Origin of the sequence: Rhizobium sp. TRM96647 (assembly GCF_025780115.1) — a bacterium.
Taxonomy (GTDB): Bacteria; Pseudomonadota; Alphaproteobacteria; order Rhizobiales; family Rhizobiaceae; genus Mycoplana.
The window spans coordinates 1-55618 of the sequence record NZ_JAOXHF010000008.1; the positions used below are offsets into that span (position 1 = coordinate 1).

Genomic DNA, 55618 nt, shown 5'->3' on the forward strand with positions numbered 1-55618 from the left:
CGCGCCCTTCGTCTATCGGTTAGGACGTCAGATTTTCATTCTGAAAAGAGGGGTTCGACTCCCCTAGGGCGTGCCACTTCCCTTCTCCGCGTTCTTCTTTCCTGTACTCCAGCCGGCTAGCGTGCGATCTGTTCCGCATTGTGCGAATGTCCGAGAGGCGCTTCGGCCCCAGTGCGAAAATCCCCGGAAATTTGCGCCGAATCATCATTTTAGGGCTTGCGCGGCACGGGGGTGCTGGCTAGAAGACGGCCACCGCACGCGCCCTTCGTCTATCGGTTAGGACGTCAGATTTTCATTCTGAAAAGAGGGGTTCGACTCCCCTAGGGCGTGCCACTTTTCCTGACAAAACCAGCGACAGTCCATCCCGGCGAGACACGTCAAATGGCAATGCTTTTGATTCCGGGGTTCATGCTCGATGCCGATCTATGGCGCGACGTGGAGCCGGCATTGGCCGAATTCGGCCCCGTACGCCACGCCGATCTCTCGCAGGATGGCGCGGTGGACGATATGGCCCGCCGCGCATTGGCCGAGGCGCCGGAGAAATTTGCCCTCACCGGTTTTTCGATGGGCGGCTACGTCGCACGACAGATCGCGCGGCAAGCGCCTGAGCGGGTGACCGCCCTCATTCTCATCGCCACCTCCGCGCGGGGCGACAGCGATGTACAGGTCCAGCGAAAGGCTGCCATTGCCGCGCAGGACGGCACAGCAGTGTTCAAGGGCCTCAGCACATCGGCCGTTGCGTCGTCCCTGCATCCGGACAATGTCACGCGGATGGACCTCATTGGGCGTGTCCAGGCGATGGGCCAACGGCTCGGGGCCGAGGTGTTCCATCGCCAGTCCCTTCTCGACCGACGGGACGAACGCGACGACCTGCATCAGATCCGGTGTCCGGCACTCGTCATTGCCGGAGAGAAGGACAGGCTCAGGTCGAGAGCCGAAGCCATCGAACTTCACCACGGGCTGGCCGGCTCGTCGCTCGAGATTGTCGAGAACACCGGGCACATGATCCCCCTCGAGGCCCCGGATGCTTTGGCGCAGGTCATGGCCGATTGGCTTCGTCCCCAGCAACTCGCATCGCAGGGCGCGATCGCAGGTAAGGCGCCCAGATAGGGAAAACGTCACCCCGCCTTCCGGTACCGGTAGCGGAAGGTGCAGCACGGCGCGCCGGCCATGATCGTCTGCTTGCGCTCAAGTTCTATGTTCGGATCGTAGCCCTGGCAGAAGGTGCCGTCGCGATTGCACGACATCAGGTGGCCAATCTCCGCCAGCCCCATCTCCCGGTAGGTCTCGGCGTAGCGACATCGGGTGACGTTGAAGTCGTAGGTCTCCTCGGTCGCCTCCAGCACCTCGACCTCGAGCGCGGAATCGGCAGTCCACAGATCATAGAGCTTGATGAAGCTCGCCATCGAGGTCACGCCGCCCGGCTCGCGCGCCGCAAACGCCTTGCCCTCGGCGATCGCGGCCTTGCGCACCGCACTGTCGATGATGGCGTCGGCCGTTTCCCGGCCCAGCACCGCCACCATCTCCGCATGGATCGGCCCGATCACCTGCGCCTGCAGGCGACGCTTCACCAGAACCGGAATGTCCAGCGTATCCTTGGTCATGCAAAAATCCCCCAGTACCTCTGCCGCTCGCCGTCCAAAGAGGCCGGGCGGCAGCTCTGCAATGCATGCATATAATATCATGGCATCGGTCGCGTTAGGCCGGAGAAAATCGAAGGACTACAACGACAGCCATGTTTGCGTGTCCGTTCGCAGTTCTTGGGCTCAGGACGTCGTCGCGGAAGACGACGTCCATGGCCTTGTTCACGACGCCCCAACGAGCACGTCCGGCGCAGGCGGACTGGGCCGCGGGGAGCCTTGCAAAGCAAGGGATGACGTACCGTGGGGCGCGATTGACGCCTACGGCCGTTGTGATATGAGCGCGGGACGCAGACGCCGCGCCGGCAGGGTTGGAGAAGCAACAAAATGCAATTGGATTCGCGCAAGAAGGTCGATGGCGTCGTGAAAAGCCAGCCAACCGTAATCCCGACCTATCAGAGCATTGATGAACTGCTGCAGGCAGGATTCGGTTCGTGCGGCCATTATTTCTTCCAAAACAACGAACAGAAAAGATATATCCTGGTCTTCTTCAACGGCGCGATGAACCGCCAGAACCATTCGGAAACGCCCCGGTTCAACCGTTGGTCATGGGGCAAGAAGTGCCGGTTTCCCGTCGTCTGCGTCAGCGACCCTGCGGTCGCGCCTTCGACCGGCCTGCATATCGACTGGTATCTCGGGCGCAAGGACGAGTGGACGCTGGAGAAAGTCTGGACGCAATTGCACCATATCAGGTCGGTGATCGCGCCCGAGGCAGAGTTCATTGTCGTGGGCTCGTCCGGAGGCGGCTTCGCTGCTCTGCAGTCCACCATGATGGGCCACGCCAAGGAATGTTACTGCATCAATCCGCAGATCGAACTGTGGCGCTTCCAGAACCAGTCCCGTTACTTCGCATCGCTCAGCAAATACAACCGCGACGATTCCGGCCAGATCCCGCCGGAACACCTGCACCGCTTCTCCGTGATCGAGGCAGGCAAGAGCGGCGCCCACCGCGGATCGAAAATTTACTACGCCCAGAACAACGCGGACATGTCCCACGTTCGCGACCATTACTTGCCGTTCTTGATCGAGTTTTCCGCTAAGCCGCACAATCGTACCAGGAAGATCCACCATATCTCCTTCAGGGACGCGACCCTGAAGCACCTGCCGCCGAGCTACGAACAGACGCTCAAGATCTTCGGCCAACCATTTCAGCGACTTATGAAGTAATCCGCCGCACGGCCCAGAGCAATCGCTTGAAAAGACATGGAATCTCTTCGGCTTTCAGCCGATGGCGACCCACTTAGCGACCCAAAATCGCGTTCTACATGGGACTTGAATGTCGACATACGTCGCACTATCTGCTTTTCCAGCATTGCAGCCACCCGCAAGCGCCCATCGTCTAGCGGTCAGGACATCGCCCTCTCACGGCGAAAACACGGGTTCGATTCCCGTTGGGCGTACCACCCCCCGTTCCAACACACGATCCATTCTCCGGGCAGTCCGGCAGAGTTCGCACGACGCCAATTCAGAACGCGTTCGCCGCGTCGCTGACGCGGAACTGCACGCGTCTGGTGCCTTGCCACTGGTCGGCCGAGACGGTGCCGGCGACGTGTAGCGCCTGGCCGCGGCGGCTCATACAGAAGGCGCCGAGCGGTGCGTCGGCGGCGCGGAAGGCCATGCCGTCGATGCGGCTGCGGTCGGGACCTTCCAGCGTCAGTTTCAGGTGGTTGACGCCGACCTGGCGCACGTCGACGAGCCGGTGGGCTGCGAGCGCGAAGACGGGCTGGGGATGACCGGCGCCGTAGGGGCCTGCCTGCTCCAGCTGGTCGGCGAGCGCGATCGTGGCGCCGGAGGCCGAAAGCGCTCCGTCGATCTTCATCGTCCGCGTCGCCGTCAACTCGCGCACGCTCTTGTCCGCCCGCTCCTCGAAGAAGCTCCTGAGCCGCCCGAGATTGGCGCGCTCCACCGTCAGCCCCGCCGCCATGCCGTGGCCGCCGCCCTTGACGAGGATGCCTTCCTCCACGGCGGCGCGCACCATCCGGCCGAGATCGAAGCCGTTGATCGAGCGTCCCGAGCCGGTCCCCTTGCCGGAAGCGTCGAAGGCGATCGCAAAGGCCGGCCGGTGGAAGCGATCCTTCAGCCGCGAGGCCAGGAGGCCGACGACGCCCGGGTGCCAGCCGTCGCGGGCGGTCACGATCACCGAGGCGTTCTCGCCGGTGCCGTATTCCGCCGACGCCTCGGCCTCGGCTTCGGCCAGCATCGCCACCTCGAGGGCCTGGCGCTCGCGGTTCAGCCCGTCCAGTTGCATCGCGATCGCCTCGGCCTGGGTATCATCCTGCAGCGTCAGGAGCCGGCTTCCGAGGGCCGCGTCGCCGATCCGCCCGCCGGCATTGATGCGCGGCCCAACGAGGAAGCCGAGGTGATAGGGCGTCACCGGGCCGCCGATGCCGGCCTGTTTCAAAAGAGCGGCAAGACCCGGGTTGGCGAGATGGCGCGCCGCCACCAGCCCCTTGACCACATAGGCGCGGTTCAGCCCCTTCAGCGGCACCACATCACAAACGGTCGCGAGCGCCACGAGGTCGAGCATGGCGAGAAGATCGAGGCTTCCGGCCCGGGCATCGCGGCCGCGCATCAGCCGCTGCAGCGCCACCAGCACCAGAAAGACAACGCCCGCGGCGCAAAGATGCCCCTGGCCGGAAAGATCGTCCTCCCGGTTCGGGTTGACCAGTGCGGTGCAGGCCGGCAGGTCCTGGCCGACCTGGTGGTGGTCGATGACCACGACGTCGATGCCGCGTTCGCGCGCATGCGCGATCGATTCGAAGCTGGTCGATCCGCAGTCGACGGTGACGATCAGCCTCGCGCCGCGATCGATCAGGGTATTGATCGCCTGCGGGTTCGGGCCGTAGCCCTCGAAAATGCGGTCGGGAATGTAGATCTCGGCATCGACGCCGAAATGGACGAGGAAGCGGTAGAGGATCGCCGAGGCGCAGGCGCCGTCGACGTCGTAGTCGCCGAAGATCGCGACCCGCTCGCGCCGGGCGATCGCTGCCGCGATGCGTTCGGCCGCCGCCTCGCAGTCGGTCATGCGATAGGGATCCGGCATCAGCCTGCGGAGCGTCGGGTCGAGAAACTCCAGCGCCTCGTCGAAGCCGACGCCGCGGCCCGCGAGCACGCGGGCGATCAGGTCGGGGATGCCGTGCGTCTGGGTCATCGCCAGTGCCCGGTTCTCGCCGGCCTGGTCGAGGCGGGCGATCCAGCGCTGCCCGGTGGCCGATTGCTCGACCCCGAGGAAGGCGCGCTGGACGGGATCGACCTCCTGGTTCATCACTCTCCTTGGCGGCGCGGCGCTGCCACCGCGCGTTCGTCAGGCGGTCTTCGGCCGCTCGATGCGGATCACCTGCGCCTCGCCGGCGAGATAACCCTCCCCGGTGATCGCCGCCACCGCGCGGCGGACGCTGTCCTCCATCGTCGCATGGGTGACGAGGATGATCGTCTTCGGTTCGGCCGCCTCGCTGTGATGTTTCGAATGCTGCACGATCGATTCCAGCGAGATGCCGTTCTCGGCCATGTGGCCGGCGATATTGGCGAACACCCCTGCCCGGTCCTCGACCGTCATGCGGATGAAATAGCCGCCGTGGTGCTTGCGGATCTGCGCGCGCTTGTAGGGTGCCAGCGAGGCCGCCGGCCGGCCGAGCACGGGCACCATCTGGGCACCCGGGCGGCTCTTGGCGATGTCGGCGATGTCGCCGAGCACGGCCGACGCCGTCGCATTGCCGCCGGCGCCGGGGCCGACCATCAGGAGTTCGCCGAGAATGTCGCTCTCGATCGCCACCGCATTGGTGACGCCGTCGACCTGGGCGATCTCGGATTCGATCGGCACCATGGTCGGGTGCACCCGCTGCTCGATGCCGGTATCGGTCTTCTGCGCGACGCCGAGGAGCTTAATGCGGTAGCCAAGGTCGGCGGCCGCACGGATATCCTCGATCGAGATGTTGCTGATGCCCTCAAGATAGATGTCGTCGGCCGAGATCCGGTTGCCGAAGGCGAGCGTCGTCAGGATGGAGAGCTTGTGCGCGGTGTCGTTACCGTCGATGTCGAAGGCAGGATCCGCCTCGGCATAGCCGAGCCGCTGCGCCTCCTTCAGGCAGTCGGCAAACGACAGGCCCTCTTTCTCCATCTTGGTCAGGATGTAGTTGCAGGTGCCGTTCATGATGCCGTAGACGCGGGAGACGACATTGCCGGTCAAAGATTCGCGCAGCGCCTTGATGACCGGGATGCCACCGGCCACCGCCGCCTCATAGTTGAGCAGGCAGCCGCGCTCTTCGGCGATCGTCGCAAGCTCGACGCCGTGGGCTGCCAGCAGCGCCTTGTTCGCGGTGACCACATGGACGCCGCGCGAGAGCGCCGCCTTGACGGCAGCAAGGGCCGGATCGCCGGCGCCGCCCATCAGTTCCACGAAGACGTCGATCTGCGGGTTTTCGGCCAGCGCCACCGGATCGTCGAACCAGGCGACACGGGAGAGGTCGACGCCGCGGTCGCGCTTCCTGTCGCGGGCGCTGACGGCGACGATTTCGATCGGGCGCCCGCAGGTCGAGGCCAGGCTTTCGCGGCGTTCGACGAGGATGCGGGCGAGCGAGGCCCCAACGGTACCCAAGCCCGCTATGCCGATCTTGAGGGCATCAGCCATGATGAAAAGTCCTATCGATATGGATTGTGCCCACCGGCGAAGACCGGCGGGCCAAGGAGATCAGCGGTGCGCGTTGAGCGAGATGACGTTGTGCATCGTCTCGTCGGCCGACGACAGGAAGCGCTTGATGTTGCGAGCCGCCTGACGGATCCGGTGCTCGTTCTCGACCAGCGCGATGCGCACGTAGTCGTCGCCCTGCTCGCCGAAGCCGATGCCGGGCGCAACCGCCACGTCGGCCTTCTCGACCAGGAGTTTGGAAAACTCTAGGCTGCCGAGATGGCGGAATTTTTCAGGGATCTTCGCCCAGGCGAACATGGTGGCGGCCGGCGGCGGCACCTCGAAGCCGGCCTTGCCGAAAGTGTCGACCATCACGTCGCGACGGCGCTTGTAGATGCTGCGCACCTCGGCGATGTCGGAACCGTCGCCGTTCAGCGCGTGCGTCGCGGCCACCTGGATCGGCGTGAAGGCGCCGTAGTCGAGATAGGACTTCACCCGCGTCAGTGCCGCGATCAGCCGCTCGTTGCCGACGGCGAAGCCCATGCGCCAGCCGGGCATGGAGAAGGTCTTCGACATCGATGTGAACTCGACGGTGATGTCGATCGCGCCCGGCACCTCCAGCACCGACGGCGGCGGCGCGCCGTCGAAGTAGATCTCGGAATAGGCGAGGTCCGACAGCACGATGATGTCGTGCTTCTTGGCGAACGCGATGACGTCCTTGTAGAAATCAAGGCTTGCCACCTGCGCTGTCGGGTTCGACGGGTAGTTCAGGATCAGCGCCAGCGGCTTGGGGATGGAGTGGCGCACGGCACGCTCGAGCGGGCCGAAGAAGCTCTCGTCCGGTTCCACCGAAATGGAGCGGATGACGCCGCCCGCCATCAGGAAACCGAAGGCGTGGATCGGATAGGTCGGGTTCGGGCACAGCACCACGTCGCCGGGTGCGGTGATTGCCTGGGCCATGTTGGCAAAGCCCTCCTTGGAGCCCAGCGTCGCCACGACCTGGGTATCCGGGTTCAGCTTCACGCCGAAGCGGCGGGCGTAGTAGGCGGCCTGGGCGCGGCGCAGGCCGGGAATGCCCTTGGAGGCGGAGTAGCGATGGGTACGCGGGTCCTGCACGACCTCGCACAGCTTGTCGACGATCGCCTTGGGCGTCGGCAGGTCCGGGTTGCCCATGCCGAGGTCGATGATGTCGGCCCCGCCCGCTCGCGCGCTCGCTTTCAAACGGTTGACCTGCTCGAAAACATATGGCGGCAGACGCCGGACCTTGTGAAACTCTTCCATCTCAGACCCCGTTGGGCACGGTCGTCGTTGCGCCCAGGGATCGGACGCCCCGCCTTCCGTGCAAATCAAGATTTCCGGTTAGGCGGGAATATGTCCGATTTGATGACACTCCGCCCACCGAAACGGTCACTTGGACCATTCAAGGCTTTGCGTCCAATCGTGCGTAAACGCAAGCGCTAATTCTGGATTTCGTTCAGCGTATCGGCCCCGTGATTCTGGGCCAGCGCATCCATCTCGGCCATCTGCCGCCGGTACTCGGCTTCCGATATCGTGCCGGCGCGCCGCTGCGCGCCAAGCCCGCTGACCCGGGCGCTGATCTTCGCCGCTTCCTCGTCGCTCATCTGGGCGGTCGCGGCCTGGACCCTTGCCGTGATGTCGGGATAGGTGGTGGAACGGTCGGCGCCGGGATTGACGGCTTGCGCATTCGTCGTCGTGGTCGATGCCGAGGTGCATCCGGCGGCAACCGCCAAGGTGCCGCAAATCGCGACCGCCGCACCAAGCCTTCTCAAATCATACGCCATGCCCATCCCGCTCCGCGCAGCCAAATACTTCCGGTCCGGCAGCGCGCTGCCGCCCCGTCCGGACGGCGCCCGCCCTCAAGGTGGCGCCGAAGAACTCTATGGCCCTTTTATTCTTTTTCCGGCAGGATGTAAAAACGGAACTAACAAGAAAATCCGGAGGAAACGGGTGAGCCAGGAGAAGGACGGCGACACGCGCGAGGCAGCCGGGTTTGCAGGTTTCGACCCCAAGACGATCGAACCCTACGTCGTCAGGAATCCCGAGGCACTCGCGGTCAATCTGGCCCGAACGGTCGAACAGCTCGGCCGCGCCGCATCGGCCTGGCTGGCCCCGCGCGAGCGGGGCGAGAAGGTCGATACCGTCGCAGACCCCGTCGTCGACATGGTCAAGACCCTGTCCAGGGTCTCCGAATACTGGATCTCCGATCCGCGGCGGACGCTGGAGGCGCAGACCCACCTGTTCGGCAGCTATTTCGGCATCTGGACGCGAACGCTGCAGAAGCTCGGCGGCGAGGCCGAGCCCGTCCCGGACGATGCCCGGCACGCCGCGGACAAGCGATTCGCCGACGAGGACTGGGCACGGAATCCCTTCTTCGACTTCCTGCGCCAGGCCTATTTCGTCACCTCCGACTGGGCGGAGAAGATGGTGTCGGAGGCCGAGGGGCTGGACGAACACACGCGGCACAAGGCCGCCTTTTATGTCCGCCAGATCACCAGCGCCCTGTCGCCGTCGAACTTCGTCACCACCAATCCGCAGCTCTACCGCGAGACGGTCGCCAGCAACGGCGAGAACCTCGTGCGCGGCATGCGGATGCTGGCCGAGGACATCATGGCCGGCAAGGGCGACCTGAAGCTCCGGCAAACCGATACCAGCAAGTTCGCCGTCGGCGAGAACCTGGCGGTGACGCCGGGCAAGGTCATCGCCCAGAGCGACGTCTGCCAGGTGATCCAGTACGATGCCACCACCGAGGAAGTGCTCAAGCGCCCGCTGCTGATCTGCCCGCCATGGATCAACAAGTTCTACGTCCTCGACCTCAACCCGCAGAAATCCTTCATCAAATGGGCGGTGGACCAGGGCCACACGGTGTTCGTCATCTCCTGGGTCAATCCGGATGAGCGGCATGCCCGCAAGGACTGGGAATCCTATGCGCGGGAGGGGATCGATTTCGCGCTCACGACGATCAAGCAGGCCTGCGGCGAGGACGAGGTCAACGCGGTCGGCTATTGCGTTGGTGGCACGCTGCTTGCGGCCACGCTCGCCTTGCATGCGCAGGAGGGTGACAAACGTATCCGCTCGGCGACGCTGTTCACGACGCAGGTCGACTTCACCCATGCCGGCGACCTGAAGATCTTCGCCGACGAGGACCAGATCGCAGCGCTCGAGCAGGGCATGGCGGCGGTCGGCTATCTCGACGGCTCGAAGATGGCGAACGCCTTCAACATGCTGCGTTCGTCGGAGCTGATCTGGCCCTATTTCGTCAACAACTACCTGAAGGGCCAGGAGCCCCTGCCCTTCGACCTGCTCTACTGGAATTCCGATTCGACACGGATGCCGGCGGCCAACCACTCCTATTACCTGCGCAACTGCTACCTGACGAACAGCCTCAGCCGGGGCGAGATGACGCTCGCCGGCAAGAAGCTGTCACTGAAAGACGTGAAGATCCCGATCTACAACCTCGCGACCCGGGAGGACCACATCGCACCCGCCCGCTCCGTCTTCGTCGGCAGCAGCATCTTCGGCGGCAAGGTCACCTTCGTTCTGTCCGGTTCCGGCCATATCGCCGGCGTCGTCAACCCGCCCGACCGCAACAAGTACCAGTTCTGGACTGGCGGACCGCCCAAGGGCGAGTATGACGACTGGGTGAAGACGGCCAGGGAAACCGCCGGCTCCTGGTGGCCGCACTGGCACGCCTGGATCGAGAAGCTGGACGGTCGCAAGGTCCCCGCCCGCAAGACCGGCGGCCCGCTCAACTCGATCGAGGAAGCCCCCGGCTCCTACGTCCGGATGCGGGCGTGAGGTAACTCGGCCTGACAGATTTGGGACAGAATGCGTCGGGCTGGCGCGCACCCATACCTCCCCCTTGAGGGGGGAGGTCGCCGCGAAGCGGCGGGTGGGGGTGACACGCCGCAGAACAGTGACAGACCTTCTCGCTGGGCCCCCTCCGGATCACCCCGCCCCACCCCGGCACTGCGTGCCGACCCTCCCCCTCAAGGGGAGGGTGTTCATCGCGGCAGCCCACCGCGCGAACCTACGTGCCGCTCGCCCGCAGGCCACTTCCCATCGGACAGTCATCTACTTGTTATCCCCTATCCGCTCCCCGCCCGTCTCTGCTAAGCAGCCCCCTCACCCTACCGCCACATTCGATCCACCCTTTCGGTCCCGCATGATCTTCGATCCACCCCTGGTGCCGGCCACGCTGGTCCAACGCTACAAGCGCTTTCTGTTCGACGCAGTCCTCGACGACGGCACGGCGATCACCGGGTCCTGCCCGAACACCGGCTCCATGCGCGGGCTGACGACGCCGGGGTCGCGCATCTGGCTTTCCGAGCACGACGGCCCCTTGCGCAAGTATCGCCACCGGTTTGAGCTGATCGAGGCCGACGGCACCGTAGTCGGGGTCAATACCGGCCTGCCGAACCGGCTCGCGGAGGAGGCGATCCGCGCCGGCCTCGTCAGCGATCTCGCCGGCTATCCCGTGGTCGAGCGGGAGAGGAAGTACGGCCGCAACTCGCGCATAGACCTGCTCTTGTCGGGCGACGGCCGCGCGCCCACCTATGTCGAGGTCAAGAACGTCCATTTCTCCCGCACTCGCGGCCTTGCCGAGTTTCCCGACACGGCGACGGCGCGTGGCGCCAAGCATCTGGAGGAACTCGGGAACGTCGCCGAGGCCGGATGTCGCGCGGTGATGCTCTACGTCGTCCAGCGCGGCGACTGCGAGCGGTTCCAGGTCTGCTCCGACCTCGACCCGGTCTATGCCGCAGCCTTCGAACGGGCGCGGTCGCGCGGCGTCGAGGCCTATGCGGTCGGATGCAGCGTCTCGGCGCTGGAAATTCGCCCCGACGCATTGATCGCCATGGACGAAACAGCCATAGCTGCTTTATGAAATCCTGAGAGACAATCGAAAGTTCGACGATGGTGACCTATATCGAAGCCTTTTCCGCGCCGATGAAGAATACCGGCGTGATCCGGCTCTACGGCAGCGAGGCCTTCGAAGGCATGCGCAAGGCCAGCCAGCTGACGGCGCGCGCGCTCGACGAGATCTATCCGCTGGTCAAGCCCGGCGTGACGACGGACGAGCTCGACCGCTTCGTGTTCGAGTTCGGCATGGACCACGGTGCCCTGCCGGCAACGCTGAACTATCGCGGCTACACGAAATCGTCCTGCATCTCGCTCAACCACGTCGTCTGCCACGGCATCCCCAACGACAAGCCGCTGCGCGAAGGCGATATCGCCAATATCGACATCACCTATATCCTCGACGGATGGCACGGCGATTCCAGCCGCATGTATCCGGTCGGCCAGATCAAGCGTTCGGCCGAACGGCTGCTGGAGGTGACCTACGAGTGCCTGCTGCGCGGCATCGCCGCCGTCAAGCCGGGCGTGCGCACCGGCGCCATCGGCGAAGCGATCCAGAAATATGCCGAGGCGGAGCGCTGCTCGGTCGTGCGCGACTTCTGCGGCCACGGCCTCGGCCGCCTCTTTCACGATGCGCCGAACATCCTCCACTACGGCAGCGCCAACGAGGGGCCGGAACTGAAGGAAGGCATGATCTTCACGATCGAGCCGATGATCAATCTCGGCCGGCCGCATGTGAAGGTGCTTTCCGACGGATGGACTGCGGTGACCCGCGACCGGTCGCTGTCGGCGCAGTACGAACACGCCGTGGGCGTCACCGCCGACGGCTGCGAAATCTTCACGCTTTCGCCTGGCGGCCTCGACCGGCCCGGCCTACCCGGATAGGAACCCATGGGCAAGGACCCCGCACCGAAGGACGAACAGTCCGCTTCCGAGGAAGCGCAATCGGCAACGGGGTATGGCAGCCTGCTTTTCGGCGACGACGAGCGCGGGCATTTCGCCGAACGCTCTGCCCGCCACGGAACGATCGGCGGGACCCGGGCGGCCGCCCCCGCCGACGTCGAGACGGCCCACTATCACGGCCACCGCGAGCGGTTGCGCAGCCGGTTCCGCGAGCACGGGGAAACGGCGCTGGCGGACTACGAGATGCTGGAACTGCTGCTGTTCCGCCTCATACCCCGGCGCGACACCAAGCCGATCGCCAAGGCCCTGCTCGACCGCTTCGGCACGCTCTCCGGCGTCCTCGGCGCGCCGCCGGCGCTGCTGCAGGAGGTCAAGGGCATCGGCGAGGCGGTCGCCCTCGATCTCAAGCTGATTTCGACCGTGTCGCAGCGCATGCTGAAAAGCGAACTGCGCAACAAGCAGGTGCTCGGCTCGTGGACATCGGTGATCAACTACTGCCACGCCGCGATGGCGCACGAGAGCCGCGAGCAGTTCCGGATCCTGTTTCTGGACAAGCGCAACGTCCTGATCGCCGACGAGGTGCAGGGACGCGGCACAGTCGACCATACGCCCGTCTATCCCCGCGAGGTGGTCAAGCGGGCGCTGGAGCTTTCGGCCACCGCCATCATCCTCGTTCACAACCACCCCTCCGGCGACCCGACGCCCTCGCGGGCGGATATCGAGATGACCAAGACCATCGTCGAGACCGCCCGCCCGCTCGGCATCGTCGTGCACGACCACATCATCATCGGCCGCGAAGGCCATACGAGCCTCAAGGGCCTGCGGCTGATCTGACGCCGGACAGCGTGCGTTGAACGCAAGGATTTTTTCCGGCGCCGCAACATTTGCGCGAGGGCTTTGTTAAGCGATCACATTGAGGCTATAGGTACGACGGCAGAAATGCCGCAATGCAAAAGATTCTGTCCAGCTTCCGGAAGCGCCCATGCAAGAATTTGATCTCGTCGTCGTCGGCAGCGGCCCCGCCGGTCGCAGGGGGGCGATCCAGGCCGCCAAGCTCGGCCACAAGGTTCTCGTCATCGAGCAGGGAAAGCGCGTCGGCGGCGTGTCCGTGCACACCGGCACGATCCCGTCCAAGACCCTTCGCGAGACGGCGCTCAACCTGACCGGCTGGCGCGAGCGCGGCTTCTATGGCCGCGCCTACCGCGTCAAGCAGGAGATCAGCGCCGAGGACCTGCGCCGCCGCCTGCTCATCACGCTCGACCACGAAGTCGAGGTGCTGGAGCACCAGTTCGCCCGCAACCGGGTGCAGCTCATCCGCGGCAAGGCGAGCTTTCTCACGCCGGAAACGCTGCAGGTCATCAAGGACGACGGCGAGATCCTGCACGTCTCGGGCAAGAGCATCATGCTCGCGGTCGGCACCAAGCCCTACCGCCCCTCCAGCATCCCCTTCGACGGCAGGACCATCCTCGACAGCGACGAGCTGCTGGAGATCGAGGAACTGCCGCGCTCGCTCGCCGTCATCGGCGCCGGCGTCATCGGCATCGAGTATGCGACGATCTTCAGCGCGCTCGACGCCCAGGTCACCGTGATCGATCCGAAGTCGACGATCCTCGATTTCATCGATCGCGAGATCGTCGAGGACTTCACCTATCAGCTGCGCGACCGCAACATGAAGCTGCTGCTCGGCACCAAGGCCGAGAAGATCGAGAAGCTCGACACCGGCAAGTGCGCGATCACGCTCGACAACGGCCGCACCGTCGTCACCGACATGGTCCTCTACGCCGCCGGGCGCATGGGCGCCACCGATACGCTGAACCTGGCGGCCGCCGGGCTCGAGGCGGACGACCGCGGGCGGTTGAAGGTCAACCTGGAGACGTTCGAGACGACGGTGCCGAACATCTATGCGGCGGGCGACGTCGTCGGCTTCCCGAGCCTGGCCTCCACATCGATGGAACAGGGCCGCATCGCCGCCCGCGTCGCCGTCGGCGCCATCGCCAAGGAGCCGCAGAAATATTTCCCCTACGGCATCTATGCCGTGCCGGAAATCTCCACCTGCGGCCTGACCGAGGAAGAAGTCAAGCAGCGAGGCATCCCCTACGAATGCGGCATCGCCCGTTTCCGCGAAACCTCGCGCGGCCACATCATGGGGCTCGATTCGGGCCTGCTGAAGCTGATCTTCTCGCTGAAGACGCGGCGGCTGCTCGGCGTCCACATCGTCGGTGAAGGGGCGACCGAACTCGTCCACATCGGCCAGGCAGTGCTGAACCTGAAGGGCACCGTCGAATATTTCGTCGAGAATACCTTCAACTATCCGACGCTGGCGGAAGCCTACAAGATCGCCGGGCTCGACGCCTGGAACCGCATGGGCGAGATCCGGCCTCCCGAAACCGTGGAGGCGCCGGCGGCCAAGAGCGGAACGCAGCGGAAATAGGCTGCCCGACCGCGGTTCAGTAGCCTTGCGGAAACTGGCGGGCGCCGTCCTCGATCTCGTAATAGTCGCCCTTGTCGTCGCAGAAGATGTGGAAGCCGATCTTCAGTCCGGTGGGCCGGTCGAACGCGCCGGCCATGATCGAGGTGTGGCCGGAGCCGTCGCCCTTCCAGAACAGCGCCGAGCCGCAGGTCCGGCAGAAGCCGCGGCCGGCCATGTCGCTGGCCCTGTACCAGGTGACGTTGTCGGCCCCGTCAATCTCGAGGTTCTCGTCCTCGACGTTGGTGGCGGCATAGAAATGGCCGGACTGGCGGCGGCACTGGCTGCAGTGGCAGGCGATCACCTCGCGCAGCGGCGCGGTCGTGCGGAAGCGGACGCCGCCGCAAAGGCATTGCCCGGTGTGGATCTCGGCCATGGGCTCCCCTTCCAGCCTTCTTTCCAGGTTCCGTCGTACCGGACATGCACAACCGGACACGCACAAAAAGAACCGGGCCAGCTTCGGCAGCTGGCCCGGTCCTGTCAAATTCAGAAAATTCATCAGTCTTTTCAGTGCCGTTGATGAACGGCACCAAAGCATGAACGAAAGGCGATCAGCCGTTCACCACCATGCGTTTTTCGTCCAGACTGCTCTTCAGCCGCTCGGCCAGGAGGAAGGCCAGCTCCAGTGCCTGGTCCGCGTTGAGGCGCGGATCGCAATGCGTGTGATAGCGGTCGCCCAGGTCGGCGCCGGACAGCGCGCGCGCACCGCCGGTGCATTCGGTGACGTCCTTGCCGGTCATCTCAATGTGGATGCCGCCGGGATGCGTTCCCTCCGAGCGGTGGATCTGGAAGAAGCTCTCGACCTCCGACAGGATCCGTTCGAAGGGGCGGGTCTTGTAGTTGTTGAGCGTGATCGTGTTGCCGTGCATCGGATCGCACGACCAGACCACTTTCTTCCCCTCCCGCTCGACCGCGCGGATGAGGCGCGGCAGGTTCTCGGCGACCTTGTCGTGGCCGAAGCGGCAGATCAGCGTCAGCCGGCCGGCCTCGTTCGCCGGATTGAGGGCATCGATGAGCTCGATCAGGCCGTCGGCCGTCAGCGACGGACCGCACTTCAGCCCGATCGGGTTCTTGATGCCGCGGCAGTATTCCACATGCGCGTGGTCCGCCTGGCGCGTGCGGTCGCCGATCCAGATCATGTGGCCGGAGGTCGCATACCAGTCGCCGGAGGTCGAATCGACGCGCGTCAGCGCCTGCTCGTAGCCGAGCAGCAGCGCCTCGTGGCTGGTGAAGAAATCGGTCTCGCGCAGGCTCGGCTGGTTCTCGGCGGTGATGCCGATCGCCTTCATGAAGTCCATCGTCTCGGAGATCCGGTGGGCCAGCTTGCGGTAGCGCTCGGCCTGCGGGCTGTCCTTGACGAAGCCCAGCATCCACTGGTGCACGTTCTCCAGGTTGGCGTAGCCGCCCATGGCGAAGGCGCGCAGAAGGTTCAGCGTCGCGGCCGACTGCCGGTAGGCCATGATCTGGCGCTCCGGATTGGGGATGCGGGCCTCTTCGGTGAACTCGATGCCGTTGATGATGTCGCCGCGGTAGGACGGCAGCGTCACTTCGCCCTGCTTCTCGACGTTCGACGAACGCGGCTTGGCGAACTGCCCGGCGATGCGGCCGACCTTGACCACCGGCTGCTGCGCGCCGAATGTCAGGACCACCGCCATCTGCAGGAAGGCGCGGAAGAAGTCGCGGATCGTGTCGGCGCCGTGCTCGGCGAAGCTCTCGGCGCAATCGCCGCCCTGCAGCAGGAAGCCCTTGCCGTCCGCCACATTGGCCAGCGCACTCTTCAGGCGCCGGGCCTCGCCGGCGAAGACGAGCGGCGGATAGGAGGCGAGCTGCTCCTCGGTTGCGGCAAGCGCCGCAGCGTCCGGGTAGTCCGGCACCTGCTGGATCGGCATCTGCCGCCAGCTGTTCGGAGTCCAATTCTGTGCCATCTTGTTCACCTGGTTCGGGGCATGCGCGACGCATTGTCCGCACACCCGCTTTCTTTAGGATGCGGGCTTATAAACTGGAAAGCCCCGCTTGCCTAGCGGGGCATGGCGGGGATCGGCCCGTTCAGATCCGCTCGCCGTTCAGGATCCGGTAGCTCGGCTGGTACATGGTCACCAATTCTTCGGCCGCGGTCGGATGCACCGCCATCGTGCGGTCGAAGTCGTCCTTGGTGCAGCCCGCCTTCAGCGCGATGCCGAGCAGCTGCGCCATCTCGCCGGCATCGTGGCCGAGCACGTGCACGCCGAGGACCCTCCGGTCCGCTGCGTTGACGACGATCTTCATGATCGTGCGCTCCTGGCGGCCCGACAGCGTCGCCTTCATCGGCCGGAACTCGGCGCGGTAGACCTCCAGCTCGGCAAAGGCCTTCGCCGCCGCTTCCTCGCTCATGCCGACCGTACCGATCTCCGGCTGCGAGAATACCGCCGTCGGGATCAGGTCGTGATCCGGCGAGGTCGGCCGGCCGCGGAACTCGGTCTCGATGAAGCACATCGCCTCGTGGATGGCCACCGGGGTCAGCTGCACGCGGTCGGTGACGTCGCCGATGGCGAAGATGCCGGGAACGTTCGTGCGCGAATATTCATCCACGACGATCGCGCCCCGCGGATCGGTCCTGACGCCCGCGGCCTCCAGCCCGAGATCCGTGGTGTTGGGCACCCGCCCGAGCGCCAGCATGACCTGGTCGACGACCAGTTCGTCGCCCTTCAGCGTCTGCACCTGCCGCCGGCCGTCGGCGCCTTCGACGATCTCCTGCACAATGTCCTCGCAGAGGATGCGGATGCCCTTGCCGACCATCGCCTTGTGCAGCCCCTGGCGCATGTCGTGGTCGAAGCGCGACAGGATCTCCTTGCCGCGGTAGATCAGCGTCGTCTCGACCCCGAGCCCGTGGAAGACGTTGGCGAATTCGACGGCGATGTAGCCGCCGCCGGCGATCAGGATGGATTTCGGCAGTTCCGGCAGGTCGAAGGCTTCGTTGGAGGTTATGCAGAGCTCGTGCCCCGGCAGGTCCTTGTGCGGCGACGGATGGCCGCCGGTGGCGATGAGGATGCGCTCCGCCGTCACCAGCCGGTCGCTCGCCGAAAGCCTGAGCGTGTTCGGACCGACGAGCACCGCCCGCGTGTCGAGGATCTCGGCGCCGGCAGTGTCCAGCCCCTTGCGGTAGAGCCCCTCCAGCCGCGTGATTTCCTGCTCCTTGGCGGCGACCAGCGCCTTCCAGTCGAAGCGCGTCTCGCCGACGGTCCAGCCGAAACCGGCCGCATCCTCGAAATGCTCGCCGAATTGCGAGGCATAGACATAGAGCTTCTTCGGCACGCAACCGCGGATGACGCAGGTGCCGCCGTAGCGGAATTCCTCGGCGATCGCCACCCTCTTGCCCATGGCGGCGGCCAGCCGCCCGCTTCTGACGCCGCCCGAACCGCCGCCGATCACGAAGAGGTCATAGTCGAAAGCAGGCATCGGGCGCTCCGGATTGCAGTTGGACGGGATGGCGCGGCACAGGCAGCGTTCGCGACACGACCGAGATATAGGTGCTGCCGGGCCCAAAAGAAAAGCCCGGATCGCTCCGGGCTTCATAAAACCGATACGGGAAGGCCTCGGCCCTTATTGGGGCTGCTGCTGCCCCTCGGCCTTCTTCTGCGCGCCGATCTCGGCCTCGAGCTTCTTGTCGCTGTTGACGGCGAGGTCGCGCGAGATGCCGGCAGCCCAGATGTCGGCGGCCTTCATCACTTCGCGGGCGGCGAGCGGGCCGGACTGCAGGAGCTTCTTGCCGGCTTCCGAGCCGTAGAAGGCGGCGATCGCGTTCAGCTCGTCGACGGTGAAGGTCTTGGCGTAGATGTTTGCGACTTCGCGCTCGAGGTCGGCGCGGCGCGGCGCCAGCGCCAGCGCTTCCTCGTCGACGGTCTTGTTGATCAGGTCGCCGAAATTCGGCGACGACTGGATGAGCGTGCCCTTCAGCTGCTCGGCGATCTGCGGCAGGATGGCGTCGAACTGTCCGGTCGCGTTCAGCGCGGTCATCGCCGCACGGGCGGCCGTGACCTGTTCCGGCGTTGCGTCCTGCGCCATCACGGAACCCGCGAAGGCGACCGAAGCGACGAGCGTTGCGGCAAGGGTACGGCCAAAGCCGGCAAAAATGGTCATTTTGGTCATTGCTCCTGTCTAAGTGTCCGCTTTCAGCGTCCGCGCACCTGCCGGCCCGGCAATGATGGCAATCGACGCCATGTTGATGAACAGACCGTGTTCCACGACGCCCGGTATCGCGTTCAAGGCACTTGCAAGCGCCTCTGCATCAGGAATACGGCCAAATGATGCGTCCAGAATATAGTGTCCGCCGTCGGTCGTGAAGATGCCGTCGCCCAGCCGGCGCGGCTCGATGGCGCCGGCAAGCCCGAGCCTTGCGGCCAGCTTCTCGATGGCTATACGGGTGGCGACCAAGCCGAAGGGGTTGACCTCGATCGGCAGCTTGAAGGCGCCCAGCGTCTCGACCACCTTGGTTTCGTCGGCGATCACGATCATGCGGCTGGATGCGCTCGCGACGATCTTCTCGCGCAGCAGCGCACCGCCACCGCCCTTGATCAGGCGCAGTTGCCCGTCCACCTCGTCGGCGCCGTCGATGGTGAGGTCGAGTTCCGGCAGTTCGTCCAGCGACATCAGTGGAACGCCGAGTTCGACGCAGAGCCGCGCCGTTCGCTCGGAGGTCGGAACGCCGACGACCGACATGCCGTTCGCCACCCGCTCGGCCAGCAACCGCACGAATTCCTCCGCAGTCGATCCCGTGCCGATGCCGAGGCGCATGCCGTCCTCGACATGGGAGAGCGCCGCGGCGGCGGCCTTGATCTTCATTTCGCGGGCGTCCATCCGCCTCAGCTCCTCTAGAAATCCCTGCCGTGACCCGGCAGATATCCGGATCGACACTTACACGCCATCACGCGGGAACGAAAGCCATTTCGCCCGTCGAATCGTCCAGTGCCAACAGCTTCCCGGCAGCGGCGCCCGCCTTGGCAATTGCAATCGCAGGCGCCATCCCTTACCCCTTTTTGCCGGCACCCCAACCGAAGGATACGCCGTGACAGCTCCCCTCGTCGTCTTCGATCTGGACGGAACCCTCGTCGATACCGCCCCGGATCTCGTCCTGAGTCTCAACCACACGATCGGAACCGCCGGCCTCGAGCCGGTCAGCTATTCCGATCTCACCTATCTCGTCGGGCACGGCGGACAGGTGATGATCCGGCGCGCCTTCGAGCTTCGTGGCGGCCATCTGTCCGACGACGACCTTCCGGCCATGGTCGATGTCTTCGTCAAGCACTACGCGCATGGCATGCCGGGCGCATCCGTCCCCTACCCCGGTCTCGTCGCCGCGCTGGACCGGCTGCAGCAGGCGGGTTTCCACCTCGCGGTCTGCACCAACAAGATGGAGGGCCTGGCCCGGCGGCTCCTGGACGGGCTCGGCCTGTCGGAGCGCTTTTCCGCCATCACCGGCGGCGACACCTTCGCCGTGCGCAAGCCGGATGCCGGCCACCTGCTCGAGACGGTCCGCCTCGCCGGCGGCAATGCCGCGCGTACGGTGATGGTCGGCGACAGCCTCAACGACGTGCTGGTTGCGCGCAATGCGGGCGTGCCTTCGATCGGCGTTCCCTTCGGCTATTCGGACGTCGCCATCGCCAGCCTCGAGCCCAGCCACGTCATCGACAGCTTCGACGAGCTTCATCCCGAACTCGTCGAGGACCTGATCGCCCGCGTCGCCGCGGCCTGAAAAACGGCGTTTCCATCAAGACAAACGGCCCGCTCCGGAAAACGGAGACGGGCCGTCGGTTATTCTTCATCCTGCCCGCGCGCGGGACCCGTTCAGCTCTGCGCCTGACGGGCCGTCCGAGTCGCTTCCAGCGCCTTGCGCATGTAGTCGTCGCGGCCATAGACGTCGTCGAAGAACTCGACCTTGCCGTCCTTGTCCGGCCATGCGGTGAAATAGGACACATAGACCGGGATGCGCTCGGGAACGCTGACGGCCTTGTTGCGGCCCTTGGCGATCTCCGCGCCGACCTGGTCGACGCTGGTGCCGAGAACCGCCGCCGCCATCAGTCGCGGATCGGCCAGACGGACGCAGCCGTGGCTCAGCGCCCGCATGTCCTTCTTGAAGTAGCTCTTGGACGGCGTGTCATGCATGTAGATCGCATGCGCGTTCGGGAACAGGATCTTCAGTTCGCCGAGCGCATTGTCGTCGCCCGGCGGCTGGCGGACGGACACGCCCTTGGTCGAGCTCCAGTTGATCTGCGACGAGGAGACCGCCCGGCCGTTGAGTTCGACCTGATAGCCCATCCGGTCGAGATAGGACGGGTCGGAGCGCAGCTTCGGCAGCATCTCGTTGATGATGATCGACTGCGGCACGCCCCAGTACGGGTTATACTCGACGGTCTGGATCTCGTCCTGGAAGAAATAGGTCTGGTTCGACTTCGAGCCGACGACCGTGCGCATGGAGAACTGCTCGGCACCCTTCTCGTGGTAGTAGGCCATGAAGGCCGGCTGGTTGATGAAGACGTAGCGCGGGCCGAGATCGGCCGGCAGCCAGCGCGCCTGCTCCATCGCCACCTGGACCTTGAAGATCCTGTCGGCAACGCTGTCGCCGCCCGTCAGGTGCCGGATCGTCGCCTGCCCGACGATCCCGTCCGGCTTCAGGCCGCGTTCCTTCTGGAAGGCCTCGACGAGGGCGACGAGTTCCGGGGAGTAGTCCGGCGTATCCTTGTAGGCTGCGATCGTCGCCGCCTGCTCGGCCTTCAGCGCATCGGAGGCGTGCCGGATCACGCCCTTGACGACGTTTGCGAGTTCCGGGTTGCTCTGGCCGGGCTTCAGGAGCGTCCCTTGCGCGATCACCACCGGATCGTCGGTGCCGCTCTCGGCCTTGAGCGCCTTCAGTTCGGCCTTCAGCGCCTGGAAATGGCTGCCGGAGGGTTCGCGGGTCTTCAGATAAGCCGCGACATCCGGGCTCATCGACAGGTTCTTCAGCGCTGCGACCAGATTGACGTCCTTGCGGGCGAAATCATGGTAGCCGGAGATCCGGTTCGGATTGATGCGCCCGCGCACGGTATCGAGCACATAGGTCGCCACGGCCGAGGACATGCTGACCTCGAAGGCGGCAAGCTCCTGGTAGCGCTGCACCATGTCGGCGCTGTCGAAGACGGCAGACGGCACGTCGACGGCGTAGTCCTGCGGATCGAGGCCGGTCGAGGCCGCATCGGCGAGCACTGCGAGCGCTGCGCGGGCGCGCGCGCTGATCTGACTGCCCGACACCCAGATGAGGCCGGCATTGTGGCTGTAATAGTCCTCGACCGCCTTGGCGCTCTCGGCCGGGGCACGGGCCGTGACGGTTGCGAATTCCCGTCGGATCTCGCCTTCCGGGGTCGGTTGCGGCGCGTTCAGCGCGGCGACGTCGATGGAACCGGTGACGACCGGATCGGCGAACTTGTCCATCGCGATCGTCTTCAGGGGCTCGGCCTTGTAGGTGTAGTAGCTCGGCGCGCTGACACGCGGCAGCGGCGCTGGCTTGGCGGCAGCCCTGGCGGTCGCGGGCGCCTGGGCGGGCATGTTCACGCCCGGCGGCGGTGCCGGCTCCTGGCGCCTGCGCTTGCCGAACAGAAGTTCCAGCAGGTTCGGCTGCGCCGCATAGGCCGGAGCCACGTCGGCGACCGTAACGGCGCAGCTTATCATGAGCGCCGTGAGCGCCGCGGACTTCTTCAACGTCATATCTGCTTCATTCCCCTGTACCGCCGGTAGGCGGCGAACTGGATTGCACCCGACCATGCGAGTCCGGAAACTATAGAATCCGATGGTGAATGAAAAGGAAACGCGCAGTCGCCGCGACTTCGCAACCGTCCCATTTCGACATTCCGGCCGGACCGTTCCAGCCATCCAACGGCATGAAAGACAACGGGAATTCCTACCTCTCCAGTTTTCCTGCCGCAGTTTCGCCGCACCTTGGCAAAGGCTTCGCCATGAAAATGCCGATGGCTGTGCCGCAACGGCAACAGCGACGGCTTGCGAAACAGGCGCGTCATCCCCTGTGCAGCGCTAATCGATTTTAGCGGACGGAGCCGGAAATAGCGCCGCGCCCGCCCTTTACAAGGATGGACCTTATGGGCCAGAGAATGCCCCGGATTTCGAGCACGGCGCCACCTTCCGCGCGCCGCCCGGAGACGGCCGCTTCCATGCAGCGGCAGTCGCCGACCCGAGAGCGCATGGATTTGACGGCGGGAAGAGACATGACATCTACGCGTACCGAAACCGATACCTTCGGCCCCATCGAGGTCGACATCAGCCGCTACTGGGGTGCGCAGGCACAACGCTCGCTCGGCAATTTCAAGATCGGCTGGGAGAAGCAGCCGCTTTCGGTGGTGCGCGCACTCGGCATCGTCAAGCAGGCGGCCGCGCGCGCCAACATGGCGCTCGGTCGGCTCGACCCGAAGGTCGGTGAGGCGATCGTCGCCGCCGCCCAGGAGGTGATCGACGGCAAGCTCGACGATCACTTCCCGCTGGTGGTCTGGCAAACCGGCTCCGGCACGCAGTCGAACATGAACGCCAACGAGGTGATCTCCAACCGCGCGATCGAGATGCTCGGCGGCGAGATGGGCTCCAAGAAGCCCGTGCATCCGAACGACCACGTCAACATGAGCCAGTCGTCGAACGACACCTACCCGACGGCGATGCACGTCGCCTGCGGCGAGCGCATCGTCCATCACCTGCTGCCGTCGCTGAAGCACCTGCTCGGCGCGCTCGAGGCCAAGGTCAAGGCGTTCGATCACATCATCAAGATCGGCCGCACCCATACCCAGGACGCCACGCCGCTGACGCTCGGCCAGGAATTCTCCGGCTACGCCGCGCAGGTCGCATCCTCCATCAAGCGGATCGAGGCGACGCTGCCGGGGCTGATGGAGCTCGCCCAGGGCGGCACCGCCGTCGGTACCGGCCTGAACGCGCCGGTGGGCTTCGCCGAGAAGGTGGCCGAGGAGATCTCGAAGATCACCGGCCTCGACTTCAAGACCGCGCCGAACAAGTTCGAGGCGCTGGCCGCCCACGATTCGATGGTCTTCTCCCACGGCGCCATCAACTCGGCCGCCGCCGCCCTCTTCAAGATCGCCAACGACATCCGCCTGCTCGGTTCCGGTCCCCGCTCCGGCCTCGGCGAACTGTCGCTGCCCGAGAACGAGCCGGGTTCCTCGATCATGCCCGGCAAGGTCAACCCGACCCAGTGCGAGGCGCTGACGCAGGTCTGCATCCAGGTCTTCGGCAACAACACCTCGCTGACCTTTGCCGGCAGCCAGGGCCATTTCGAGCTGAACGTCTACAATCCGCTGATGGCCTACAACTTCCTGCAGTCCGTGCAGCTGCTCGCAGACGCCGCGGTCTCGTTCACCGACAATTGCGTCGTCGGCATCGAGGCCCGCGAGGACAACATCAAGGCGGCGCTCGAGCGCTCGCTGATGCTGGTCACCGCGCTGGCGCCGAAGATCGGCTACGACAACGCCGCCAAGATCGCCAAGACCGCCCACAAGAACGGCACGACGTTACGTGAGGAAGCCGTCGGCGGCGGCTATGTCACGAACGAGGAGTTCGACGAGGTCGTCCGCCCCGAAAAGATGATCATGCCCGGCTGAAACGCCTGAGATACCGGACTTTGTCAAAGGCCCCGCAGGTTCGCTTGCGGGGCCTTTGTTGTTGCCGGAAATGCTGCGACCGACACAAGAACGTTAATCGATTCCAAATCTTTTCCCCCTAATTTGATTGATCGAAGCGAACCCCGACAGGAGCCGGCATTGAACACTCCCCTCGCGCAGAAAGTGCAGGCGCCGGATATCGCCGCGCAGGTGGCCTATGCCATGCGCATCATGGGCGTCGCGCCGATCCCCCGAAACTACGAGCTGTTCTACGAGGCCTATATCGGGTCCAGCCCGAAGCTGACGCGCGAGGTCGCAGCGCTCGGCAACCGGGCCACGCAGGAAGAGCTCGACCAGATCGGGCGCCAGTTCTTCGGCCATCACCACCGGGCCGAAGCGATCGACGGCGCCCACAGCAAGCTCACCAGCCAATTGGAAGGCCTCCTGCAGATGCTCCGGCAGGAGCAGACGTCGCTGGAGAGCTACAACCAGTTGCTCGACGAGACCTACAACCGAATCACGAACAAAAACAACACGAGCGCCGAGATCATCCGCGGCGCCATCACCGTGCTCTCGACCGCGACCGGTGACACCATCAGCCAGGGCAAGGAGATGGTGGAGACGGTGACGCAGCGGTCGCGGGAGATGGACGTCGTCCGCCGCGAGCTCGACGAATACAAGCGCATCGCCAACACCGATTCGCTGACGCAGCTCTCCAACCGCCGCGCCTTCGACGACAAGCTCGCCGCGACCTACGACAATGCGATGCTGCACCCCGTGACCGCGCTCGTGCTCGCCGACATCGACCACTTCAAGAAGATCAACGACACCTACGGCCATCCGGTCGGTGACAAGATCCTGGCGTCCGTCGGCAGCATCATCCGCGCCTGCGTGCGCAAGGACGTCTTCATCGCCCGTACCGGCGGCGAGGAATTCGCGATGATCGTCGAAGGCAACAACCTGGAAGAGGCGATGGCGATCGCCGAGCGCATCCGCACCACGCTGGAGCATACCCCGTTCAAGAATTCCAAGACCGGCGTGAACTACGGGCCGATCACGATTTCGCTCGGACTGTGCATGGCAAGCGAGGCCGACGGGCCGGCCGAACTCTACAACAAGGCCGACATCGCGCTCTACTGCGCCAAGAACGGCGGGCGCAACCGCACCATGCCCTTCGAGGACGGCATGAAGAAGGACTTTTCCAAGAGCTGGCTCATCTATCGCAAGTAGCCGGCCATCCGGGCGCGCCATGCCGTGGTCCTGCATGGCAGCGTCACAGGGGTCACGAACCCTTCGGGAACTCTGCGGCGCCTTGCGGCGCCGTCTTCTTTTGTCCGGACGTTTTTCCGCCGCCCTGTTCCCGCGGTAACAGCGCCGGCTAACAATCGCGCCGATACTGCCCGCGTCGTTCAGGCCCCATGCAGTTAGGGCGTCGCGCGGATCCTCCCAAGCGCTGCGGCGATCTTTAAGGAAGCACTTCACCAATCAGGTGGGGGCCTGGGTGCGTGCCTCCGGCGGAACTTGTACCGTGTATCCCCGGAGGCACGCCTTCCAGGACCAGTTACCCGCCCGCGACAGGGCCCGTTCTCACCACATCGTCTTTGCCGCCCGACCGGGCCACTCGCGATCGTAGGTCTCGCCGGCGAAGCCCTTCCTGGCCGAGGCCAGCATCTGGCCGACGGTCGGCAGGCTCTTCGGATCGTGATGCCTGGCCGGATTCCACAGGTCGGCGCGCATGACCGCGCGGGCGCACTGCGAATAGACCTCCTCGATCGAGATCACCACGACGGAACGGGGATGGCGCCCGTCCATCTCGAACCGCGACGTGAGATCCTGGTCGATCCGGACGACGGCGCGGCCGTTCAGGCGCATGGTCGTATTCGACCCGGGCACCAGGAACAGCAGCGCGACGCGCGGATCGCGCACGATGTTCGACAGCGAATCGATCCGGTTGTTGCCGCGCCAGTCCGGCAGCATCAGCGTCCGCTCGTCCTCGACGTGGACGACGGTGCCGGCATCGCCGCGCGGCGAGCAGTCCAGTCCCTCAGGTCCGACCGTTGCGAGCATCATGAACGGCGAGGCCTCGATCATCGTCCGGTACTCCGGCAGGAGATAGTCCGTCACCTTGACGAGCGATGCCTCGCCCGGCTCGCCATAGAGGGCATTCAGTTGCTCGACGGAGGTCACGACGGTCATGGCAGGTCTCTCGCTTCGGTGTGCAGGTCTCTCACAGGGGTGAAGCGTCGTTGGCACAAACACGTGACGATTGCGTGACGGCCGCCTATCGCGGCTTTTCGGAGCGGTCGCGCGTCATGCCCTTCTCGGCAAGCTCGCGCTCATAGGCGCCAAAGAGCTCGTCGCCCTTTTCGCCGAGTTCGCGCAGGAAGGCCCAGGTATAGATGCCGGTATCATGGAAATCGTCGAAGCCGATGCGCACGGCGTAATTGCCGGTCGGCGTCATCGCGATGATCGCGACGTTGCGCTTGCCCGGAACGGTCACCCGCTGTCCCGGGCCATGCCCCTCGACTTCCGCCGAAGGCGACAGCACCCGCAGCATCTCCGCCGACAGCTCGAAACGCTGCCCGTCGTCGAACGCCACCGTCAATCGCTGCCGATCCGGCGATACCCTGAGTTCGGTCGGCCAGTATTCGCTCATCGTCGTCTCTCCCGCGCCATTGTCGAAGCACTAGGCCTGACGTCCGGCGGGCGCAAGCGTCAACTTCGCTTGATCTGCCCGCCAGCCCCTTGACGGCGGGCTGCGGGGGGACCACATTCCCGGTAATTCAAGAGGATAGACGTGAACAGCTACGTAGGAACGACCGACAGGGCAACGGCGCTCGGCACCTCGGATGCGCCGATGATCGATCCATTCGGTCGCGCCGTCACCTATCTGCGCGTCTCCGTCACCGACCGCTGCGACTTCCGCTGTACCTACTGCATGGCGGAGAACATGACGTTCCTGCCGAAGAAGGACCTTCTGACGCTGGAAGAACTGGAGCGGCTCTGTTCCGCCTTCATCCAGAAGGGCGTGCGCAAGCTGCGCCTGACCGGCGGCGAACCGCTGGTGCGCAAGAACATCATGTTCCTGGTGCGCCAGCTTGGCCGCCACGTCGAAGCCGGCAGGCTCGACGAGCTGACGCTGACGACCAACGGCTCGCAGCTGGCAAAGCACGCCGCCGAACTGGCCGACTGCGGGGTCCGCCGCATCAACGTCTCGCTCGACACGCTGAATGCCGACAAGTTCCGCACCATCACCCGCTGGGGCGATCTCTCTAAGGTAATGGATGGGATCGATGCGGCCCAGGCCGCCGGCATCAAGGTCAAGCTCAATGCGGTGGCGCTGAAGGACTTCAACGACCGCGAGATCCCCGACATGCTGCGCTGGGCGCACGGCCGCAGCATGGACCTCACCCTGATCGAGACCATGCCGATGGGCGAGATCGACGAGGACCGCACAGAGCACTACCTGCCGCTTTCGGAGATGCGCGAGCGGCTCGCCCAGGAATTCACGCTCACCGACATCGACTACCGCACCGGCGGACCGGCACGCTATGTCACGGTCGCCGAGACGGGCGGCCGGCTCGGCTTCATCACGCCGATGACGCACAATTTCTGCGAAAGTTGCAATCGCGTCCGGCTGACCTGCACCGGCACGCTCTATATGTGCCTCGGCCAGAACGACGCGGCCGACCTGCGCCTGCCGCTGCGCGCCTCCGAAGACGACGCGCTGCTGTCGCAGGCGATCGACGAGGCGATCGGCCGCAAGCCCAAGGGCCATGACTTCATCATCGGCCGCAACAACCGCCCCGCCGTCTCCCGCCACATGAGCGTCACCGGCGGCTGAGCGGCAGGACCGCCCAGCGACCCTTCTTCTCCCCGCCGGACGAGCGTCCCTGGTTCCTTCTTCTCCCCTTGGGGAGAAGAGAGGGAGATCGCCGCCCCGTCGTTTAACGCATCCAGCAATCTCCCGCTATCAGGTCCCAATCGGGATGAGGAATCGCTGAGCGGCAGCCTCTGGCTCCCTCTTCTCCCCAGCGGGGAGAAGGTGGCCTGAAGGGCCGGATGAGGGGGTGGTGCGGCAAACGCGGCGCTCGCGGCTCCCCCTCATCGCCTCGCTTCGCTCGGCACTTCTCCCCGCTGGGGAGAAGAGGGAGATCGCCGTGATGCGTCCACCAAATAGCAAGCTGGTGAAGGCGGCCGTCTCCCGACGACCGCAGCGGCGCGCCCGTTCACGCCGCGTAGTAGCTGCCCAGGGCCGCGTCGAATTCGCCCGTCTTGAACCGGTCGATCTTGCGGTTGAGCAGTTCGACGCGGCTGCGCAGGCCGTGGATCTCGGCGTTGTTCTCCTCCACCATCGCCGCGTTCTGCTGGGTGATCAGTTCGACCTGGTGCACTGCCTGGTTCACCTCGCTCAGGCCTTCGTACTGCGCGGCGGCCGCCTTTTCGATATTGCCGACGAGGTCGTGGATGGAGGAGATGTGCTCGTTGATCACCGTCAGCGCCATGCCGGTTTCCTCGACGAGGGAGACACCGCTGCGGACCTGGGCGGAACTGTCGGAGATCAGCCCCTTGATCTCGCGGGCCGCACCCGCGCAGCGCTGGGCCAGTTCGCGCACTTCTTGCGCGACGACGGCAAAGCCCCGGCCGGCATCGCCTGCCCGCGCGGCTTCCACACCGGCGTTGAGCGCCAGAAGGTTGGTCTGGAAGGCGATCTCGTCGATCACGCCGATGATCGTGCCGATCTTTTCCGAGGAGCGGTTGATCTGCGCCATCGCCTCGACGGCCTGGGCGACCACCTGGCCGGACTTGATTGCATAGGTGTGCGTCTCATCGACCGAGGCGGTCGTGCGCTGGGCGCTCTCGGCGGTCGAGCGGACGATGTCGGTGAGCTGGCGCAGTGCCCGCGAGCTTTCCTCGAGGGCGGCTGCCTGCTGCTCGGTGCGGCGGGCGAGGTCGTCTGCGGAGGCCGCCAGGTTGCCGGTGCCGCCGTTGATCTCCTGCGTCGTGGCGCGGACGTCCGAAAGCGTCGCCCGCAGCGCCTCGACGGCGTTGTTGTAGGTGCGGGCCATGGCGACATATTCGGCCGCCAGCGCTTCGGTCATGCTTTCCTCCAGGTCGCCCTCGGCCAGCTTGCCCAGCACGCCGGAAAGCGCATTGAGCGCCTCCATCTGCTCGGCCTCCACCCGCGCCTGCTCGGCTGCGCGCCGCGCCTGCTCCTCGGCCGTCTGCGCCCGCTGCGCCTCGGCCTCCTGCTCCAGCCTGACGTTTTCGAGCGCCGAATCGCGGAACACGGCGACGGAGCGCACCATGTCGCCGATCTCGTCGCCGCGGTTGCGGCCCTCGATCGGCACGTCCAGATCGCCGCTGGCGAGCCGCGACATCACCTCGGTGACGCGCTTCAGCGGCCCGCGCAGCGTCTCGACCAGCATCAGCCCCCCGACGATCGCCAGCAGCGTGCCGGCGACCATGGCGATGATCGAGATGTCGGCCGAGCGCTGGCTGTCGCGCTTGCCGGCCTCCTGGGCGCTGCTGACGAAGGCTTCGAGCGTCTGGCTGGCATCGGCCACCAGCGTGCGCGCGCCGGCCCTCGCCTCGCGCCAGCGCTGGTCGACGTCGATCAGCGCCTGCGTGCCCTGCTCGATCGCCGCAAGATGCGGCTTCAGCTTCGAGGCGAGGTCGCGCAGCGCGGCGTTGCGGCCACCGAGCCCGGAGAGTTCGTCGGCGCTCTTTTCGACCGCTGCAAGATCTGCCAGCACGAGTTCGCGGCCGGCCTGTTCGGGCTTGCGGTGCAGTTCGCTGATGTGCAGCCGCGTGCGGTCGATCTGCAGGAAGGTGTCGCCCATCAGCGCGATCAGCGTCTTCAAGGTCCCGATCTCATTGTCCATGCTGACGAACCGCTTGGCGGCCATGTCCGAATTCTGCTGGGCGGCTTTCTGGAAGTCGGCGTCGTATTTGGAAAGCTTCGACAGGATCGGCGTGAAGGCCTGCTTCTTGGCCTCGGCATCGTCGCTGCCGGCAAGGACCTTCTCGATCTGCGCGATCTCGGTCTTCACCGGCACGAACTGGCCCAACGCCTTGTCGGAGGCGATCTTCTCGGATTCGCCGAGTTGCTTGAGCAGCGGCGGCAGGTAGGTCGTCGCGGCCTTGACCTTGTCCTCTGGCTTCATCGCCAGCGCCACCGGCTTGCGGAACTTGCCGATCCGTTCGGCGAGCCCCTGGTAGGCGGCGGCGTCGAACAGAAGCGTGCGGGCGAACGTCTCCTTCTCGTCGGATTCGCCGCGGATGACGCCGATCTGCTTCTCGGCGAACTGCCCCTCCGCCGTCAGGCCGGCGAGCGCCGCTTCGAGTTCGCCGGTGATCCGGTCCTGCTCCTCGCGCACCGACCAGAGCAGATCGGCCTGTGCCCGCATCTGCGGCGCAAGCGCCACGACCGTTGCGATCTTTTCCTTCTCGGCCGCGTCCGGCAGCAGCGCGTCGAGGGCGTTGATGCCCCGGTCCTGCGCGTCGATGCGTTCGGCGAGCGCCGTGCGCGCGTCTTCGGTCGGCGCATCGACGAAATCCTGCAGGGCCGTCCGCAGATACTGGAAATCCGACAGGCTGCTGATCGTCTCGCGGGTCACCGTCATGTGCCCGTTGAGGGTCCTAGCGGTGAAGAACCCGACGAGCCCGATGCCGGCGATCAGGACGACGAGCGGAACGACGAAAAGCAGCACCTTGGTGACGATACGTCGGCGCTGCAGCAAGCGATCGATGAAGGACATGGGTTCCCCAGGGTATTGTTCTTGCCCATCTCATACCCGACCGGTGGCCGATTGCTTGCGTCCGCCTCTACGGTGTGCGGGGCGCGGTTGCGCCCGGCGGCAAAACAAGCAGGGGCGCGGCGTTTTCGCCTTGCGCTCCCGCCACCCGTCGCCTCATGCGATGGGTCCTGTGGGTGACGTTACGATAGGTGTGGATGATTAACGAAAAGCGAAACCGGCATGGTGGCTTTTCGCAGACCACGGCCTCCCCGCCTCCCGCCATTCCGGGAGACCGGACGTCGCACTGGCGCGCTGCTCCCATCGCGGCTATCACAGGCCGAGGGGGCCCGGGAATCGCAGCATGAAACTCTCCGCAAATCACAAGGGCGCGCTGTTCATGGCGCTGGCGATGGCCAGCTTCAACGTCAATGACGCGCTCGTGAAGTCGGTCACCGGGGTGATGAACCCGGGCCAGATCATGTTCGTCCGCGGGCTTCTGACGTCTGCCATGATCATCGCGCTCGCCTGGCCTACCCGGGGGATGTTCTGGCGGCGCGTGCTGCCGGACCGCAAGGTGCTGGTGCGGGCGGCCGCAGAGGTCGGCGCCGCCCTCACCTACATCATGGCGCTCGGGCTCCTGCCGCTCGCCAACACTGCCGCGATCCTGCTGTCGCTGCCGCTGGCGGTAACGCTCGGCGCGGTGCTGTTCCTCGGCGAGACGGTCGGATGGCGGCGCTGGCTTGCGATTATCAGCGGCTTTGCCGGCGTGCTGATCGTGATCCGGCCCGGCCCGGAGGGATTTTCGATCGGCGCGGCCTTCGTGATCGCCGCCGTCGTCTTCGCCGCCACGCGCGACCTCCTCACCCGCAAGATCGATCCGGAAATCCCCGCGGCACTGATCACCGTGGTCACCGCGCTCTCGATCACCGCCTTCGGCGCGCTGACGATCGCGCCGCTGGGCGGCTGGCAGCCGATCGAGTGGCACATCTTCCTACGGCTCGCCGTTTCGAGCGTCGCACTCCTGATCGGATACCAGTGCATCGTCTTTGCGATGCGGGCCGGCGATATCTCCTTCGTCGCCCCGCTCCGCTATACGAGCCTCATCTGGGCGATCGGCATCGGCATCGTCTTCTTCGGCGAGATACCGGATTTCTGGATGTGCGTCGGCGTCGCCGTGATCGTTGCCTCCGGCCTCTATGCCTTCAACCGGGAAAATCGCAGGCGCGCGAAGCCGATCGCCCAGACCTCGGCGATCGAGGGCCCTTGAGTGCCGGTCCGCCGCCCCGGACGATCGTGGAGAGGCGTTGAACCCATGAAGGACAGGTCTAGAATCGGACGCAGCAGGTTGAATTTGAGCACCAGGTCCACGCCATCGTGACAGACAAGCCGAACGCACACGCCACAGCCCCCAACGGTGGAGCCGCCGTCCCCGGCGTCGTCCTCGCCGGCGGCCTGTCCAGCCGCATGGGGGCCGACAAGGCGCAAGTCCGCCTCGGCGGCGTGCCGTTGCTGGAGCGTGCCCTGCGCCGCCTCGCTCCGCAGGTATCCTCGCTGGCGATCAGCAGCAACGACCCGTCCTCGCCGGCGTTCGAAGCCTTCCAACTGCCGCTCCTCGGCGACCCGGACGGCGTCCGGGCCGGGCCGGTCGGCGGCGTGCTCGCAGCCCTCCGGCATGCGCAGGACAACCATCCGTCCGCCTCCCATGTCGTGACGGTGCCGACGGACAGCCCCTTCTTTCCGGCCGACCTCGTCGCCCGGCTGCGCGCCGCTGCGGACCGGCCGGACGGCATCGCATACGCCACCTCCGCCACCGGCGCCCACCCCGTCTTCGCGCTCTGGCCGACAGCCCTCGCCGACGATCTCGCCGGCTGGATGCGCAGTGGCGAAACGCTCCGCCTGCGCGCCTGGCTCGCGCGGCACCATGCCACGCCCGTTCCCTTCCCCGCCTGCGAGACGGCCGAAGGGCCGCTCGACCCGTTCTTCAACATCAATACTCCCGCCGATCTCGAACGGGCGGAAAGCTGGCTCAGGATACTCGACCGATGACGACATCCCCTCCCCGCATCTTCGGCATCGCCGGCTGGAAGAACTCCGGCAAGACGGGCCTGGCCGTGCGGCTGGTCGAAACCCTGGTGTCCCGCGGCTTCCGCGTCTCGACGATCAAGCACGCCCACCATGATTTCGACATCGACAAGGTCGGCGCCGACAGCTACCGCCACCGCCTGGCCGGGGCGCACGAGGTGACGATCGTGTCGGGTACGCGCTTTGCCATCATGCACGAGTTGCGCGGCGCGCCGGAGCCGAGTTTCGAGGAGATTCTGGCGCGGATCGCGCCCTGCGACCTCGTGCTGATCGAGGGCTACAAGCGCGAACCGATCCCGAAGATCGAGGCCCGGCGGCTGGAGGCGGCCAACCGCACGCCGCTCGCGCCGGAAGATCCGCATATCGTGGCGATTGCCGCCGACCATGCCGTCTCCGACAGCGCGCTGCCGGTGTTCGACCTCGACGACACCGATGCGATCGCCGATTTCGTGCTTCAGACGGTGGGGTTGCCGTCGAAGCGGGGCTGACCCCCGTCTTGCGCCGTCAGCCCTCCTGCGGGCGGGGATGGTCGCGCGAGAACTCCCTGACCGCCAGCAGCACCGGCATCAGCCGCAGGCCCGCGCCCGTCACACCGTATTCGACGCGTGGCGGCTGTTCGCCAAAATCCCGTCTTTCGACAAGCCCGTCGTCCTCCAGCTCCCGGAGATGCTGGGTGAGCATCTTCTGCGAGACACCCGGCATGTCGCGGAGCAGCTGCGAGCTGCGCATCGATCGCTCCGCGAAAAGCCGAAACAGGATCGGCAGCTTCCACCGTCCGCTCAGCATGCGAAAGACACGGCCGACATGCGCCACCGAGCCGTCCGGCCCGAGGCAGGCGCTCCGATCCCCGTCTTCGATAGGCACTTTAAAGTGCGTAATTGCCTCGTCCATCGCCGTGACCTCATATCGAATTTCGACCTTGATATGGGAATGGTGCGATGGATTTGAAACTGGACGGAAAGGTCGCGCTCGTGACCGGCAGCAGCAAGGGGATCGGCGAAGGGATCGCGCGCGGACTGGCGCGTGAAGGCGCCATCGTCATCGTTCACGGTCGTGACCGGACAAGGGCCGAGGCGGTCGCGCACGATATCGTCGCCCGGGGCGGCCGCGCCCACGCTGTCACCGGCGATCTGACCGACGACGACGCGGTCCGGCGCCTGGCCGACGAGGCTCAGGCCTTCGTGAAGCCCGTCGACATCGTGATCAACAATGCCGGCGGTTCCGGCGAGACGGAGGACTGGACCACGACGCGGCCCGAAACATGGGCCGGCGGTTATGATCGCAACGTGCTCGCCGCCGTCAGGGTGACCGCCCGGCTGCTGCCGGCCATGCGCGCGGCGAAATGGGGCCGGGTCGTCAATATCTCCAGCCTTGCGGGCATGATGCCGCCGGCCGGAAGGCCCGACTATGCCGCGGCCAAGGCGGCGATGATCGCCATGACGGCCTCCCTCGCCAAGGCGGTGGCGTCGGACGGCGTCACGGCGAACACGGTCTCGCCCGGCACGATCCGCAGTGCCAGCCTCGAAGAGGCGTTTCGCAAGGCGGCAACCGGCCAAGGACTTGCCGCCGAAGCGCCGTGGGCGGACATCGAACAGAATGTCCTGCCCTTGTTCGCGCAGGTGCCCATGGGACGCGTCGGAACGCTCGAGGAGATCGCCGACGCCGTCGCCTTCCTCGTCAGCCCCCGCGCCGGCTATATCACCGGCGCCAATCTGAGGCTCGACGGCGGCATGTGGCCCGGGCTTTGAAGCCTCTCGTGCAGGATTCGCAGCCGAACATGCAGAAAGGCCGCCGGATCGCCCCGGCGGCCTCTCCAATCTTCATTGACGTCCCGCCTCACTCGGCCGAGGCGACCGGCTTCACCAGCGGGGTAACGCGGCGGATGGTGACGCGGCGGTTGAGCTGCTCCGGGCCGTCGGTGGCGACTTTCAGGTAGCGCTCGCCATAGCCCTGGGTCGACAGGTTCTCCGGCGGGATGTCGTAGACGTCCGTCAGGAGGTTGGCGACCGATTCTGCCCGTTCGTCGGACAGGATCAGGTTCGAATCGTCCGATCCGACCGCATCTGTGTGGCCCTCGATCAGGAAGGTCTCGCTCGGATCCTCGTCCAGCAGGTTGTTGATCGCGTCGGCGACCTGCCTCAGCGTCGAGGCCTGCTCCATCGAGATCTCCGCGCTTCCGGTGGCGAAGGTGATCGTGTCGAGGTCGATGCGGCGCACCTTGTCGCGGATACGGGCCGAGTATTTCACCTCGTCCAGCGTGTAGACGCGCTCGACCGGCTCGACAGGCGGAAGCTCGAGGAACTCCTGGTAGTCGCGGTCGTAGTCGGACGAGGTGTCGATGATGTACTCGTCGACGGGCACGCTCAGGCGCATCGGCGGCAGGTCGAGGCCGGGATCGTAGAACGGCCGGTCGTCCACGTAGTCGACCTCGGGCACGTAGTAGAGCACGTATTCCCGGTCACCGACGAAGCGCGAACGCTGAATGACGGTGCCGTAGTCGTTACGGATCGTCACCACGCGGACGCCGCCCGGACGCTCGATCGTCTCGCGGACGCGGCCGCCGCGCAGCGTCTCGTAGTAGGTGTTGCCGCCGCGGCGCGACAGGCGATCGCTGTCGTAGTGGCGCACGAAGGTGCGGTTGTCGATGTTGTAGATCACGCGGTTGTCCTCGCGCCGGCCGATCCGCACGTTGTCCGGATCGCGGTAGTCCGGCCGCCGGTCGCGCCGCTCGCCGCGTTCGCGGTCGATCGATTCGTGGCGGTCGTAGCGGCGGCGGTTGCCGTCGCGGTCCGTCTGGGCGTCCGCATCCGAGCGGGGCACACGCACGTTGGCCTTGCGCCGCTCCTCCTCGCGCTTCTTGCGGGTTTCCTCACGCGAGCGATCCCGGCGGTTGTCGGCGTCCTTGTCGCTGTCGAGCACGGCTGCGCCGCCGACCACCGGCAGGTCGATCGTCCCGGTCGTCTTCGAAGGATCGCGGGCGATCTTTTCGCGCTCGGCGTCGCGCTCGCGGCGCGGACGCTGGCGGTTCTCCGCGCCCGCACGCCGCTCGCGGTCGGACTCGGCCTTCTGGCGCCGCTCCTCGCGGGCGCGCTCCCGATCCGTCTGCTTGCCGTCGGACTGGTCACGCCCGGCCTGGTTGCGATCGGAGTCCTTGCGATCCGTCTGTTTGCGATCGGTCTGCTTGCTGTCCGCGGGGCGCTGTTCCTTGTCGCCGGCGCGCTGCTCCTGCTCGCGCTTCTGTTCTCTCGCCTTCTGGCCGTCGGACTGGCGCTTCTCGTCGTTCTTGCGCTGCTCCTCGGCCTGCTGCTCGCGCTTCTTGTTGCGCTCCTCGCGCTGGCGCTGGCTGTCGGACTGGCGCTTCTCGTCGCTCTTGCGCTGCTCCTCGGCCTGCTGCTCGCGCTTCTTGTCGCGCTCCTCACGCTGGCGCTGGCTGTCGGATTGGCGCTTCTCGTCGTTCTTGCGCTGCTTCTGTTCCTCGGCCTGCTGCTGCTTCTTGGCGCGCTCCTCGCGCTGCTGGCGCTGGCTGTCGGACTGACGCTTGTCGTTGCTCTGCTTCTGTTCTTCGGCCTGCTGCTCGCGCTTCTTGTTGCGCTCTTCGCGATTGCGATCCGACTGCCGCTCCTGATTGCGGTCGGACTGCCGTTCCTGGCGCTCCTTGTTGCGCTCGGACTGGCGTTCCTGATTGCGGTCGGACCGGTTCTCCTCGCGCTGTTCACGGCGCTTGCGGCGCAGTTCCTCTTCGGATTCGCCGTTGCCGTTCGACTGGGCGAGGATCACGCCGCCTGTGGTATCGACGGGTTGCAGCGTCGCGCGGAAGGCCGCTGCGTCCGCAGGCTGCCAGATGATCGACACGATCGGCAGTGCCACCGTAGCAAGCAGTTTGGCTCGATTACCCATAATGTATTCCTTGTTGTCGCGTTTCCTCAGTGGCGAGGGTCAACCAATCATTCCGGGCGAATTTGTGTTTCAACCGGAACGGTTAGCCTCTTGATATCCAACGATATCGGCCTCCGCCTGAACTCCTCGTGAACGTCATGTTGAACCCTCGTTCACCTTCGGGACAGGTCAACGCCCGTCCGCCACGATGGTTCCGCAATCCACAGCCCCCGGCGCGGCGCCGGCCGCGCTTCGGCGGATTGGCCGTTGATTTTTGCCGCAAAAGCTGGCGATTATCGCCGCAAGCGGAACCCTTGTCCGCCCGGCGCCGGCAGAACCACAACAATCCGGCCGGCCCGAACAAACAGAGAGGATCTCGATGCGCATTTCCAAACGTCTTTCCATGGCTGCGACCGCCGCCGTCTTCACGCTGATGGCCGGCGCGGCGATGGCCGATGGTGAAAAGATCATCATCGGCACCGAAGGTGCCTATCCGCCCTTCAACAACCTCGAGGCGGACGGCACCCTCACCGGCTTCGACATCGACATCGCCAAGGCCCTCTGCGAGGAAATGAAGGCGGAATGCACCTTCGTCACGCAGGACTGGGACGGCATCATCCCCGCCCTCGAAGCCAAGAAGTTCGACGCCCTCATCGCTTCCATGTCGATCACCGAGGAGCGCAAGCAGAAGGTCGACTTCTCCGCCAAGTACTACAACACCCCGCCGGCGATCGTCGTGCCGAAGGATTCCGACATCACCGCCGCGACGCCCGAGGCGCTGGCCGGCAAGTCGCTCGGCGCCCAGTCGTCCACGACCCACTCCAACTATGCCGAAGCGCATATGAAGGATGCGGAACTGAAGCTCTACCCGACCGCCGACGAGTACAAGCTCGACATCGCCAACGGCCGAATCGATGGCGTCATCGACGACGTCGTCGTCCTGTCGGAGTGGCTAAAGACCGATGACGGCGCCTGCTGCAAGCTGCTCGGCACCCTGCCGATCGATCCGGTCATCAACGGCGAAGGCGCCGGCGTTGCCGTCCGCAAGGGCGAAACCGCGCTCGCCGACAAGTTCACCCAGGCGATCGCGGCGCTGCGCGCCAGCGGCAAGTACCAGGAAATCAACGCCAAGTACTTCCCCTTCGACGTCTACGGCGAGTGAGCCTGCCGGCCGGAAAGCGGTTTTTCCGGCCAGATCGACAGATGTGACGACGGGAGGGCTTGCCCTCCCGTCTTTTTTGTTTGAGAACTGCCGCAATCACAAGGCGTTCCAAAGCGCCGCAAGACGGGCGCGAAGCGGGCCCGGGGGGTTCTTTAGGCATGAGCGGGTTCTTTTCCGCCATCGCGGAAGCGGTTTCCGCAATTCTCGGCTTCATCGATCCGTTGTGCGGCCCGGCCGGCGTGTTCCGCTGGTTCGCCGAGGGCACGCTGCTTGCCTGCGGCGATGCGGGCTGGGGCGACGAGATCGCCATCGGCTTTCTCGTCACCGCGAGCCTCGCCGTCGCCACCCTGCCGCTCGGCCTTCTGATCGGCTTCTTCATCGCGCTGGCAAAGCAGTCGCCGGAGCGCTCGCTCAGGCTTGCCGCCGACATCTACACCACCATCTTCCGCGGCCTGCCGGAACTGCTCACCCTGTTCATCGTCTATTACGGCCTGCAGATTCTGGTGCAGAACCTGCTGTCGGCGCTCGGCTACGAGCAGGCGATCGAGATCAACGCCTTCGTCGCCGGCATGATCGCGCTCGGCGTCGTCTTCTCCGCCTACTGTTCGGAGGTGCTGCTGTCGGCCTTCCGCGCCATCCCGCACGGCCAGTACGAGGCGGGCTATGCGCTCGGCCTGCACCATGGCCGCACGATGGGCCTGATCATCGTGCCGCAGCTCGTCCGCATCGCGTTGCCCGGGCTCGGCAACCTGTGGATGGCGCTTTTGAAGGACACCGCGCTCGTCTCGGTGATCGGCCTGTCCGACATCCTGCGGCAGACCGGCATCGCCGCGCGCGTGACCAAGGAGGCGTTCCTGTTCTATGGCATCGCCTGCGGCCTCTTCCTCGTGCTCGCCTTCCTGTCGTCGATCGTCTTCTCGATGATCGAGGCGCGGGTGCAACGCTCGGAGGCCAGGCGATGAGCGCTGTGACCACGCTGCTGCCGCCGCAGGCGCCCCCGCCCGCCCCCGCCCGGCCCTACACGCTGTCGCGCTTCGTCGGCAGCGTCGCGCTCGGCATCTGGCTGGCGCTGACCGTCGGCATCTTCCTCACCGTCGTCGATGGCTGGGATCCGGCGAAATTCTCGCGCTACGCGCCGAACTACCTCTCCGGCCTCGGGGTGACGCTGCTTCTGGTCGCCTTGTCGATCACGCTCGGGGCGATCGTCTCGCTGCCGCTCGCATTCGCCCGGATGTCGACGAACAGGTTCCTGTCCTGGCCGGCCTATGCCTATGTCTATTTCTTCCGCGGCACGCCGCTGCTCACCCAGCTCTTCCTCGTCTACTACGGCCTCGGGAGCTTTTCCGCCGAGCTGAAGGCCATCGGCCTCTGGGGCTTCTTCCGCGACGCCTGGAACTGCGCGCTCCTGACCTTCACCCTGAACACCGCAGCCTACCAGGCCGAGATCCTGCGTGGCGCCATCGAGAGCGTGCCGCGCGGGCAGCACGAGGGTGCCGCCTCGCTCGGCCTGCCGCAGCGCGTCACCTTCTTCAAGATCATCCTGCCGCAGGCCCTCATCGTCGCGCTTAGGCCCTATGGCAACGAGATCATCCTGATGATCAAGGGCTCGGCGATCGTCTCGATCGTCACCGTCTTCGACCTGATGGGCGAGACCCGCCGCGCCTTCTCGCGCACCTTCGACTACCAGACCTATCTCTGGGCGGCGCTGCTCTACCTCATGATCGTCGAACTGATGCGCAATGTCTGGGCCTGGATCGAGGCGCGCCTGACCCGCCACCTCAAGCGCTAGCCGGCCCTTGCCGCCCCCTTGGCAGCACTCGTCGCATTCGGCTGCCAAGCCTTTGTTTTTTCATACTATTCATTGTCACAGATGAAAATCGGCAATTGATTTGCCGACAAGGACGTTGGATCATCGGTGATCATTCACGATGGAACGAGGTCCTGGATGCCATCGGACATGGAAATGCAGATGAAGGGCTACGGCATGACCACGGCCCAGATCCTCTACCGCATGCCGGACCACCCCTCGCTGCTGCAGACCTACATCTGGCAGCACTACGACCTGGCGCCGGACTTTCCCGAGATGCGCCATTTCCTGACATTCTGGCAGGAGACGCTGGACGGGCCGCTGCACTCGGTGCGCTACGTTCATCGCCAGCTGATCTCGGCCACCGAATGGCGGGCGTTGAAGGGCGAATTCATCCTGCACTGAGCGCCGGCGCGAAACCAAGGCATTCAGACATGCGCCTCGCCGCGCACCCGCTCCCCCTCGGCCCGGTCGCGGTGCAGGACACCGGCCAGGATGACGGCGTAGAAGAAAAGCACGAGCGAAAGCACGATGGCGCCGGGGATCGGCCCGAAAGCGGCGTTCTTCAGCACCTGATCGAACGACAGCACGACATCCACGTTGCTCTCGGTTCCCGTCATGCTTGATGAGGAGATCTTCAGCGCCCAGGCCAGAAGCAGGATCAGATACATCCAGGAATAGTTGCGGCGCAGCCGGCGGCAGGCGGCGTCGCGGTAGCTGATGAGGAATTCCGGCTTGCGCAGGCTGGCTGCGACCGCAGCCCCCCAGTCCGGCGCCAGATCGCCGCGCGGCTGCAGGAACTCGGCGAAATACTTCTTCTCCACCTGGCGGACGCGGGCGCGATAGACGTCGAAGAAGCGGTAGCGCCGTGCCTCGATCACAAGCAGCAGCGAGACGAGCAGCATGGCGAACAGCAGCACGCCGTGATGGGAATTGGGTGTCGACAGCGAGACCGACAGAAGCGCCGCCACGACGGTGATCGCCCAGTTGGTCGTGCGGTCGATGCGGTCGCGCCAGCCCGCCATCCGCCCCATCTCGCCACGGTAGTAGTGGACCATCAGGTTGATGGCCTCCGTCGAGGTCACCGGAGGCGCCGGCGATGGATGCGGCTCCCTTTGACCCTGCGCCGGCAGCGCCGTCACCTCCCCGGACATCGCAACCTCCCTTTTACAGTTTCTGTTGAAGGGAATGATGCTCCTCTTTGTTCCACTTGTGAAATGTCAATTTCATGACTTGCCGGGCATCGGCCCCGCGCACCGCCGACATTGCCAAACGCCCGGCCCGGCCCTATGACACCGTCCATGAAGAAGATCGACGAAGACGCGCTCGCGGAAGCCTATAACCGCGCCCTTGCCCTGGAGAAGACCGGCCAGTTCGATGCCGCCGCCGCGGCCTATCGCGAGGTGCTGGCGCTCGACCCGGAGGACCACGGCGGCGCGGCCGTGCGGCTCGCCTCGATGGGACGCGGCGAGACGCCGGAGAAGGCGCCAGACGCCTATGTCGCGACCCTCTTCGACCAGCATGCCGAGGTCTTCGAGGACGTGCTCGTTGAGCAGCTCGGCTATGCCGTTCCGGTGCTCGTCCGCCAGCGCCTGCAGACGCTGGCGTTCGGACCGTTCGCACGCATGCTCGACCTCGGCTGCGGCACCGGCCTCACCGGCGGGACGCTCCGCGACATGGTGGACGACATGACCGGCGTCGACCTGTCGGAGAACATGGTCGAGGTCGCCCACGAGAAGGACCTCTACGAGACGCTCTACGTCGCCGAGGCCGTCGACTTTCTCGACGACAACGACGACGCGCCGTTCGACCTGATCACCGCCACCGACGTGCTTCCCTATGTCGGCGCGCTCGAGCCGCTCTTCTTCGGCGCCGCCGACAACCTTTCGACCGGCGGCCTGTTCGTCTTCTCGTCGGAGACGCTGCCGGCCGCAGCCTTTGCCGAAAGCGGCTTCGTGGTCGGCCCGCACCAGCGCTTCGCCCATGCCGAAAGCTACATCCGCGACCGCCTGGACGCGACCGGTTTCGACCTCCTCGAAATCGGCGACATCACCGTGCGGATGGAAGAGGGCGAGCCCATCGCCGGCCAGCTCGTGGTGGCGCGGTACCGCGGCGAGTAACGACAACCCATAATTGCTGACGGTTTCTGGAACCCGCATCGAAAGCGGCCTATCGTGCATCCGCATCGCCTGGGGGGCTTGGCGCGGATGGAAACCGTCACGAATGCAGTGGACGTCGCGACCTACGGCTATGTGCTGGGCGCACTCGTCTATGTGTGGGAGCGCATCAACGGCTGGGCGCTCCTCGTCGCCATCCTGACGCCGACGCTGATCATCTTCGGACGCCAGGAGATCCGCGTGCGGCGGGTGCGGCAGATTTTCGACTTCGAACGAACGTTCGGCCAGATCAATTCCGGCGAAAAGTCGATCAATCCTTCCTTCGAATTCGTCCGAAGCAAGTATCTGTCCGACGTCGATCTGGACGGCGGATGGGAAGCGACAAGTGCGACCCTGCCGACAGGCATGCCGCTCAACGAACTCCTGAACCGTATCCGCAGGCAGGGTCTGCGCCGGGACCTACGTCTCTTCGTGTCCTCCATCGGCTTGATGATCGTCGTCTATCTCGGCTTCGACGCCCTCCTGGCCGCCATTCGCTGCGGCTTCGGGGATGCCACCTGCGCCTGTTCCAGCACCCATTTCGCCGGCTGCACCCAGCCGGCGGCCCTTGTTGCCGGCGAGGCGGCGGCGGGTCCAGATGCTGCCGGCGCGCCGGGCCGGGTCGGTTTCGGCAACCTCGTCGTCATCGGGGCGCTGGCATTTGCCGGCGCCTACATCGGCGCCGTCCGCAACTTCCTGCGCAATCTCGCCGTCTACGACCTGAGTTCCTTCACTTTCCTCAAGCAGGGTTGCGAGATCGTCGCAGCCAGCGTCTTCGCGATGATCGCCTTCGCGGCACTGCCGGATCCGTTCGGGGTTTTCACCGCTCCGCAAACCGGCATCGATGCGACGACGCATGACGGACGGATCTCGATGGTCTGGATCGCCCTTGCCCCCATCCTCGGCCTGATGCCGCGTTCGGCCACGCAGTTCGTCTACACCAAGACCAAGAACCTGGTGCCCTGGTTCAAGACGGAGGACGACCGGTTCGAACGGGTGACCCGCATCACGCCGATGGACGTGATCGACGGGATCGACTTCCCGACCCGCTTCCGTCTGGAGGACTGCGGCATCTACGACGTGCAGAACCTCGCCGCGGCGAACCCGATCATGCTGCACATCGAATCCCCGTTCGGCATCTACCAATGTATCGACTGGGTGGCCCAGGCGCAGCTTTGCCACATCCTGGGCATCGAGAAGTTCCTGATGATGCGCGAACTGAACATCCGCACCATCTTCGATCTCGAAAGGGCGATCGACGCCAGCGGCGAGCCCGACGAGGCCGATTCGATCTATGCCGGCATCCTCTTCGCCGCGACCGACAATCTGCGGGCGATCGCCGCGATCGGCAGCAGCCGCCCGATTGTCATCCAGGACGGCAAGGCAACACCGGCCTCCATCGACGAGTACTGTATCTGGGCCCGAACGGTCATCGGCACCAGCCAGGAACAGACGAAGAAATGCATCGAGCACGTCATGCGCTGGATCGGCGACGACCTGCATGTTCGCCGGCTGCGCCGGATCTGGAACGACATTTCACGCTCCCTCGGCCCCGGCGCGATCGCGCTGGATGAAGCACGGACAGGAAGGGCCGCAGCCGCCGATGGCGAGCACCGGGGTGCCGGCCAGAGCACGGGGGGAACGGGCGGCGGTGCCCCCGAGCCCGGCACGCAACAGCCAGGTGGGCAGCCAGCTGCGCCGGCCCAGGATCCTGCCTCCGACCCTCCGTCCGGCGCCGATGGCGAGCCCGGCGCGGGCCAGCAGTAGGCGGAATCCTTATCCCTGCCGTGCCGCGCAGGGCGCAGTTCCCGCACCACCCTTCCGTCCCCTCGCCGTTTCCGCTAAACCGGATGCATCGATCACAGGAGCATCCGCAGCATGGCAAATGTCGCATTCATCGGGCTCGGCGTCATGGGATATCCCATGGCAGGCCATCTCAGGGTCAAGGGCGGGCACGAGGTCGCCGTCTACAACCGCACATTCGCCAAGGCCGAGAAATGGGTCGAGCAGTTCGGCGGCAAGGCCGCCCGGACGCCGGCCGAGGCCGCAAGGGATGCCGATTTCGTGTTCGTCTGCGTCGGCAACGACGATGACCTGCGCTCGGTCACGACGGCCGAAGACGGCGCGCTCGCGGGCATGAAGGCCGGCGCGATCCTGATCGACAACACCACCGCATCGGCCGAGGTCGCCCGAGAACTCGACACGGCGGCCCGGCAGAAGGGGTGCAGCTTCATCGACGCCCCCGTCTCCGGCGGCCAGGCGGGCGCGGAGAACGGTGTGCTGACCGTCATGTGCGGCGGCGACGAGGCGACGTTCGACAAGGCCCGGCCGATCATCGACGCCTATGCCCGCATGGTCGGCCTGATGGGGCCGGCCGGTGCCGGCCAGTTGACCAAGATGATCAACCAGATCTGCATCGCCGGCCTCGTCCAGGGCCTCGCCGAGGGCCTCCATTTCGGCAAGCGCGCCGGCCTAGACATCGAGAAGGTCGTGGACGTCATCTCCAAGGGCGCGGCCGGGTCCTGGCAGATGGAAAACCGCCACAAGACGATGAACGAGGGCAAGTACGACTTCGGCTTCGCCGTCGACTGGATGCGCAAGGACCTCGGCATCGTTCTTGCCGAGGCCAAGCGCAACGGCGCCCGCCTCCCCGTCACCGCCATCGTCGACCAGTTCTACGGCGACGTCCAGGACATGGGCGGCAGCCGCTGGGACACGTCTTCGCTGCTGGCGCGGCTCGAGCGCAAGTAGGCCGCCCCTGGCTATAGGCTACGGCAGTGCATCCGCGCTGCCGCGCCCGCTTGTCCGCCTCACTCGGCCCATTCGGCATCGGCGGTGAAGGCGATCGTGAGCCAGCGATTGTCGACGTCGCCGCCGATCTCGTCACCGATCTCGTCGCGGATCCGGTCCCATTCCTCGATGCTTCGAGCAGGCTGGCCCGGCGGAACGATGAAATAGATCTCGATCTGCCGCGCCCGGCCAACCCGTGCGACATAGGCCCGGTAGGAGAGGAAGCCGTATTTGCTCGTGGTGTCCCGGGCAATGCGATCGACCTGCTCCTGCAGGTCGGACGGCGCAATCAGCAGGATGTCCGCCAATGCCTGCCGGACCGTGCCGACCGGAAGCGGGATGATGACGATGCAGACGAGCGCCAGCACGGCCGGATCGACATAGGGCACCATCCATCCGTGCTGCGTCCCCTCCACCGTGAGACCAAGGACGAAGGCTGCGAGCAGTGCGGCGGTGATCCCGCCGGACATGAGCCACGCCTTGACGTCGAGCGCGACGAAACCGGACTTCAGGACGCGGTTTGCGCGCCAGCCAAGTGCCGCCATCGCAAGGCAGGCGACGAGGGTGACCACGGCATAGGCTATGGCGTATCCGAACACCAACTCGCGCCCGCCGTCCAGGATGCTCGATACGGCATTGATGAAGGCGTAGGCCGAGACGGCGATCAGGAGCACGCCGTTCAGCCCGAGCACGATCGGCTCGAGATGCCAGAACCCCATGGTGAAACGACGGGCGAACCGGCCGGGCAAGGCGCCCTGGGCGGACCTGACGATCAGCGCGGACACCCACAGCGCCAGCACCGTCATGCTGGCGTCAGCAAGCGCATAGACGCCATCGAAGACAATGGAGAACGACCCGGACAGGAGCCCGAAAACGATGCCGAACGCGGCTACGACGAGCGTGGCCAGGATCGAGATGCGCAGCACGTCCTGTTCAGTCCGCATGCTTCCCCCGCAGCGCGGCACGACAGAAATCCCGGCCGCCCACGGTCCGGTCCGGCGCGGCCCCTCAGTCCTCGGCGGACTTCTGGTTGTCCACCATCATGTAGTCGAGCGGAAGCTCGGTCGTGTACTTGATCTGCTCCATGGCGAAGCTGGAGGAGACGTCCCGGATCTCGATGCGGGCGATCAGGCGCTTGTAGAAGGCGTCATAGGCGCCGATGTCGGGAACGACCACCCGCAGGAGATAGTCGACGTCCCCGCTCATGCGATAGAACTCCACGACCTCGGGAAACTCGACCACGACCTCGGAAAACCGTTTCAGCCACTCCGTCGAGTGGGCGCTGGTGCGGACGGACACGAAGACGGTGACCTTCGTGTTGACCTTGACGGGATCGAGCAGGGCGACGCGGCGGCGGATGACGCCGTCCTCTTCCATCTTCTGGATCCGCCGCCAGCAGGGCGTCGTGGACAGGCCGACCTTCTTGGCAAGATCCGCAACGGCGAGCGTCGAATCTTCCTGCAGCAGGCGCAGGATCTTGCGGTCGAGGCGGTCCATGGATACTCCCTTCATTGAAACGAATTTTCTATTTGAACCACTCATGCGGCAAAAGAAAGAACGATATTTCAGCCGGTCAAGGTTTTCACCCGCTTTCGCAGCTCCGGCAGCAGTTCGGCCTCGAACCAGCCGTTGCGCTTCAACCAGGCGCTGTTTCGCCAGCTCGGATGCGGCAGCGGCAGGATCGGCGGGAAGAGATCGCCGTCGAGATAGCGGCGCCAGGACAGCACGGTCTCGGTCATCGATCGCGCGCGCAGCCGCCCCAGATGCCATCGTTGCGCATATTGGCCGACGGCCAGCACGAGCCGGACCTGCGGCATCGCCGCCATGACGGCTGCGCGCCACTGCGGCGCGCATTCCCGCCGCGGCGGCAGGTCGCTGCCGGCGGCGTCGTAGCCGGGGAAACAGAAGCCCATCGGCACGATCGCGAACCGGTCGCGATCGTAGAATTCTTCCCTTGAGACCTGCAGCCAGTCGCGCAGGCGATCGCCCGAAGCGTCGTTGAACGGCAGGCCGGTCTCGTGCACGCGCAGGCCCGGCGCCTGTCCCGCGATCAGGATGCGGGCCCTGTCCGACAGGACGACGACAGGCCGGGGCTCGTGCGGCAGGCGGAAGGCGGCGCCGCCTTCAGGGGCGTCGCGACAGATGCGGCAGGCGGCGATCGACCGCCGCAGCGCCTCGATACCGTCCGCATCCGGCTTGCCGGCAGAAGGCTTCGCAGTGCCGGGCCCGCCGGCATCCGACGGGGCCGCCGTCATCGCGGGCTCCCGTCAGCCAAGGCCGAGGAAGCGCAGGAACGCGCCCAGATAGGTCTCCACCGGCACATGCGGCTCCTCCTGCGGCCGGCCGTGCTGCCGGCGCCAGTCCTGCGGGCGGTCGAACACGCTGCTCCAAAGCCCCTTGCGCTCCTGGCGCGCAAGGCTCTCGGCCTCCTCGTAGTCGCCATAGGAAACGGCAAGGCCGTCGCGCACCATCCGCTCGCCCACATCTTCCTCGCCGATCCGGCATCGGGCAAGCGTGCGATTGTACTTGTCGGTGCCGATCAGGCTGCAGGCGATGTCGCCGCGCCTGAGCATCTCGGCCAGGTGCGAGCGCGCCGAAGCGCCGCAATACCATTCGGCCTCCTCGCGCCGGCACACCTGTGTCAGTTCCGGCGCATCCATGCCCGAAAGGCGGATCCGGCGGCCGTCCAGCGTCAGCGTGTCGCCGTCGGCGGCCCGTGCCGCGCCGGCGAACAGCTCCGTCGCCGGGCGATCGTCAAGGCGCAGGGCGATCAGCGCCATCAGCGACAGGATCGCCGCGGTGACGGCGAGGTCGGCCCATTTCCTGCGATAGACAAAACCACTGCCCAACATCGTATGCATCCTTGGGCTTCTGCCCGGACCGGCCTTCATGCCGCGTTATGCCATACCGCCGGAGATTGTCGCCCCGGCGCACCGTCTGCATCTCCCGATCCTGCATCGGATCGGAACTCATGCACGAAATCAACGTCTTGCTGTCGTCTGTGCCAGCCCGTCGCGCCTCCCCCCGGATGCCCGCGCAACAATTTGGCCTTAGCGTCGAAATGGTTCGCAAATCGCTAATGGGCGGCAGCATCTTCTTAAGAATTCCACAATAGACTTGCGAAGTTAATCGCAACAGTTGCACAGGCCATGGGTCCCGGCGTCAGTACCACGCACGACAAGATCATCGTCGACAGATCGCGCAGCCACAGGAACAAGGCTGTTTCGCGGGCTGTCCGTGCGACCCGCGAACGGCTGCAGACGGCAACCGGGACGTCGCCCGCCTTCGAGCGCGACATGCTGCTGCTCTACATCGAGGCGGTGCTGAACGGCGCGCTGGTGATGCCGGTGCTGGTCTTCGCCATCACCGGGCTCGGCCTCTATTTGACCCGCGACGCCGCCTTCGTCGCCTGGGGCCTGCTGGCGCTCAGCCTGCACGCGATCAGCATCCTTCTGGCCAGGCACGTGCGCCTGAAGGGCCTGCCGCCCGAGGAAGTGCGGCGCTGGCACCGGCTCCTGCTCGCCGCGCAGGTGCTGATGGGCTTCGGGTGGGCCGTCTTCGCCCTGCAGGACTGCAGCACCTGCGCCGGCAACAGCTTCGACTTCTTCAAGGGAACCGTGCTGCTCGTCGCACTCTGCGTCACGTCGATGAGCGCGCTGATGCTGCGCAACGCCGTCCTCTACGCCTTCCTGCCCACGGTCGTCGCGCTCGTCTACAACGCCCAGCGCAAGCCGGACCCGATCGTGCTCGGGATGACAGCCTTCATCTCGGTGGCGCTGGTGTTCCTCACCTTCGTCACCAAGCGCATGCGCCACAACAGCCGCCAGCTCCTGTCCTTCCAGTCGGAGAAGGACGACCTGATTGCCGAGCTGGAAGTGGCGAAATCGATGTCGGACGAGGCGCGCCGGCGGGCCGAGGAGGCCAATCTCGCCAAGTCCCGCTTCCTCGCTTCGATGTCGCACGAGCTCAGGACCCCGCTGAACGCGATCCTCGGCTTCTCGGAGGTTATGAGTACCGAGGTGCTCGGTCCGCTGAACAATCCGGTCTACAAGGAATACACGGCCGACATCCACAATTCGGGCAAGCACCTGCTGAACCTGATCAACGAGATCCTCGACCTGTCGCGCATCGAGGCGGGACGCTACGACCTCAGCGAGGATGCCATCCGGCTGGTGGAGATCTGCGAGGACTGCATCGGCATGGTGCAACTGCGCGCCGGGGCCAAGAACATCTCGATCAGCGAGCAGTTCGAGACCGACATGCCCGACGTCTGGGCCGACGAGAAGGCGATGCGCCAGGTGGTGCTCAACCTGCTCTCCAATGCCGTCAAGTTCACCCCGCAGGGCGGTGAAATCACCGTCAAGGTCGGCTGGACGGCCGGCGGCGGACAGTATCTGGCGATCCGCGACAACGGCCCCGGCATCGCCGAAGAGGAGATTCCGATCGTGCTTTCGGCCTTCGGCCAGGGCGCGATCGCGATCAAGAGCGCCGAACAGGGAACCGGCCTCGGCCTGCCGATCGTCCAGGCGATCCTGGCCAAGCACAATGGCGAGTTCATCCTGAAGTCAAAGCTGCGCGAGGGCACGGAAGCGATCGCGATCCTGCCGGCCAAGCGCGTGCTGCAGAGCCTGCCGCCGGTGGCGCAGATCAAGACGGTGGCGCCGCGCCGCAAGAGCTTCGCCTGAGGCGTTCCCGCGCAGCACTCAGAGGAAGTGCGAGAAGATCACCACATAGGCGGCATAGACCGCATTGGCGAGGATCAGGCAGAAGCAGGCGAAAGAACCGAGGTCCTTGGCATTGCGGCCCATCTCGGAGATTTCCGGCGATACCCGGTCGACGATCTCCTCGATCGCAGTGTTGACGGCCTCGAAGGCCATCATCAGCAGGAACAGGATGCTCATCGCCACATACTGGAAGAGGGTGGCGCCGGTCGCGACGAAACCGACCATGACGGCGGCGAAGGCAAGCAGTTCGTGGCGGAAGGCCGCCTCGCCCAGAAGCCGCTTCGCACCGCCGAGCGAATAGCTCGCGGCGGCGAAGAGATGGGCCAGCCCCTTGTGCTTCTTGAACGCCTGCTTCTTCACCGGGCTCGTGTCGATCCTGCCTTCGGCCATGGTCATCGTTTTCTCTCGCGGGCGGCTCGGCGCGCGCCCTCGCCTTCACATAGTGTTCACATCATGCCTGCAAAGTGCAAACATTGCATTGCCGTGCTGTTGCCTGGCCGACGGATCGCGACGCGCTTTAGGCGGCCCCGGTGGCAGAATGAAGGCCGCAGGCGCGCCGCGCAGGGGCCGTCGTCGCGCCGGGCCTGCGGCCCGCTATCCTCAGCCGCCCGCCTGATCGGGATTGCATCGGACAGCCCGTCACTACTGCCTGTTGCTGACACCCGCCTGAACGAAGGTCGCCATGCCGCCGTGGCAGGCGGCCGCCGCCTTGACGATGCCGGCGGCGAGCGCTGCCCCCGTCCCCTCGCCGAGCCGCATGCCGAGCGCCAGCAGCGGGGTCTTGCCGAGCTTCTCGATCGCCCGCATGTGGCCCGGCTCGGCCGAGACGTGGCCGATCAGGCAATGGTCGAGTGCGGACGGGTTGGCAGCCCTGAGCACGGCGCCGGCGCAGGTGGCGACGTAGCCGTCGAGGATCACCGGCACCTTCTGCATCCGCGCTGCGAGGATCGCGCCCGCCATGGCGGCGATCTCCCGGCCGCCGAGGCGGCGGAGCACCTCGAGCGGATCGGACAGATGGTCCCGGTGCAGGGCGACGGCCTTCTCGACGGCGGCGATCTTGCGGGCCAGCACCTCGCCTTCGGATCCGGTGCCCGGTCCCACCCAGTCGGCGGCGGTGCCGCCATAGAGCGCGAGGTTGATCGCCGCGGCGATCGTCGTGTTGCCGATCCCCATTTCGCCGATGCACAACAGATCCGTGCCGCCGGCCACCGCCTCCATGCCGAAGGCCATGGTGGCCGCACAGTCGCGCTCGGACAACGCCGCCTCCTCGGTGATATCGCCGGTCGGATAGTCCAGCGCCAGGTCGAATACCTTCAGGCCGAGGTCGTGGGTGACGCAGATCTGGTTGATGGCGGCGCCGCCGGCGGCGAAGTTCTCCACCATCTGCGCCGTCACCGACGGCGGAAACGGCGTCACGCCCTGCCGGGTCACGCCGTGATTGCCGGCGAAGATCGCCACGAGCGGTCGGGTGACGGCGGGCGGCCGCCCGGTCCAGGCCGCCAGCCAGAAGGCGATTTCCTCCAGCCGGCCGAGCGCGCCGGGCGGCTTGGTCAGTTGCCCGTCGCGCTCGCGCGCCGCCACCAGGGCGGCCGAATCCGGGCCGGGCAGATTGCGCAGCAATTCACGAAAGTCATCGAAGGGCAAACCGCTGGCACTCATGGTGGGAACGTCCTCGTATTCTGCTTCCAAAGTTGGATCGGTTGCCTCCTATTAGAGATCGGGAGCGAATCGGACAACCGTATTTGCGCCGGTGCCTGTCGCCGTTTCGGCATGCCGTTCCGGTGGAGAATCGGTAGGATGTACCTGCCGCCACCGGCGCCCACCATGGCCGCCGGACGCGCCGGCACAATGCGGCAGGAGAACGCAGGTGGATATCCGCGACTATATCGACGACGTGGCCCGGTCCGTGGCCTTCCTGTCGCGCATCCGCGTGCCGCAACGGCACTTCGCCGGCCATGACGGCCGCCTGTCGACCACCGTCCGCGCCTTTCCGGTGGCCGGCGTGCTGATCGTCCTGCCCGCGGCCGTCCTTCTGGGCCTGCTGCGGATGCTGGACGCCGCCCCCCTCTTCTGCGCCTTCCTGGTGCTCGCGGCACAGACGCTTCTCACCGGGGCGCTGCACGAGGACGGCCTTTCCGATGCGGCCGATGGCCTCGGCGGCGGGCGCGACAGGGAGAGCGCGCTTGCGATCATGAAGGACAGCCGCGTCGGATCCTACGGCGTCGTCGCCCTGGTGCTCTCCTTCGGCCTGCGCGGCGCAGCCCTTGCGGCGATGATGCCGGCGCTGTCCCCGCTCACGGCCGCGCTCGCGCTGATGGCGGTCGCCGCCACCAGCCGGGCGGCGATGGTTTGGCACTGGAACGCGCTTCCGCCGGCAAGGCGCGACGGGGTCGCCGCCGCGGCCGGCGAGCCGGAGACCGCCTCCGTGCAGGTGGCGCTCGCCTCCGGCGCGGTGCTCGCGCTGCTGTTCCTGCTGCCCGGTGCGCCGTTGCTCGCCATCGCCTCCATGGCGCTCGCCGTCTGCGCCGCCGTCTTCGCCTTCACCGATGTCGTGCGCGACAAGATCGGCGGACATACCGGCGACACGATCGGCGCCAGCCAGCAGATGGCCGAAATCGCGGCCCTCGGCGCCCTTGCGCTGGCGCTGTGAGCCTACGATATAGTTTTCGACACGACCCCGGAGACCCGATGGAATCGCCCTGCATTCTCGTCTGTTCGATCGACGACGCCACCGGCTACTGCTACGGCTGCGGCCGCACGCGCGAGGAGATCGGCGCCTGGACGCAGTACACCCCCGAGCAGCGGCGGGCGCTGATGGCGGCGCTGCCGGAGCGGCTTGCCATGGTCGAGCGCAGGCCGCGGCGGGAAACCCGCCGGGCGCGGATGGCACGGGAGCGCGGCGAAGCATGAGATTCTGGATCATCCTCGGCATCCTCGGCTTCGGCCTGGCAATGCTTCTGTGGAACCATCAGAGCGGACGCACCTTCGGCCTCGGCAACGACGATTTCGCCCAGATCGTCCAGCTCTCGGCCATCGCCGCCCTGCTTGCGACCGGCTTTCTGGTCACCCGCGGGCGGATCAGCGAGACGCTGCGCAACGCCGCCCTCTGGCTGCTGATCATGCTCGTCTTCGTCGCCGGCTACGTCTACCGCGACGACCTGCAGAGCGTGGCAGGCCGCATGACCGCCGGCCTCGTCCCCGGACGCGCGGTGATGGTGACGGATGCGGCCGGCGAGCAGATCCTGGTCCTGCACAAGATGGATCACGGCCACTTCCAGGCGAATGTCCAGATCAACGGCGGCACGGTCCCCATGCTGGTCGACACCGGGGCCAGCGCCGTGGTGCTGTCCTATGCCGACGCGGAACGCCTCGGCCTGCAGCCCGAGACGCTCGATTTCAACCAGATGGTCTCGACCGCCAACGGCACCGCGCTCGCCGCGCCCATCCGGCTCGACAGCCTGGCGATCGGCCCGATCGAACGGCGAAACGTCCGCGCCATGGTCGCCGGCACCGGAAGGCTCGAGCAGAGCCTGCTCGGCATGAGCTTCCTCGGCACGCTCGGCTCGATCGAGATCCGCGGCGACGAACTGCGCCTGCGCGACTAGAAGTGCCCCGCAATGTCGGGGCGATTGCTTGTGGCAGATCCCCCTCCGGCCTTCCGGCCATCTCCCCCACAAAGGGGAAGAAGACTTGCCCCACGCGACGGCTCGAAGGAAGCCTCGGCGGTGCGGCCAGGTTGAGCCCTCCCCTTGTGGGGAGGGTTGGTGGTCAACCTGCGATGGCCCCGGCGGCCATTGTCCATGCCCCCGCCGCGACGGTTCCGCTTATTGCCAGCCCTGCCGTCAGGCCACCTTGCGCTGCGGCACCGGGGCCTGTGCGGCCGGCTGCGTCTCGGTCCGGAACTCGCTGACCAGCCGGAACAGCGCTTCGGCCTCGTCCGCCAGCCCCTTGCTCGCGGTCGCCGACTCCTCGACCATCGCGGCGTTGCGCTGGGTCCCCTGGTCGATGACCGTCACCGCCTCGTTGACCTGCGCGAGGCTGAGGGACTGCTCGCGGCTCGCCTGGACGATGGCGCCGACATTCTCGTGCACGCGCGTCACCTGATCTGCGATCTTCGCCAGCGCCTCGCCCGCCTGACCGACGAGACCGACGCCGTCGCGGACATGCTGCTCGGAGATGCCGATCAGGTCCTTGATCTCTTTGGCCGAGGTGGCCGCGCGCTGGGCGAGCTCGCGAACCTCCTGCGCCACGACCGCGAAGCCCTTGCCCGCGTCGCCGGCGCGCGCCGCCTCGACCCCGGCGTTCAGCGCCAGCAGGTTCGTCTGGAAGGCGATCACGTCGATGACGCCGATGATACCGGCGATCTGCGCCGACGACGCCTCGATCTTCGACATCGCCTCGACCGTGCGGCGGACGACGTCGCCCGACTGGTCGGCACTCGCCTTCGCATCAGCGACCAGCGAGCCGGCCTCGTTGGCGCGGATCGACGTCTCCTTCACCGTCACCGTGATCTGGTTGACAGCGGACGCCGTCTCCTCCACCGAGGCCGCCTGCTGCTCGAGTTCGCGGGAGAGGCCTTCGGAGGCCGTGCGGATCTCCTGCGAGCCGGAGGCGATGGCTTCGGCGTTTCCGGCGATCGTCTGGATGGCGCTGCGCAGCCTGCCGACCGAGACGTTGAAATCCGCCCTCAGCTTGTCGAGCGTCGGAATGAACGGCCGCTCCAGCGTCCGGGCAAGGTTGCCCTCCGCCAGTTCGTGCAGGCCACCGGCCAGTTCGTTGACCGCGCGAACGCGCTCGGTCACGTCGGTGGCAAACTTGACGACCTTGAACACCCCGCCGTTCATGTCGAAGATCGGATTGTAGGAGGCCTGGATGTGGACCTGCCGACCACCCTTGCCGATCCGCATGAACTCGTCGGCGACGAACTCGCCGGCTGCAAGCTTTTGCCAGAACGCCGAATAGTCCGGGCTTGCGACGTAGCCGGAATCGCAGAACATCGAATGGTGGCGATCGGCAATCTCGTCCAGCCGGTATCCGAGGGTGGTGAGAAAGTTCTCGTTGGCGGTCAGGATCCGTCCGTCCGGGGTGAATTCGATGGTCGCCTGGACGCGCGAGATCGCCTCCAGCTTGCCCTCGCCCTCAGCGTTCTTCAGCTTCATCTCGGTGATGTCGGTTGCGAACTTCACCACCTTGTAGGGCTTGCCGCCGCGCAGGACCGGATTATAGGAGGCCTCGATCCAGACCTCGCGCCCGCCCTTTCCAAGCCGGCGATACTGCTGGCGATCGAACTCGCCGCGTCCCAGCCGCTCCCAGAATGCGCGATATTCCGCGCTCGCGGCGAATTCCGCGTCGACGAAGATATGGTGCTGCCGGCCGAGGATCTCGGCGAGTTCGTAGCCCATCGCCTTGCAGAAGTTCTCGTTGGCGGAGAGGATCTTGCCGTTCATGTCGAATTCGATGATGGCCTGTGACCGGTCCATCGCGCTCAGGATAGCCCGCGCATCGGCGCCGCGGCCAAACGAAAGCAACGTCATTGCTGCACTCCAGAAAATTTGGGAGAAATGGACAGAGGATATGTAAGGCAACAATCATGTTACCTTTGCGGGTATCGCTGACGCCCACCTGCATAGATATCGAAGGTTGAAAATCGATTAAGCCGAAAGCGGATACCGCACCTATCCTACTGATAAGAGTCGCTTTTTAGCATAGCCGTATATCTTTTAAATTGCAGATTGCAACTACACGCAGGAATTTGCCCGCAATGCGGGCAAATGCCAGATCAATCGAAGGTGGAAAGCGAAAGGACCGGCCGCTCAGTTCTTCAGCTTGTATCCGGTCCGGAAGATCCATGCCGTGACGGCAAGGCATGCCCCCAGGAAGGCCACGACGATCGCCAGGCTGATCCAGGGATTGACGTCGGCGATCTCGAAGAAGCTCCAGCGGAAACCGGAGACGAGATAGAGGACCGGGTTGAAGTGGCTGACGGTCTGCCAGAACGGCGGCAGCATGTCGATCGAGTAGAAGCTGCCGCCGAGGAAGACCAGCGGCGGGATCACCAGCATCGGGATGATGTTCAACTGCTCGAAGTCCTTCGCCCAGATGCCGATCATGAAGCCGAACAGGGAGAAGCTGACCGCGGTCAGCACGAAGAA

At 65.7% G+C, this 55618-nt stretch carries 52 protein-coding genes and 3 tRNA genes (1 of these 55 cut by a window edge); 30 read left to right on the top strand and 25 right to left on the bottom strand.

Features of this window, described 5'->3' with window-relative positions; translation table 11 throughout:
- Window position 1: 1 nt before the first annotated feature.
- From OCK02_RS15660 to OCK02_RS15670, 3 genes are all read left to right on the top strand, one after another.
- Window positions 2-76 (top strand) — tRNA-Glu (locus tag OCK02_RS15660).
- A gap of 182 nt (window positions 77-258) precedes the next feature.
- A tRNA-Glu gene (locus OCK02_RS15665) sits at window positions 259-333 on the top strand.
- A 48-nt stretch (window positions 334-381) separates the two neighbouring features.
- The gene (locus OCK02_RS15670; RefSeq protein WP_263813873.1) at window positions 382-1110 is read left to right on the top strand and encodes an alpha/beta fold hydrolase; all 729 of its coding nucleotides are present in this window, start codon (window positions 382-384) and stop codon (window positions 1108-1110) included.
- An 8-nt stretch (window positions 1111-1118) separates the two neighbouring features.
- Here OCK02_RS15670 and OCK02_RS15675 read toward each other — a convergent pair whose 3' ends face one another.
- Window positions 1119-1604 carry an L-2-amino-thiazoline-4-carboxylic acid hydrolase gene (locus tag OCK02_RS15675; protein WP_263813874.1) on the bottom strand — a complete coding sequence of 162 codons (486 nt, stop codon included), beginning with the start codon at window positions 1602-1604 and terminating at the stop codon, window positions 1119-1121.
- 363 nt (window positions 1605-1967) lie between these two features.
- Here OCK02_RS15675 and OCK02_RS15680 point away from each other — a divergent pair, with 363 nt between their 5' ends.
- Window positions 1968-2807, top strand: a complete 840-nt coding sequence (locus tag OCK02_RS15680; protein WP_263813875.1) for a hypothetical protein — start codon at window positions 1968-1970, stop codon at window positions 2805-2807.
- A 161-nt stretch (window positions 2808-2968) separates the two neighbouring features.
- Window positions 2969-3043: transfer RNA gene (locus tag OCK02_RS15685), tRNA-Glu, on the top strand.
- Between the two features lie 62 nt (window positions 3044-3105).
- On the opposite strand, the gene recJ is transcribed toward OCK02_RS15685, so the two are convergent.
- From recJ to OCK02_RS15705, 4 genes are all read right to left on the bottom strand, one after another.
- Window positions 3106-4905: a single-stranded-DNA-specific exonuclease RecJ gene (recJ, locus tag OCK02_RS15690; RefSeq protein ID WP_263813876.1), complete on the bottom strand. Its 1800-nt coding sequence runs from the start codon at window positions 4903-4905 to the stop codon at window positions 3106-3108.
- A gap of 39 nt (window positions 4906-4944) precedes the next feature.
- Window positions 4945-6267: a homoserine dehydrogenase gene (locus OCK02_RS15695; RefSeq protein WP_230808318.1), complete on the bottom strand. Its 1323-nt coding sequence runs from the start codon at window positions 6265-6267 to the stop codon at window positions 4945-4947.
- A gap of 60 nt (window positions 6268-6327) precedes the next feature.
- Window positions 6328-7545 carry an LL-diaminopimelate aminotransferase gene (locus OCK02_RS15700; RefSeq protein ID WP_230808319.1) on the bottom strand — a complete coding sequence of 406 codons (1218 nt, stop codon included), beginning with the start codon at window positions 7543-7545 and terminating at the stop codon, window positions 6328-6330.
- A gap of 176 nt (window positions 7546-7721) precedes the next feature.
- Window positions 7722-8066: an SHOCT domain-containing protein gene (locus OCK02_RS15705; RefSeq protein WP_230808320.1), complete on the bottom strand. Its 345-nt coding sequence runs from the start codon at window positions 8064-8066 to the stop codon at window positions 7722-7724.
- Between the two features lie 166 nt (window positions 8067-8232).
- Here OCK02_RS15705 and phaC point away from each other — a divergent pair, with 166 nt between their 5' ends.
- The 5 genes from phaC to sthA all read left to right on the top strand — a co-directional run bounded on the left by phaC (window position 8233) and on the right by sthA (window position 14473).
- On the top strand, window positions 8233-10080 hold the full coding sequence (gene phaC, locus OCK02_RS15710) for a class I poly(R)-hydroxyalkanoic acid synthase (protein WP_263813877.1): 1848 nt from the start codon (window positions 8233-8235) through the stop codon (window positions 10078-10080).
- A 367-nt stretch (window positions 10081-10447) separates the two neighbouring features.
- Complete coding sequence (sfsA, locus tag OCK02_RS15715) at window positions 10448-11167, top strand: DNA/RNA nuclease SfsA (protein WP_263813878.1); 720 nt, start codon at window positions 10448-10450, stop codon at window positions 11165-11167.
- Between the two features lie 29 nt (window positions 11168-11196).
- Window positions 11197-12024, top strand: a complete 828-nt coding sequence (gene map, locus OCK02_RS15720) for a type I methionyl aminopeptidase (protein ID WP_263813879.1) — start codon at window positions 11197-11199, stop codon at window positions 12022-12024.
- A gap of 6 nt (window positions 12025-12030) precedes the next feature.
- On the top strand, window positions 12031-12876 hold the full coding sequence (gene radC / locus OCK02_RS15725) for a RadC family protein (protein ID WP_318530137.1): 846 nt from the start codon (window positions 12031-12033) through the stop codon (window positions 12874-12876).
- A gap of 148 nt (window positions 12877-13024) precedes the next feature.
- Window positions 13025-14473, top strand: a complete 1449-nt coding sequence (gene sthA / locus OCK02_RS15730; protein WP_263813880.1) for a Si-specific NAD(P)(+) transhydrogenase — start codon at window positions 13025-13027, stop codon at window positions 14471-14473.
- Window positions 14474-14489: 16 nt separating this feature from the next.
- Here sthA and OCK02_RS15735 read toward each other — a convergent pair whose 3' ends face one another.
- The 5 genes from OCK02_RS15735 to rpiA form a co-directional block, all read right to left on the bottom strand.
- Window positions 14490-14885 (bottom strand): GFA family protein, encoded by a 396-nt coding sequence (locus OCK02_RS15735; protein WP_263813881.1) that lies wholly within the window; start codon window positions 14883-14885, stop codon window positions 14490-14492.
- Between the two features lie 175 nt (window positions 14886-15060).
- Window positions 15061-16434: a class II 3-deoxy-7-phosphoheptulonate synthase gene (locus OCK02_RS15740; protein ID WP_230808326.1), complete on the bottom strand. Its 1374-nt coding sequence runs from the start codon at window positions 16432-16434 to the stop codon at window positions 15061-15063.
- A gap of 121 nt (window positions 16435-16555) precedes the next feature.
- The gene (gene gor / locus OCK02_RS15745; protein ID WP_263813882.1) at window positions 16556-17944 is read right to left on the bottom strand and encodes a glutathione-disulfide reductase; all 1389 of its coding nucleotides are present in this window, start codon (window positions 17942-17944) and stop codon (window positions 16556-16558) included.
- 144 nt (window positions 17945-18088) lie between these two features.
- A complete protein-coding gene (locus OCK02_RS15750; RefSeq protein WP_230808328.1) occupies window positions 18089-18625 on the bottom strand; it encodes a DUF2059 domain-containing protein in 537 nt (178 codons plus the stop codon).
- An 18-nt stretch (window positions 18626-18643) separates the two neighbouring features.
- Window positions 18644-19342 carry a ribose-5-phosphate isomerase RpiA gene (rpiA, locus tag OCK02_RS15755; protein ID WP_263813883.1) on the bottom strand — a complete coding sequence of 233 codons (699 nt, stop codon included), beginning with the start codon at window positions 19340-19342 and terminating at the stop codon, window positions 18644-18646.
- Window positions 19343-19550: 208 nt separating this feature from the next.
- Here rpiA and OCK02_RS15760 point away from each other — a divergent pair, with 208 nt between their 5' ends.
- Window positions 19551-20237, top strand: a complete 687-nt coding sequence (locus OCK02_RS15760; RefSeq protein WP_263813884.1) for an HAD family hydrolase — start codon at window positions 19551-19553, stop codon at window positions 20235-20237.
- Window positions 20238-20329: 92 nt separating this feature from the next.
- Here OCK02_RS15760 and OCK02_RS15765 read toward each other — a convergent pair whose 3' ends face one another.
- Window positions 20330-22222: a L,D-transpeptidase family protein gene (locus tag OCK02_RS15765; protein ID WP_263813885.1), complete on the bottom strand. Its 1893-nt coding sequence runs from the start codon at window positions 22220-22222 to the stop codon at window positions 20330-20332.
- Window positions 22223-22311: 89 nt separating this feature from the next.
- On the opposite strand from OCK02_RS15765, the gene OCK02_RS15770 reads away from it, so the two are divergent.
- The 3 genes from OCK02_RS15770 to OCK02_RS15780 all read left to right on the top strand — a co-directional run bounded on the left by OCK02_RS15770 (window position 22312) and on the right by OCK02_RS15780 (window position 25359).
- Entirely contained in the window at window positions 22312-22560 is a 249-nt protein-coding gene (locus OCK02_RS15770) for a hypothetical protein (RefSeq protein ID WP_263813886.1), read from the top strand.
- Window positions 22561-22683: 123 nt separating this feature from the next.
- The gene (gene fumC / locus OCK02_RS15775; protein ID WP_412178846.1) at window positions 22684-24129 is read left to right on the top strand and encodes a class II fumarate hydratase; all 1446 of its coding nucleotides are present in this window, start codon (window positions 22684-22686) and stop codon (window positions 24127-24129) included.
- A gap of 159 nt (window positions 24130-24288) precedes the next feature.
- Window positions 24289-25359, top strand: a complete 1071-nt coding sequence (locus OCK02_RS15780; protein WP_263813888.1) for a GGDEF domain-containing protein — start codon at window positions 24289-24291, stop codon at window positions 25357-25359.
- Between the two features lie 357 nt (window positions 25360-25716).
- Here the strand turns inward: OCK02_RS15780 and OCK02_RS15785 are convergent, their stop codons facing one another.
- Window positions 25717-26325, bottom strand: a complete 609-nt coding sequence (locus OCK02_RS15785; protein WP_263813889.1) for a pyridoxamine 5'-phosphate oxidase family protein — start codon at window positions 26323-26325, stop codon at window positions 25717-25719.
- 85 nt (window positions 26326-26410) lie between these two features.
- Window positions 26411-26785 (bottom strand): DUF971 domain-containing protein, encoded by a 375-nt coding sequence (locus OCK02_RS15790; protein WP_263813890.1) that lies wholly within the window; start codon window positions 26783-26785, stop codon window positions 26411-26413.
- 201 nt (window positions 26786-26986) lie between these two features.
- Between OCK02_RS15790 and moaA the strand changes: the two genes are divergently transcribed.
- Entirely contained in the window at window positions 26987-27973 is a 987-nt protein-coding gene (gene moaA / locus OCK02_RS15795) for a GTP 3',8-cyclase MoaA (protein ID WP_263814072.1), read from the top strand.
- 385 nt (window positions 27974-28358) lie between these two features.
- On the opposite strand, the gene OCK02_RS15800 is transcribed toward moaA, so the two are convergent.
- Window positions 28359-30890: a methyl-accepting chemotaxis protein gene (locus OCK02_RS15800; protein ID WP_263813891.1), complete on the bottom strand. Its 2532-nt coding sequence runs from the start codon at window positions 30888-30890 to the stop codon at window positions 28359-28361.
- A gap of 340 nt (window positions 30891-31230) precedes the next feature.
- Between OCK02_RS15800 and OCK02_RS15805 the strand changes: the two genes are divergently transcribed.
- The 3 genes from OCK02_RS15805 (at window position 31231) to mobB (ending at window position 33439) form a co-directional block, all read left to right on the top strand.
- Window positions 31231-32136 carry a DMT family transporter gene (locus OCK02_RS15805; protein WP_263813892.1) on the top strand — a complete coding sequence of 302 codons (906 nt, stop codon included), beginning with the start codon at window positions 31231-31233 and terminating at the stop codon, window positions 32134-32136.
- Window positions 32137-32243: 107 nt separating this feature from the next.
- Complete coding sequence (gene mobA, locus OCK02_RS15810) at window positions 32244-32915, top strand: molybdenum cofactor guanylyltransferase MobA (protein ID WP_263813893.1); 672 nt, start codon at window positions 32244-32246, stop codon at window positions 32913-32915.
- Window positions 32912-33439 carry a molybdopterin-guanine dinucleotide biosynthesis protein B gene (mobB, locus tag OCK02_RS15815; RefSeq protein ID WP_263813894.1) on the top strand — a complete coding sequence of 176 codons (528 nt, stop codon included), beginning with the start codon at window positions 32912-32914 and terminating at the stop codon, window positions 33437-33439. Before mobA ends, mobB begins: the two co-directional genes overlap by 4 nt.
- A 16-nt stretch (window positions 33440-33455) precedes the next feature.
- On the opposite strand, the gene OCK02_RS15820 is transcribed toward mobB, so the two are convergent.
- Window positions 33456-33842 (bottom strand): winged helix-turn-helix transcriptional regulator, encoded by a 387-nt coding sequence (locus tag OCK02_RS15820; protein ID WP_263813895.1) that lies wholly within the window; start codon window positions 33840-33842, stop codon window positions 33456-33458.
- A 47-nt stretch (window positions 33843-33889) separates the two neighbouring features.
- On the opposite strand from OCK02_RS15820, the gene OCK02_RS15825 reads away from it, so the two are divergent.
- Complete coding sequence (locus OCK02_RS15825) at window positions 33890-34699, top strand: SDR family NAD(P)-dependent oxidoreductase (protein ID WP_263813896.1); 810 nt, start codon at window positions 33890-33892, stop codon at window positions 34697-34699.
- Between the two features lie 88 nt (window positions 34700-34787).
- On the opposite strand, the gene OCK02_RS15830 is transcribed toward OCK02_RS15825, so the two are convergent.
- Window positions 34788-36848: an OmpA family protein gene (locus tag OCK02_RS15830; protein ID WP_263813897.1), complete on the bottom strand. Its 2061-nt coding sequence runs from the start codon at window positions 36846-36848 to the stop codon at window positions 34788-34790.
- Between the two features lie 358 nt (window positions 36849-37206).
- Here OCK02_RS15830 and OCK02_RS15835 point away from each other — a divergent pair, with 358 nt between their 5' ends.
- The 4 genes from OCK02_RS15835 to OCK02_RS15850 all read left to right on the top strand — a co-directional run bounded on the left by OCK02_RS15835 (window position 37207) and on the right by OCK02_RS15850 (window position 40201).
- On the top strand, window positions 37207-37989 hold the full coding sequence (locus OCK02_RS15835) for an ABC transporter substrate-binding protein (protein WP_230808342.1): 783 nt from the start codon (window positions 37207-37209) through the stop codon (window positions 37987-37989).
- 158 nt (window positions 37990-38147) lie between these two features.
- Complete coding sequence (locus OCK02_RS15840) at window positions 38148-38951, top strand: ABC transporter permease (protein WP_263813898.1); 804 nt, start codon at window positions 38148-38150, stop codon at window positions 38949-38951.
- Entirely contained in the window at window positions 38948-39778 is an 831-nt protein-coding gene (locus OCK02_RS15845) for an ABC transporter permease (protein ID WP_263813899.1), read from the top strand. Before OCK02_RS15840 ends, OCK02_RS15845 begins: the two co-directional genes overlap by 4 nt.
- 156 nt (window positions 39779-39934) lie before the next feature.
- The gene (locus tag OCK02_RS15850; RefSeq protein ID WP_263813900.1) at window positions 39935-40201 is read left to right on the top strand and encodes an usg protein; all 267 of its coding nucleotides are present in this window, start codon (window positions 39935-39937) and stop codon (window positions 40199-40201) included.
- Window positions 40202-40224: 23 nt separating this feature from the next.
- Here OCK02_RS15850 and OCK02_RS15855 read toward each other — a convergent pair whose 3' ends face one another.
- Entirely contained in the window at window positions 40225-40950 is a 726-nt protein-coding gene (locus OCK02_RS15855; protein WP_263813901.1) for a DUF2270 domain-containing protein, read from the bottom strand.
- A 135-nt stretch (window positions 40951-41085) separates the two neighbouring features.
- Between OCK02_RS15855 and OCK02_RS15860 the strand changes: the two genes are divergently transcribed.
- The 3 genes from OCK02_RS15860 (at window position 41086) to OCK02_RS15870 (ending at window position 44703) form a co-directional block, all read left to right on the top strand.
- On the top strand, window positions 41086-41916 hold the full coding sequence (locus tag OCK02_RS15860) for a methyltransferase domain-containing protein (protein ID WP_263813902.1): 831 nt from the start codon (window positions 41086-41088) through the stop codon (window positions 41914-41916).
- Between the two features lie 87 nt (window positions 41917-42003).
- A complete protein-coding gene (locus OCK02_RS15865) occupies window positions 42004-43719 on the top strand; it encodes a hypothetical protein (protein ID WP_263813903.1) in 1716 nt (571 codons plus the stop codon).
- A 111-nt stretch (window positions 43720-43830) separates the two neighbouring features.
- Window positions 43831-44703, top strand: coding sequence for an NAD(P)-dependent oxidoreductase (locus OCK02_RS15870; RefSeq protein ID WP_263813904.1), 873 nt, complete (start codon window positions 43831-43833; stop codon window positions 44701-44703).
- Window positions 44704-44762: 59 nt separating this feature from the next.
- Here OCK02_RS15870 and OCK02_RS15875 read toward each other — a convergent pair whose 3' ends face one another.
- From OCK02_RS15875 to OCK02_RS15890, 4 genes are all read right to left on the bottom strand, one after another.
- Window positions 44763-45686: a cation diffusion facilitator family transporter gene (locus OCK02_RS15875; RefSeq protein ID WP_263813905.1), complete on the bottom strand. Its 924-nt coding sequence runs from the start codon at window positions 45684-45686 to the stop codon at window positions 44763-44765.
- Window positions 45687-45750: 64 nt separating this feature from the next.
- Window positions 45751-46239, bottom strand: a complete 489-nt coding sequence (locus OCK02_RS15880) for an Lrp/AsnC family transcriptional regulator (RefSeq protein WP_230808351.1) — start codon at window positions 46237-46239, stop codon at window positions 45751-45753.
- A 68-nt stretch (window positions 46240-46307) separates the two neighbouring features.
- Complete coding sequence (locus tag OCK02_RS15885; RefSeq protein WP_263813906.1) at window positions 46308-46997, bottom strand: uracil-DNA glycosylase family protein; 690 nt, start codon at window positions 46995-46997, stop codon at window positions 46308-46310.
- Between the two features lie 12 nt (window positions 46998-47009).
- The gene (locus OCK02_RS15890; RefSeq protein ID WP_230808353.1) at window positions 47010-47594 is read right to left on the bottom strand and encodes a thermonuclease family protein; all 585 of its coding nucleotides are present in this window, start codon (window positions 47592-47594) and stop codon (window positions 47010-47012) included.
- Window positions 47595-47891: 297 nt separating this feature from the next.
- Here OCK02_RS15890 and OCK02_RS15895 point away from each other — a divergent pair, with 297 nt between their 5' ends.
- Entirely contained in the window at window positions 47892-49427 is a 1536-nt protein-coding gene (locus OCK02_RS15895) for a sensor histidine kinase (RefSeq protein ID WP_263813907.1), read from the top strand.
- Window positions 49428-49445: 18 nt separating this feature from the next.
- On the opposite strand, the gene OCK02_RS15900 is transcribed toward OCK02_RS15895, so the two are convergent.
- Together OCK02_RS15900 and cobT are read right to left on the bottom strand one after the other, a co-directional pair.
- Window positions 49446-49856, bottom strand: coding sequence for a diacylglycerol kinase (locus tag OCK02_RS15900; RefSeq protein WP_263814073.1), 411 nt, complete (start codon window positions 49854-49856; stop codon window positions 49446-49448).
- Window positions 49857-50108: 252 nt separating this feature from the next.
- Complete coding sequence (cobT, locus tag OCK02_RS15905) at window positions 50109-51125, bottom strand: nicotinate-nucleotide--dimethylbenzimidazole phosphoribosyltransferase (protein WP_263813908.1); 1017 nt, start codon at window positions 51123-51125, stop codon at window positions 50109-50111.
- Between the two features lie 208 nt (window positions 51126-51333).
- Here cobT and OCK02_RS15910 point away from each other — a divergent pair, with 208 nt between their 5' ends.
- The 3 genes from OCK02_RS15910 to OCK02_RS15920 are packed head-to-tail and all read left to right on the top strand — an operon-like array spanning window position 51334 to window position 53071.
- Window positions 51334-52116: an adenosylcobinamide-GDP ribazoletransferase gene (locus tag OCK02_RS15910; RefSeq protein ID WP_263813909.1), complete on the top strand. Its 783-nt coding sequence runs from the start codon at window positions 51334-51336 to the stop codon at window positions 52114-52116.
- A gap of 38 nt (window positions 52117-52154) precedes the next feature.
- Window positions 52155-52376: a DUF1289 domain-containing protein gene (locus OCK02_RS15915; RefSeq protein ID WP_263813910.1), complete on the top strand. Its 222-nt coding sequence runs from the start codon at window positions 52155-52157 to the stop codon at window positions 52374-52376.
- Window positions 52373-53071: a TIGR02281 family clan AA aspartic protease gene (locus OCK02_RS15920; RefSeq protein WP_263813912.1), complete on the top strand. Its 699-nt coding sequence runs from the start codon at window positions 52373-52375 to the stop codon at window positions 53069-53071. Before OCK02_RS15915 ends, OCK02_RS15920 begins: the two co-directional genes overlap by 4 nt.
- Window positions 53072-53308: 237 nt before the next feature.
- Here the strand turns inward: OCK02_RS15920 and OCK02_RS15925 are convergent, their stop codons facing one another.
- Both OCK02_RS15925 and OCK02_RS15930 read right to left on the bottom strand, forming a co-directional pair.
- On the bottom strand, window positions 53309-55000 hold the full coding sequence (locus tag OCK02_RS15925; protein ID WP_263813913.1) for a methyl-accepting chemotaxis protein: 1692 nt from the start codon (window positions 54998-55000) through the stop codon (window positions 53309-53311).
- A gap of 279 nt (window positions 55001-55279) precedes the next feature.
- Window positions 55280-55618, bottom strand: partial view of an ABC transporter permease gene (locus OCK02_RS15930; protein WP_230808360.1) — the 3' end only. Its footprint extends 423 nt past the window's final position; only the last 339 of its 762 coding nucleotides appear in the window; the start codon falls outside the window, past its right edge; its stop codon occupies window positions 55280-55282.

Excerpts from the sequence above, each read along its gene's own strand:
- recJ (WP_263813876.1), bottom strand. The coding sequence starts at position 4,905 with ATGAACCAGGAGGTCGATCCCGTCCAGCGCGCCTTCCTCGGGGTCGAG.
- OCK02_RS15850 (WP_263813900.1), top strand. The coding sequence starts at position 39,935 with ATGCCATCGGACATGGAAATGCAGATGAAGGGCTACGGCATGACCACG.
- OCK02_RS15800 (WP_263813891.1), bottom strand. The coding sequence starts at position 30,890 with ATGTCCTTCATCGATCGCTTGCTGCAGCGCCGACGTATCGTCACCAAG.
- OCK02_RS15885 (WP_263813906.1), bottom strand. The coding sequence starts at position 46,997 with ATGACGGCGGCCCCGTCGGATGCCGGCGGGCCCGGCACTGCGAAGCCT.
- OCK02_RS15900 (WP_263814073.1), bottom strand. The coding sequence starts at position 49,856 with ATGGCCGAAGGCAGGATCGACACGAGCCCGGTGAAGAAGCAGGCGTTC.
- OCK02_RS15830 (WP_263813897.1), bottom strand. The coding sequence starts at position 36,848 with ATGGGTAATCGAGCCAAACTGCTTGCTACGGTGGCACTGCCGATCGTG.
- moaA (WP_263814072.1), top strand. The coding sequence starts at position 26,987 with ATGATCGATCCATTCGGTCGCGCCGTCACCTATCTGCGCGTCTCCGTC.
- sfsA (WP_263813878.1), top strand. The coding sequence starts at position 10,448 with ATGATCTTCGATCCACCCCTGGTGCCGGCCACGCTGGTCCAACGCTAC.
- OCK02_RS15765 (WP_263813885.1), bottom strand. The coding sequence starts at position 22,222 with ATGACGTTGAAGAAGTCCGCGGCGCTCACGGCGCTCATGATAAGCTGC.
- OCK02_RS15785 (WP_263813889.1), bottom strand. The coding sequence starts at position 26,325 with ATGACCGTCGTGACCTCCGTCGAGCAACTGAATGCCCTCTATGGCGAG.
- OCK02_RS15680 (WP_263813875.1), top strand. The coding sequence starts at position 1,968 with ATGCAATTGGATTCGCGCAAGAAGGTCGATGGCGTCGTGAAAAGCCAG.
- OCK02_RS15880 (WP_230808351.1), bottom strand. The coding sequence starts at position 46,239 with ATGGACCGCCTCGACCGCAAGATCCTGCGCCTGCTGCAGGAAGATTCG.
- OCK02_RS15845 (WP_263813899.1), top strand. The coding sequence starts at position 38,948 with ATGAGCGCTGTGACCACGCTGCTGCCGCCGCAGGCGCCCCCGCCCGCC.
- OCK02_RS15705 (WP_230808320.1), bottom strand. The coding sequence starts at position 8,066 with ATGGCGTATGATTTGAGAAGGCTTGGTGCGGCGGTCGCGATTTGCGGC.
- OCK02_RS15870 (WP_263813904.1), top strand. The coding sequence starts at position 43,831 with ATGGCAAATGTCGCATTCATCGGGCTCGGCGTCATGGGATATCCCATG.
- OCK02_RS15915 (WP_263813910.1), top strand. The coding sequence starts at position 52,155 with ATGGAATCGCCCTGCATTCTCGTCTGTTCGATCGACGACGCCACCGGC.
- OCK02_RS15890 (WP_230808353.1), bottom strand. The coding sequence starts at position 47,594 with ATGTTGGGCAGTGGTTTTGTCTATCGCAGGAAATGGGCCGACCTCGCC.
- OCK02_RS15670 (WP_263813873.1), top strand. The coding sequence starts at position 382 with ATGGCAATGCTTTTGATTCCGGGGTTCATGCTCGATGCCGATCTATGG.
- cobT (WP_263813908.1), bottom strand. The coding sequence starts at position 51,125 with ATGAGTGCCAGCGGTTTGCCCTTCGATGACTTTCGTGAATTGCTGCGC.
- mobB (WP_263813894.1), top strand. The coding sequence starts at position 32,912 with ATGACGACATCCCCTCCCCGCATCTTCGGCATCGCCGGCTGGAAGAAC.
- OCK02_RS15860 (WP_263813902.1), top strand. The coding sequence starts at position 41,086 with ATGACACCGTCCATGAAGAAGATCGACGAAGACGCGCTCGCGGAAGCC.
- OCK02_RS15770 (WP_263813886.1), top strand. The coding sequence starts at position 22,312 with ATGAAAAGGAAACGCGCAGTCGCCGCGACTTCGCAACCGTCCCATTTC.
- gor (WP_263813882.1), bottom strand. The coding sequence starts at position 17,944 with ATGCCTGCTTTCGACTATGACCTCTTCGTGATCGGCGGCGGTTCGGGC.
- OCK02_RS15895 (WP_263813907.1), top strand. The coding sequence starts at position 47,892 with ATGGGTCCCGGCGTCAGTACCACGCACGACAAGATCATCGTCGACAGA.
- OCK02_RS15925 (WP_263813913.1), bottom strand. The coding sequence starts at position 55,000 with ATGACGTTGCTTTCGTTTGGCCGCGGCGCCGATGCGCGGGCTATCCTG.
- OCK02_RS15750 (WP_230808328.1), bottom strand. The coding sequence starts at position 18,625 with ATGACCATTTTTGCCGGCTTTGGCCGTACCCTTGCCGCAACGCTCGTC.
- OCK02_RS15820 (WP_263813895.1), bottom strand. The coding sequence starts at position 33,842 with ATGGACGAGGCAATTACGCACTTTAAAGTGCCTATCGAAGACGGGGAT.
- OCK02_RS15855 (WP_263813901.1), bottom strand. The coding sequence starts at position 40,950 with ATGTCCGGGGAGGTGACGGCGCTGCCGGCGCAGGGTCAAAGGGAGCCG.
- OCK02_RS15790 (WP_263813890.1), bottom strand. The coding sequence starts at position 26,785 with ATGAGCGAATACTGGCCGACCGAACTCAGGGTATCGCCGGATCGGCAG.
- sthA (WP_263813880.1), top strand. The coding sequence starts at position 13,025 with ATGCAAGAATTTGATCTCGTCGTCGTCGGCAGCGGCCCCGCCGGTCGC.
- radC (WP_318530137.1), top strand. The coding sequence starts at position 12,031 with ATGGGCAAGGACCCCGCACCGAAGGACGAACAGTCCGCTTCCGAGGAA.
- OCK02_RS15835 (WP_230808342.1), top strand. The coding sequence starts at position 37,207 with ATGCGCATTTCCAAACGTCTTTCCATGGCTGCGACCGCCGCCGTCTTC.
- OCK02_RS15805 (WP_263813892.1), top strand. The coding sequence starts at position 31,231 with ATGAAACTCTCCGCAAATCACAAGGGCGCGCTGTTCATGGCGCTGGCG.
- OCK02_RS15740 (WP_230808326.1), bottom strand. The coding sequence starts at position 16,434 with ATGGCACAGAATTGGACTCCGAACAGCTGGCGGCAGATGCCGATCCAG.
- OCK02_RS15875 (WP_263813905.1), bottom strand. The coding sequence starts at position 45,686 with ATGCGGACTGAACAGGACGTGCTGCGCATCTCGATCCTGGCCACGCTC.
- OCK02_RS15825 (WP_263813896.1), top strand. The coding sequence starts at position 33,890 with ATGGATTTGAAACTGGACGGAAAGGTCGCGCTCGTGACCGGCAGCAGC.
- OCK02_RS15735 (WP_263813881.1), bottom strand. The coding sequence starts at position 14,885 with ATGGCCGAGATCCACACCGGGCAATGCCTTTGCGGCGGCGTCCGCTTC.
- OCK02_RS15920 (WP_263813912.1), top strand. The coding sequence starts at position 52,373 with ATGAGATTCTGGATCATCCTCGGCATCCTCGGCTTCGGCCTGGCAATG.
- OCK02_RS15865 (WP_263813903.1), top strand. The coding sequence starts at position 42,004 with ATGGAAACCGTCACGAATGCAGTGGACGTCGCGACCTACGGCTATGTG.
- OCK02_RS15675 (WP_263813874.1), bottom strand. The coding sequence starts at position 1,604 with ATGACCAAGGATACGCTGGACATTCCGGTTCTGGTGAAGCGTCGCCTG.
- map (WP_263813879.1), top strand. The coding sequence starts at position 11,197 with ATGGTGACCTATATCGAAGCCTTTTCCGCGCCGATGAAGAATACCGGC.
- fumC (WP_412178846.1), top strand. The coding sequence starts at position 22,684 with ATGCAGCGGCAGTCGCCGACCCGAGAGCGCATGGATTTGACGGCGGGA.
- OCK02_RS15695 (WP_230808318.1), bottom strand. The coding sequence starts at position 6,267 with ATGGCTGATGCCCTCAAGATCGGCATAGCGGGCTTGGGTACCGTTGGG.
- OCK02_RS15840 (WP_263813898.1), top strand. The coding sequence starts at position 38,148 with ATGAGCGGGTTCTTTTCCGCCATCGCGGAAGCGGTTTCCGCAATTCTC.
- rpiA (WP_263813883.1), bottom strand. The coding sequence starts at position 19,342 with ATGGACGCCCGCGAAATGAAGATCAAGGCCGCCGCCGCGGCGCTCTCC.
- OCK02_RS15700 (WP_230808319.1), bottom strand. The coding sequence starts at position 7,545 with ATGGAAGAGTTTCACAAGGTCCGGCGTCTGCCGCCATATGTTTTCGAG.